Origin of the sequence: Olleya sp. AS48, assembly GCF_038900355.1 — a bacterium.
Taxonomy (GTDB): domain Bacteria; phylum Bacteroidota; class Bacteroidia; order Flavobacteriales; family Flavobacteriaceae; genus Olleya.
In genome coordinates this window covers 115,343-173,013 of sequence record NZ_JBBMRD010000006.1, presented here as the reverse complement: position 1 = coordinate 173,013, position 57,671 = coordinate 115,343, and the positions used below count along the sequence as shown (strand labels likewise).

The 57,671-nt window shown below is 32.1% G+C and carries 52 protein-coding genes (2 of these 52 running past the window's edge); 34 read left to right on the top strand and 18 right to left on the bottom strand.

The annotated features are described in order from the left end of the window. The 5 genes from WNY60_RS09390 to ftsY all read left to right on the top strand — a co-directional run. Window positions 1-793, top strand: partial view of a competence/damage-inducible protein A gene (locus tag WNY60_RS09390; RefSeq protein WP_145000349.1) — the 3' portion only. 458 nt of this gene lie to the left of the window's left edge; the window shows 793 of its 1,251 coding nt (coding positions 459-1,251); its start codon lies beyond the left edge, outside the window; its stop codon occupies window positions 791-793. Window positions 794-875: 82 nt separating this feature from the next. Further along, window positions 876-1,112, top strand: a complete 237-nt coding sequence (rpmB, locus tag WNY60_RS09385; RefSeq protein ID WP_028282774.1) for a 50S ribosomal protein L28 — start codon at window positions 876-878, stop codon at window positions 1,110-1,112. 27 nt (window positions 1,113-1,139) lie between these two features. Then, window positions 1,140-1,322 (top strand): 50S ribosomal protein L33, encoded by a 183-nt coding sequence (gene rpmG / locus WNY60_RS09380; protein WP_028282775.1) that lies wholly within the window; start codon window positions 1,140-1,142, stop codon window positions 1,320-1,322. 34 nt (window positions 1,323-1,356) lie between these two features. Continuing rightward, window positions 1,357-1,509 carry a DUF4295 domain-containing protein gene (locus tag WNY60_RS09375; protein WP_145000347.1) on the top strand — a complete coding sequence of 51 codons (153 nt, stop codon included), beginning with the start codon at window positions 1,357-1,359 and terminating at the stop codon, window positions 1,507-1,509. 293 nt (window positions 1,510-1,802) lie between these two features. Beyond that, a complete protein-coding gene (ftsY, locus tag WNY60_RS09370; protein WP_145000345.1) occupies window positions 1,803-2,777 on the top strand; it encodes a signal recognition particle-docking protein FtsY in 975 nt (324 codons plus the stop codon). A gap of 346 nt (window positions 2,778-3,123) precedes the next feature. On the opposite strand, the gene WNY60_RS09365 is transcribed toward ftsY, so the two are convergent. After that, window positions 3,124-4,200 carry a serine hydrolase gene (locus WNY60_RS09365; RefSeq protein ID WP_342862200.1) on the bottom strand — a complete coding sequence of 359 codons (1,077 nt, stop codon included), beginning with the start codon at window positions 4,198-4,200 and terminating at the stop codon, window positions 3,124-3,126. A 94-nt stretch (window positions 4,201-4,294) separates the two neighbouring features. On the opposite strand from WNY60_RS09365, the gene rimO reads away from it, so the two are divergent. The 3 genes from rimO to WNY60_RS09350 all read left to right on the top strand — a co-directional run bounded on the left by rimO (window position 4,295) and on the right by WNY60_RS09350 (window position 6,812). Then, entirely contained in the window at window positions 4,295-5,602 is a 1,308-nt protein-coding gene (gene rimO, locus WNY60_RS09360) for a 30S ribosomal protein S12 methylthiotransferase RimO (RefSeq protein ID WP_342862199.1), read from the top strand. A gap of 76 nt (window positions 5,603-5,678) precedes the next feature. Then, the gene (locus WNY60_RS09355; RefSeq protein WP_145000339.1) at window positions 5,679-6,176 is read left to right on the top strand and encodes a DUF4878 domain-containing protein; all 498 of its coding nucleotides are present in this window, start codon (window positions 5,679-5,681) and stop codon (window positions 6,174-6,176) included. Next, entirely contained in the window at window positions 6,177-6,812 is a 636-nt protein-coding gene (locus WNY60_RS09350; RefSeq protein ID WP_342862198.1) for a YiiX/YebB-like N1pC/P60 family cysteine hydrolase, read from the top strand. It abuts the gene before it with no gap. Window positions 6,813-6,818: 6 nt separating this feature from the next. Here the strand turns inward: WNY60_RS09350 and WNY60_RS09345 are convergent, their stop codons facing one another. Then, window positions 6,819-8,078: a carboxypeptidase-like regulatory domain-containing protein gene (locus tag WNY60_RS09345; RefSeq protein ID WP_342862197.1), complete on the bottom strand. Its 1,260-nt coding sequence runs from the start codon at window positions 8,076-8,078 to the stop codon at window positions 6,819-6,821. Between the two features lie 130 nt (window positions 8,079-8,208). Here WNY60_RS09345 and bshC point away from each other — a divergent pair, with 130 nt between their 5' ends. The 6 genes from bshC to WNY60_RS09315 all read left to right on the top strand — a co-directional run bounded on the left by bshC (window position 8,209) and on the right by WNY60_RS09315 (window position 15,712). Beyond that, window positions 8,209-9,810: a bacillithiol biosynthesis cysteine-adding enzyme BshC gene (gene bshC, locus WNY60_RS09340; protein ID WP_342862196.1), complete on the top strand. Its 1,602-nt coding sequence runs from the start codon at window positions 8,209-8,211 to the stop codon at window positions 9,808-9,810. Window positions 9,811-9,812: 2 nt separating this feature from the next. After that, entirely contained in the window at window positions 9,813-11,186 is a 1,374-nt protein-coding gene (locus WNY60_RS09335) for an aminotransferase class V-fold PLP-dependent enzyme (protein ID WP_342862195.1), read from the top strand. 81 nt (window positions 11,187-11,267) lie between these two features. Beyond that, window positions 11,268-12,800 (top strand): glutamine-hydrolyzing GMP synthase, encoded by a 1,533-nt coding sequence (gene guaA / locus WNY60_RS09330; protein ID WP_342862241.1) that lies wholly within the window; start codon window positions 11,268-11,270, stop codon window positions 12,798-12,800. 172 nt (window positions 12,801-12,972) lie between these two features. Continuing rightward, window positions 12,973-14,916 carry a LysM peptidoglycan-binding domain-containing protein gene (locus tag WNY60_RS09325; RefSeq protein WP_342862194.1) on the top strand — a complete coding sequence of 648 codons (1,944 nt, stop codon included), beginning with the start codon at window positions 12,973-12,975 and terminating at the stop codon, window positions 14,914-14,916. Window positions 14,917-14,937: 21 nt separating this feature from the next. Then, window positions 14,938-15,480, top strand: coding sequence for a hypothetical protein (locus WNY60_RS09320; RefSeq protein WP_339808213.1), 543 nt, complete (start codon window positions 14,938-14,940; stop codon window positions 15,478-15,480). 1 nt (window position 15,481) lies between these two features. After that, window positions 15,482-15,712: a DUF3820 family protein gene (locus tag WNY60_RS09315; protein ID WP_145000324.1), complete on the top strand. Its 231-nt coding sequence runs from the start codon at window positions 15,482-15,484 to the stop codon at window positions 15,710-15,712. Window positions 15,713-15,736: 24 nt separating this feature from the next. On the opposite strand, the gene WNY60_RS09310 is transcribed toward WNY60_RS09315, so the two are convergent. Continuing rightward, complete coding sequence (locus WNY60_RS09310; protein ID WP_342862193.1) at window positions 15,737-16,612, bottom strand: cation diffusion facilitator family transporter; 876 nt, start codon at window positions 16,610-16,612, stop codon at window positions 15,737-15,739. Between the two features lie 281 nt (window positions 16,613-16,893). Between WNY60_RS09310 and WNY60_RS09305 the strand changes: the two genes are divergently transcribed. The 3 genes from WNY60_RS09305 (at window position 16,894) to WNY60_RS09295 (ending at window position 21,327) form a co-directional block, all read left to right on the top strand. Further along, window positions 16,894-18,510 (top strand): CTP synthase, encoded by a 1,617-nt coding sequence (locus WNY60_RS09305; protein ID WP_342862192.1) that lies wholly within the window; start codon window positions 16,894-16,896, stop codon window positions 18,508-18,510. Window positions 18,511-18,594: 84 nt separating this feature from the next. After that, window positions 18,595-20,499, top strand: coding sequence for a membrane protein insertase YidC (yidC, locus tag WNY60_RS09300; RefSeq protein WP_342862191.1), 1,905 nt, complete (start codon window positions 18,595-18,597; stop codon window positions 20,497-20,499). A gap of 138 nt (window positions 20,500-20,637) precedes the next feature. Next, window positions 20,638-21,327 (top strand): toxin-antitoxin system YwqK family antitoxin, encoded by a 690-nt coding sequence (locus WNY60_RS09295; RefSeq protein ID WP_145000312.1) that lies wholly within the window; start codon window positions 20,638-20,640, stop codon window positions 21,325-21,327. A 110-nt stretch (window positions 21,328-21,437) separates the two neighbouring features. Here the strand turns inward: WNY60_RS09295 and WNY60_RS09290 are convergent, their stop codons facing one another. Then, window positions 21,438-22,844 carry a fasciclin domain-containing protein gene (locus tag WNY60_RS09290; RefSeq protein ID WP_342862190.1) on the bottom strand — a complete coding sequence of 469 codons (1,407 nt, stop codon included), beginning with the start codon at window positions 22,842-22,844 and terminating at the stop codon, window positions 21,438-21,440. Between the two features lie 181 nt (window positions 22,845-23,025). On the opposite strand from WNY60_RS09290, the gene mnmA reads away from it, so the two are divergent. The 9 genes from mnmA (at window position 23,026) to WNY60_RS09245 (ending at window position 32,580) form a co-directional block, all read left to right on the top strand. After that, on the top strand, window positions 23,026-24,216 hold the full coding sequence (mnmA, locus tag WNY60_RS09285; RefSeq protein ID WP_342862189.1) for a tRNA 2-thiouridine(34) synthase MnmA: 1,191 nt from the start codon (window positions 23,026-23,028) through the stop codon (window positions 24,214-24,216). A 24-nt stretch (window positions 24,217-24,240) separates the two neighbouring features. Beyond that, window positions 24,241-25,872 (top strand): S8 family serine peptidase, encoded by a 1,632-nt coding sequence (locus WNY60_RS09280; RefSeq protein WP_342862188.1) that lies wholly within the window; start codon window positions 24,241-24,243, stop codon window positions 25,870-25,872. A gap of 64 nt (window positions 25,873-25,936) precedes the next feature. Then, complete coding sequence (locus WNY60_RS09275; protein ID WP_145000299.1) at window positions 25,937-26,878, top strand: nitronate monooxygenase; 942 nt, start codon at window positions 25,937-25,939, stop codon at window positions 26,876-26,878. Window positions 26,879-27,005: 127 nt separating this feature from the next. After that, a complete protein-coding gene (gene glf / locus WNY60_RS09270; RefSeq protein WP_342862187.1) occupies window positions 27,006-28,145 on the top strand; it encodes a UDP-galactopyranose mutase in 1,140 nt (379 codons plus the stop codon). Beyond that, window positions 28,139-28,846, top strand: coding sequence for a glycosyltransferase family 2 protein (locus tag WNY60_RS09265; RefSeq protein WP_342862186.1), 708 nt, complete (start codon window positions 28,139-28,141; stop codon window positions 28,844-28,846). The genes glf and WNY60_RS09265 overlap by 7 nt, the downstream gene beginning before the upstream one ends. Further along, a complete protein-coding gene (locus WNY60_RS09260; RefSeq protein ID WP_342862185.1) occupies window positions 28,830-30,263 on the top strand; it encodes a glycosyltransferase family 39 protein in 1,434 nt (477 codons plus the stop codon). The genes WNY60_RS09265 and WNY60_RS09260 overlap by 17 nt, the downstream gene beginning before the upstream one ends. Window positions 30,264-30,301: 38 nt before the next feature. Further along, complete coding sequence (locus WNY60_RS09255) at window positions 30,302-31,684, top strand: MATE family efflux transporter (RefSeq protein ID WP_339808223.1); 1,383 nt, start codon at window positions 30,302-30,304, stop codon at window positions 31,682-31,684. Window positions 31,685-31,712: 28 nt separating this feature from the next. Continuing rightward, window positions 31,713-31,940, top strand: coding sequence for a hypothetical protein (locus tag WNY60_RS09250; protein WP_145000286.1), 228 nt, complete (start codon window positions 31,713-31,715; stop codon window positions 31,938-31,940). Between the two features lie 64 nt (window positions 31,941-32,004). After that, window positions 32,005-32,580: a phosphatase PAP2 family protein gene (locus tag WNY60_RS09245; protein WP_342862184.1), complete on the top strand. Its 576-nt coding sequence runs from the start codon at window positions 32,005-32,007 to the stop codon at window positions 32,578-32,580. On the opposite strand, the gene WNY60_RS09240 is transcribed toward WNY60_RS09245, so the two are convergent. From WNY60_RS09240 to WNY60_RS09230, 3 genes are read right to left on the bottom strand one after another with little or no spacing between them, the layout of a single operon-like run. Further along, window positions 32,581-34,215, bottom strand: coding sequence for a glycosyltransferase family 39 protein (locus WNY60_RS09240; protein WP_342862183.1), 1,635 nt, complete (start codon window positions 34,213-34,215; stop codon window positions 32,581-32,583). Continuing rightward, the gene (locus WNY60_RS09235; RefSeq protein WP_342862182.1) at window positions 34,208-34,831 is read right to left on the bottom strand and encodes a lipid-A-disaccharide synthase N-terminal domain-containing protein; all 624 of its coding nucleotides are present in this window, start codon (window positions 34,829-34,831) and stop codon (window positions 34,208-34,210) included. The genes WNY60_RS09240 and WNY60_RS09235 overlap by 8 nt, the downstream gene beginning before the upstream one ends. After that, window positions 34,831-35,544 (bottom strand): glycosyltransferase family 2 protein, encoded by a 714-nt coding sequence (locus WNY60_RS09230; protein ID WP_145000275.1) that lies wholly within the window; start codon window positions 35,542-35,544, stop codon window positions 34,831-34,833. Before WNY60_RS09230 ends, WNY60_RS09235 begins: the two co-directional genes overlap by 1 nt. Before the next feature lie 94 nt (window positions 35,545-35,638). Between WNY60_RS09230 and WNY60_RS09225 the strand changes: the two genes are divergently transcribed. Then, on the top strand, window positions 35,639-36,580 hold the full coding sequence (locus WNY60_RS09225) for an NAD-dependent epimerase/dehydratase family protein (protein ID WP_342862181.1): 942 nt from the start codon (window positions 35,639-35,641) through the stop codon (window positions 36,578-36,580). A 92-nt stretch (window positions 36,581-36,672) separates the two neighbouring features. On the opposite strand, the gene meaB is transcribed toward WNY60_RS09225, so the two are convergent. Next, window positions 36,673-37,743, bottom strand: a complete 1,071-nt coding sequence (meaB, locus tag WNY60_RS09220; RefSeq protein WP_145000269.1) for a methylmalonyl Co-A mutase-associated GTPase MeaB — start codon at window positions 37,741-37,743, stop codon at window positions 36,673-36,675. A gap of 51 nt (window positions 37,744-37,794) precedes the next feature. Continuing rightward, the gene (locus WNY60_RS09215) at window positions 37,795-38,343 is read right to left on the bottom strand and encodes a DUF2911 domain-containing protein (protein WP_339808227.1); all 549 of its coding nucleotides are present in this window, start codon (window positions 38,341-38,343) and stop codon (window positions 37,795-37,797) included. 183 nt (window positions 38,344-38,526) lie between these two features. On the opposite strand from WNY60_RS09215, the gene WNY60_RS09210 reads away from it, so the two are divergent. The 4 genes from WNY60_RS09210 to WNY60_RS09195 are packed head-to-tail and all read left to right on the top strand — an operon-like array spanning window position 38,527 to window position 41,930. Continuing rightward, window positions 38,527-39,084 carry an RNA polymerase sigma factor gene (locus WNY60_RS09210; protein WP_145000263.1) on the top strand — a complete coding sequence of 186 codons (558 nt, stop codon included), beginning with the start codon at window positions 38,527-38,529 and terminating at the stop codon, window positions 39,082-39,084. Next, entirely contained in the window at window positions 39,068-39,649 is a 582-nt protein-coding gene (locus WNY60_RS09205; RefSeq protein WP_342862180.1) for a hypothetical protein, read from the top strand. The genes WNY60_RS09210 and WNY60_RS09205 overlap by 17 nt, the downstream gene beginning before the upstream one ends. A 19-nt stretch (window positions 39,650-39,668) precedes the next feature. After that, entirely contained in the window at window positions 39,669-41,207 is a 1,539-nt protein-coding gene (locus WNY60_RS09200; RefSeq protein WP_342862179.1) for a hypothetical protein, read from the top strand. 33 nt (window positions 41,208-41,240) lie between these two features. Further along, window positions 41,241-41,930: a peptidoglycan DD-metalloendopeptidase family protein gene (locus tag WNY60_RS09195; RefSeq protein ID WP_342862178.1), complete on the top strand. Its 690-nt coding sequence runs from the start codon at window positions 41,241-41,243 to the stop codon at window positions 41,928-41,930. A gap of 3 nt (window positions 41,931-41,933) precedes the next feature. On the opposite strand, the gene WNY60_RS09190 is transcribed toward WNY60_RS09195, so the two are convergent. The 3 genes from WNY60_RS09190 to aceB all read right to left on the bottom strand — a co-directional run bounded on the left by WNY60_RS09190 (window position 41,934) and on the right by aceB (window position 45,826). Beyond that, window positions 41,934-42,344 carry an MFS transporter gene (locus tag WNY60_RS09190; RefSeq protein ID WP_145000251.1) on the bottom strand — a complete coding sequence of 137 codons (411 nt, stop codon included), beginning with the start codon at window positions 42,342-42,344 and terminating at the stop codon, window positions 41,934-41,936. A gap of 178 nt (window positions 42,345-42,522) precedes the next feature. Beyond that, a complete protein-coding gene (locus WNY60_RS09185) occupies window positions 42,523-44,154 on the bottom strand; it encodes an isocitrate lyase (protein WP_342862177.1) in 1,632 nt (543 codons plus the stop codon). Window positions 44,155-44,227: 73 nt separating this feature from the next. After that, entirely contained in the window at window positions 44,228-45,826 is a 1,599-nt protein-coding gene (aceB, locus tag WNY60_RS09180) for a malate synthase A (RefSeq protein ID WP_342862176.1), read from the bottom strand. A gap of 119 nt (window positions 45,827-45,945) precedes the next feature. Here aceB and WNY60_RS09175 point away from each other — a divergent pair, with 119 nt between their 5' ends. After that, complete coding sequence (locus tag WNY60_RS09175) at window positions 45,946-47,421, top strand: helix-turn-helix domain-containing protein (RefSeq protein WP_342862175.1); 1,476 nt, start codon at window positions 45,946-45,948, stop codon at window positions 47,419-47,421. Window positions 47,422-47,453: 32 nt separating this feature from the next. Here WNY60_RS09175 and WNY60_RS09170 read toward each other — a convergent pair whose 3' ends face one another. The 6 genes from WNY60_RS09170 to WNY60_RS09145 form a co-directional block, all read right to left on the bottom strand. Continuing rightward, window positions 47,454-47,870 carry a hypothetical protein gene (locus WNY60_RS09170; RefSeq protein WP_342862174.1) on the bottom strand — a complete coding sequence of 139 codons (417 nt, stop codon included), beginning with the start codon at window positions 47,868-47,870 and terminating at the stop codon, window positions 47,454-47,456. Between the two features lie 104 nt (window positions 47,871-47,974). Further along, on the bottom strand, window positions 47,975-51,331 hold the full coding sequence (secA, locus tag WNY60_RS09165) for a preprotein translocase subunit SecA (protein WP_342862173.1): 3,357 nt from the start codon (window positions 51,329-51,331) through the stop codon (window positions 47,975-47,977). 174 nt (window positions 51,332-51,505) lie between these two features. After that, window positions 51,506-51,727 carry a DUF2795 domain-containing protein gene (locus tag WNY60_RS09160; protein ID WP_006989959.1) on the bottom strand — a complete coding sequence of 74 codons (222 nt, stop codon included), beginning with the start codon at window positions 51,725-51,727 and terminating at the stop codon, window positions 51,506-51,508. Between the two features lie 163 nt (window positions 51,728-51,890). Then, complete coding sequence (locus WNY60_RS09155; RefSeq protein WP_339808236.1) at window positions 51,891-52,463, bottom strand: cob(I)yrinic acid a,c-diamide adenosyltransferase; 573 nt, start codon at window positions 52,461-52,463, stop codon at window positions 51,891-51,893. Window positions 52,464-52,532: 69 nt separating this feature from the next. Further along, the gene (locus WNY60_RS09150; RefSeq protein ID WP_342862172.1) at window positions 52,533-53,312 is read right to left on the bottom strand and encodes a class I SAM-dependent methyltransferase; all 780 of its coding nucleotides are present in this window, start codon (window positions 53,310-53,312) and stop codon (window positions 52,533-52,535) included. Between the two features lie 337 nt (window positions 53,313-53,649). After that, a complete protein-coding gene (locus tag WNY60_RS09145; protein ID WP_145000228.1) occupies window positions 53,650-55,518 on the bottom strand; it encodes an ABC-F family ATP-binding cassette domain-containing protein in 1,869 nt (622 codons plus the stop codon). A gap of 219 nt (window positions 55,519-55,737) precedes the next feature. On the opposite strand from WNY60_RS09145, the gene WNY60_RS09140 reads away from it, so the two are divergent. Together WNY60_RS09140 and WNY60_RS09135 are read left to right on the top strand one after the other, a co-directional pair. After that, the gene (locus tag WNY60_RS09140) at window positions 55,738-56,535 is read left to right on the top strand and encodes a polysaccharide biosynthesis/export family protein (protein WP_145000225.1); all 798 of its coding nucleotides are present in this window, start codon (window positions 55,738-55,740) and stop codon (window positions 56,533-56,535) included. A 3-nt stretch (window positions 56,536-56,538) separates the two neighbouring features. Then, window positions 56,539-57,671, top strand: the 5' portion of a protein-coding gene (locus WNY60_RS09135) for a tyrosine-protein kinase family protein (protein WP_145000223.1). 1,324 nt of this gene lie beyond the right edge of the window; the window shows 1,133 of its 2,457 coding nt (coding positions 1-1,133); it begins with the start codon at window positions 56,539-56,541; the stop codon falls past the right edge of the window.

Sequence of the window (57,671 nt, the reverse complement as noted above, 5' to 3'; positions counted from 1 at the left end):
GCCATACGAGATGAAAGCATTGATAGATAATGAAGTGCTACCTAATTTAGTCAAAAAGTATAAACGACCATATATTTTGCATAAAACCATACTAACCTATGGATTAGGTGAAAGCGTAATTGCAGAACGTATAGAAGCTATAGAAGACGCACTTCCAAAACATATTAAATTAGCCTATTTACCAAGTTTAGGTAAAGTAAGATTGCGTTTATCAGGAAAAGGTGAGGACGAGGCTAATCTAGCTTTAGATATTCAAGTTGAAATTGATAAAATATTACCATTAATTCAAGATGTTTTTGTTGGATTTCAGGACAATGATGAAGGTTTAGAGCTAAGTATTGCAAGACAATTAACAAAAAAAGGACAAACTTTAGCGTTAGCTGAAAGCTGTACAGGCGGAAAATTAGCAGAGCAATTTACGTCTCATTCTGGTGCTTCAGAATTTTTTAAAGGCGCAATTGTTAGTTATGCCACACAGACTAAAATTGATCTTTTAGGTGTTCCAGAAGCGTTGATTAATCGTCATTCTGTGGTCAGTTTAGAGGTTGCAGAAGCTATGGCAGCCAATATTAAAAAAATAATTAAAACAGATTACGCTGTTGCTACAACAGGTAACGCTGGACCAACAAAAGGAGACTCTGACGCAGAGGTTGGAACAGTTTTTATAGCAATAGCTTCAAAAAACGGAGTAAAGGCTTATAAATTTAATATGGGAAACCATAGAGAACGCGTCATAAATAAAACAGTAAATAAGGCTTTAGAGTTGCTTCAAAAAGAAATTTTTGAAAATTAATTATTTAGCTATTGCCAAATAGTAAATAATTAGTATATTTGCACCTCGATTTTTAATAACATATTTTTAAAGTTATAAAGTAATGTCAAGAGTTTGTGAACTTACAGGAAAGAAGGCAATGGTTGGAAACAACGTGTCTCACGCGATGAATAGAACAAAGCGTACATTTGATGCTAATTTGATAAAAAAGCGTTTTTATCTTCCAGAAGAGGATAAGTGGGTAACTTTAAAAGTATCTACATCAGCATTAAAAACAATCAATAAAATAGGTATTGCTGCTGCTTTGAAAAAAGCTAGAGCAAACGGATTTATAAAATAATTACCCAATTAGGTAAATTAAAGTATTATGGCAAAGAAAGGTAATAGAGTACAAGTAATATTAGAGTGCACAGAGCACAAAGAGTCTGGAAAGCCAGGAACGTCTCGTTATATTACAACGAAGAACAAAAAGAACACTCCTGATAGAATGGAAATTAAAAAATTCAATCCTATCTTGAAGAAAATGACCGTACACAAAGAAATTAAATAATATTCCCTTTAAGGAATACTAAAACATATAAGTCATGGCAAAGAAAACCGTAGCATCTTTACAGACATCGTCTAAAAGATTATCAAAAGCAATTAAAATGGTGAAGTCTCCAAAAACAGGAGCTTACATGTTTGTTGAGTCAATCATGTCACCTGAATTAGTAAAAGATTTCTTAGATAAGAAATAATTTTACTCTATTTTAATATAGTATTAAGCTGCTTACCTTTGGAAAGTGGCTTTTTTGTTTTTAAAATATTACGTTACTTTACATTATATAAATATGACAATGTAGCAGTCCTGTAAATTAGGCTTCATAATTGTTATGTTGATTATTATATAAAGTGATTAATAGTATACAACATCAATTTAAAGTTGTAAAATATACATTTATAAGTGATAGATTTACTTATAATTATTAAAGTATATTAAACCTTGATCTCTTTTTAGGGATCAGTATATAAACAAAAACAATAATTTGAAATGAGTTTTTTTAAAAAAATATTTTCTTCAGAAAAAAAAGAAACCTTAGATAAAGGCTTAGAAAAATCAAGTACAAGCTTTTTAGGTAAATTAAGTAAAGCTGTCGCTGGAAAGTCTAAAGTAGATGATGCAGTTTTAGATAATTTGGAAGAAGTATTAGTCTCAAGTGATGTTGGTGTTAATACCACTTTAAAAATAATACAACGTATTGAAGCTAGAGTATCTAAGGATAAATATCTTGGTACAGATGAGCTTAATAGGATATTACGAGAGGAAATTGCAGGCTTACTGTCAGAAACTAACTCTGGTGAAGATACAGAATATAAAATTCCGCAATTACCTAAACAACAAGATGGATCTAAGACACCATATGTTTTAATGGTTGTTGGTGTTAATGGAGTTGGTAAAACAACCACTATTGGTAAATTAGCTTATCAATTTAAAAAACAAGGGTTAAAAGTAGTTTTAGGTGCAGCAGATACTTTTAGAGCTGCAGCTATTGATCAATTACAAGTTTGGGCAGATCGTGTAGATGTACCTATGGTACGTCAAGATATGGGAAGCGATCCAGCTTCAGTTGCATTTGATGCCTTACAATCTGGAGTTAATCAAAATGCAGATGTTATTATTATTGATACTGCTGGTCGTTTACACAATAAGGTTAACTTAATGAATGAGCTTACTAAAGTTAAACGTGTCATGCAAAAAGTTGTTGGTGATGCGCCACACGATGTATTATTAGTTTTAGATGGTAGTACTGGTCAAAATGCTTTTGAACAAGCCAAGCAATTTACTGCTGCAACAGAGGTTACAAGCCTTGCAGTTACTAAATTAGATGGTACTGCTAAAGGTGGTGTTGTGATAGGTATAAGTGATCAATTTCAAATTCCTGTAAAATATATTGGTGTTGGAGAAGGTATTGAAGATTTGCAAGTGTTTAATAAGTTTGAGTTCGTAGATTCTTTCTTTAAATAAGCATGTCTTTTAATTCCGATCGAATTTTTAGAATTATTACTGTATTTATAATACTTTATTTGTTAGTAGCAATTTGTAGTCATGTGGTTTTCGCTATAAATTTTTTTATACAACCTAAAAGTCCTTTAATTCCTGAAGAATTAATCTACTATTCGCTTTTTCCTTTAGTAGTTATAATACCGCTTTTTGCATTTTGTATTTGGTATTGTTGGAGAAGTCTATTAAAAGAAACACTTAATAAGGTAATAATTACTTTGATTTTTACAATCTGTTTATTCTATTTTTTCTATCCTAATATTGTATTTGATGGACTATACAGCATTAATCCTTATGGAATATAAATTTATTAATTAAATACATTATTTAATTTCTCCCAAAGCGCATTATCATAACTTGATAAAGCAAAATTAGAGTCGTCAGCTGCTTCTCCCATTCTTACAATAACCAAATCTTTACTTGGTACAATGTATAGTTTTTGGTCATTTTTACCCAAAGCACAATACATATCGCTTGGACCATTAGGAATTAATTCACCCGTAAATTCAACCTGAGTTTGTGGTAGATGATAGCTAGACTTACCATTTAACCACCATAGATAGCCATAAGCCTCATTAATACTTTGTGAAGTGTTTGTTGCTTGATTTAAAAATGCATCAGATACAATTTGTTGGTTATCCCACTGGCCATTTGCATAAATCATTAAACCAAATCTAGCCATACTTCTGGTAGTACTCCAATAAACGCTTAAGTCTCCTATAGTAATCCAAGTACCTGTCATACCAATTTTATTTTTTAAGTTCTCATTAAAATAATCAGACCAACTTTGATTACTAACTGCAGCAACAACATCTTGTAATTTGACGTATACATTGTGGTATGCCCAACGATTACTTGCGTTTGCAATATATTGCAAATTTTCTGGTGCAACACTATCGCCTAGACTATCATCCAAACCAGAGTCCATGGATAACAGATTTTGGCATGTAATTAGTTGTTCTTGTTCTAAAGTTTCACTAGTCCAATTTGTTCCTAAATAATCGGACACTTTGCTGCTTATCTCTAATAATCCTTGGTCTTGAGCAATACCTGTAACAGTTGAAGTTAATGTTTTTCCTGCACTTGCCCAATACCAAGGATCAGTTAAAGCATGATCATTAAAATACTGCTCAAAAGCAATTTTTCCTTTATGTAAAATTATAAACGATTTGGTGTTTGTGTTTTCTAAAAATGAAGATAATTCACCTAAAGCTGAAGTATTCAATTGTAACTCGGAAGGTGTTTTAGTCTCCCAAGTATCACTATCCAAAGGAGGGAAATATATGTTTTGCGCATCATGATTTTCTTTTAAATCAGTGTCATCTTTTGATGTGCAACTTAAACTAATGAAGGTTAGTAAACTAAAAATTAAATAGATTGGTTTCATACTATTAGTTTTTTATTTGACCAATATAAATCAAAATGGTTTAATATCTGTTATATTAAAATTTGATAGTATCTTTGCAATCCAAAAATGAGGTATGAGAACAAAGTCACTTAAAAAGAACAAAATCAACGTAATAACTTTAGGTTGTAGTAAAAATGTCTACGATAGCGAAGTCCTAATGGGACAATTAAAAGCTAACGGAAAAGAAGTTGTGCATGAGGAAGAAGGTAACGTAGTAGTTATTAATACCTGTGGTTTTATTAATAATGCAAAGGAGGAAAGCGTGAACACTATTTTAGAGTACATGCAAAAAAAGGAAGATGGAGAGGTTGATAAAGTCTTTGTAACGGGATGTTTAAGTGAGCGTTATAAGCCAGAATTACAAAAAGATATACCTAATGTAGACCAATATTTTGGGACTACAGAGTTGCCAGGTTTACTTAAAGCTTTAGGTGCAGATTATAAACATGAGTTAATAGGAGAGCGTTTAACAACTACACCTAAAAACTATGCCTATTTAAAAATTGCAGAAGGTTGTGATAGACCATGTAGTTTTTGTGCGATTCCTTTAATGAGAGGTAAGCACAAATCTACACCAATTGAAAACTTAGTTACGGAAGCTGAAAAGTTAGCAGCAAATGGCGTTAAAGAGTTAATCTTAATAGCCCAAGATTTAACGTATTACGGTTTAGATTTATACAAAAAACGAAACTTAGCAGAGTTACTTGAAAACTTAGTTAAAGTTGAAGGTATTGAATGGATTAGATTGCATTATGCTTTTCCGACAGGTTTCCCAATGGATGTGTTAGATTTAATGAAGCGAGAGCCAAAAATTTGTAATTATTTAGATATTCCATTACAACATATTAGTGACGATTTACTTAAAAGTATGCGTCGTGGTACTACCAAAGAAAAAACAACAAACCTAATTAAGCAGTTTAGAGCTATAGTCCCAGAGATGACTATTAGAACAACATTAATTGTTGGTTATCCAGGCGAAACGGAAGCACATTTTCAAGAATTGAAACAGTGGGTAAAAGATATGCGTTTTGAGCGTTTAGGTTGTTTTACTTATTCTCATGAAGAAAACACACATGCCTATAACTTGGAAGACGATGTGCCACAAGAAGTGAAACAAGACAGGGCTAACCAAATTATGGAAATTCAATCTCAGATTTCTTGGGAGTTAAATCAAGAAAAAATTGGAGAAACCTTTAAAATTGTTATAGACCGTAAGGAAGGTACTTATTTTGTAGGTCGTACTGAGTTTGATAGTCCAGATGTAGATAATGAAGTGTTAATTGATGCAACTGACACGTATTTAAAAACAGGAGAATATTACAATATTAAAGTGACTGAAGCTGAAGATTTTGATCTTTATGGTGAGTTAGTAAAAGCTTAAATTAAGGTATTCAAAATAAAACAATTTGAATGTTAAATCTAAAAAAGTATATTTACAAAACTAAACAAACCAAAAAATGAAAAAATCAGTATTAAAAACAGTAGTAGTAGCTTGCTTTTTTATGTTAACAGCTTGTGGTGGTGGAGGACCAGAAGGTGCTACAATTAGCTTTTTAGAAGCTATGTATTCTGGAGATTTTGAAACAGCTAAAAAACATGCAACTACAGACACAAAATCTATGTTGTCTATGCTAGAGTCTTTTGGCGCAAAAGATCAATTTGCAGATAAGATGAAAGAAGCAGATATTTCTTTTAAAGTAGTTGATACTAAAATTGATGGAGACAAAGCAGTATGTACTGTAAAAATGTCAAGTAGTCAAGATGAAAAAGATCAAGACATGCCAATGAATCTTATTAAAGAAGAAGGAAAATGGTTGGTAAGTATGGACAAAGAGTCAATGAATAAAGAAGGCTTAGATAAAGCTAATAAAGAAACAGGAAATCCTGATATGGAGTCTGATGACGATATGGATGAGGAAATGATTGAGGAAGATGATTATGAGGCTGCAGAGTAAATGTTAAAAACCACTATAAAAATATCACTAGTCTTAGCTGTTATTTTTTTAGCATATAAATTTTTTAAAGACGATTCAAACAGACCGTATGAATCGTCTTTTTTGTATAAATTATCGCCTAAAGAAAAAGCTAAACTTCAAACTGGAGATATTATTTTACGACGAGGTTATGGTTTTGTAAGTACAATGATTTCTAAAATGATGAGTGAGGACTATGATGTCACGCATTTAGGTGTTGTAATCAAGCAAAATGATAGTTTAAAAATAGCACATGCGCTGTCAAGTAGCGTATCTAATCAGGATGGTTTACGTTTGCAGGCAATAGATTCTTTTGTGCACAATTCTCATGACAGCACTATTTTAGTCACTAGATTAAAAAATATAGATACAATTAAACAAAGTAAAATTGTAAAGCAAATTGATTATTACTATAAAAAACAATTACCGTTTGATCATAGCTTTAATTATAAAGATACTACTGAGCATTATTGCTCTGAGTTAATTTGGCGTATATATGAGCATAATTTAAAAATTCTGCAAGTAGCAGATAGTATTACAGATCAGCAAAAATATAATACGCTTAAAACGTTTTACGATCCAAATTATTTTAATATTATAATCAATCACCAAAAGTAAAATAATCTAGTTTTTTTCGACTTGCCTTTTAATTTTCTTAATAGCAGTTTCAATAGGTTTTTCAGGCTCTATAATATTATATTCACCCCAAAAATCGGGATCTCTAAAGCCGGAAACTTGGTCTTGTAAAATACTATTTTGTTTAAGTTTTTTAGACTGTGTATTGGTTAATAAATTCTTATTAATATTCCAATCTGTTATAGCCATTTCACTTTGTAATGTATATCTACTATTAAACCATCGGTTATCCCAATTAACTTTAAAAGAGATTAATATATTGCTATAAGCAAAATACCATTTGCCATCTTTTGTTCTGTAATTAACCTTGTAAGCAGCTTCAGTTGGATATACATTAGCTTTTCTTGGTTTTTTTCTAACAAATAATTTGGTAGCTTCGGTTTGATTTTCAACATTTAAATTAAAGACAGCACTAGTTAAAGCATAATTATTAGCGTCAATAAAAAGTGTGCCATAATACAAAGGTCTATAAACATTTTCTTTTTGTTTAAAATTTACAACATAAACTAATTGATTATCAACCTGAGTAGATCTACCAAAAGTAAACGTGTAGTCACTCAGGGTTTCATCATTAAAAATGTATTCAGGATACTTAATAATGTCAGTGTGTAAACTGCTAAAGGGACCTCCTTGAATTTTAAGTGCTATGGTATCTAACCTTGAGTAATCCGTGTTTTTTCTAGCCTTTATTAAAGTAACATCGTCATTTTTGCTAGAGTTATAAGACGATTTATTAATGCTAACAATGGCTTCAGACAATGATGCATTTCTGTTACGTTTTTTAATAGTTTCTCTATAAAAACCTGTCATAAACACAGTTTCAGTAGCATAGTTGTCTCCTTTTAGGTTTAGTACTTTTTTTACTAATTCTTCTGCATCTTTAGGCGCTGCAATATCTATAGCAGCCAATACTGTGGCTGCTTCTTGTAAATATATTTTAGTGTCAGTTGGTTTAAATTCTGATAAAGCAACTTCTAATTTTTGATACCCTAAATAAGATATTGTTACATTGTTTTGTAACAGGTCTTCTGGAACCTTTAACGTAAACTCACCATCACTATTAGCTATAGAACTAACATTGGAGTTGGTAATAATTAAATCGGCTAATGCTAAAGGATTATTGGTAGTTTTATCTAAAACTATTCCTTTAAATTCGGTTATATTTTGACTAAAACCAAAAAAACAAGTTAGTAGTGTAAAATAGACTATGTAGTTTTTAATGTTTAAAGGTAGTACAGTTGATTTCACTAGTGTTGTGTTTGCAGATTATCTTATAAAGTTACTCAAATTTCAACACTTTACTCTTGGGTTTTATGTTAATTTTAAGACATACTAAAGGGCAAACTGCCTTATCTTTACAGCAGATTAATTTGTAACTATGCCAACAGACTGTATACCCTTTAAAGAAACTGGATATTTTTCTCAATTAATTTGTGATTATTTAGCTGAAGCTGAATCACTAAAACCGTTTTATAATAGGTTTCCTAATATCAAAAACTTTAAAGCTCAAATAAAACAGAAGCAAGATAATTTTTCTCAAGAAGGTAGAGTTGTCTTAGTAAAAACTTTGCAAGAGCAATATAACCTTCTGGAAACTTCAGAAGCTACAGACACTAACATTAGGTTATTAGCAGACAATAAAACCTTTACAATTACAACAGGTCATCAGCTAAATTTATTTACAGGACCATTATATTTTTTGTATAAAATTGTGTCTACAATAAATTTAACTAAGCAATTAAAAATACAATATCCAGAATATAATTTTGTGCCTATCTATTGGATGGCTTCAGAGGATCATGATTTTGAAGAAATAAATTATTTCAATTTTAAAGGCAAAAAGATACGTTGGAACAAAAATGCTTCAGGAGCAGTTGGAGATTTAGATACTACTGGTTTAGATAATGTATTAGACCTTTTTGCAAAAGAGTTAGGGATTGGTCAAAATGCTAAATTTTTAAAAACACTATTTGAAAACGCATACTTAAAACATGATAATTTAGCTAAAGCTACACATTATTTAGCAAATGCATTATTTGGTGAGCATGGTTTGGTAATTATAGATGCCAATAATAAAGATTTTAAAACATTATTTATACCTCAAATTAAAACAGAGTTATTTAATAATACATCATTTCAAAAAGTTACTGAAACATCAAATCAATTAAGTCAAGTATCAGAAAACTACTCTATACAAGTAAATCCTAGAGATATAAATTTATTTTACATCACTAAAAATGTAAGAGAACGTATAGTTTTTAAAGATCAAAAATATTCTGTTTTAAACACGTCAATATCTTGGACTAAAGAAGAGTTGTCAAAACATATAGACCAGGCTCCAGAATGTTTTAGTCCTAATGTAATTATGCGTCCATTGTATCAAGAAGTTATTTTGCCAAATTTATGTTACATTGGTGGAGGTGGTGAGCTAGCTTACTGGTTTCAGTTAAAAGCTAATTTTAAAGCTAATAATGTCGTTTTTCCAATATTACTTTTACGTAATTCGGTTTTAATAAAAACAAAACAGCAAGCGGATAAACTTAAAAAACTAAGCATATCTGATAAGGACTTGTTTTTAAAACGTGATAGTTTTATTAACAAAAAAGTACGTGAAATTTCTAATATTGATATTGATTTTTCTGAGCAAATTCAACATCTAAAATTACAGTTTCAACAACTTTATAAGCTTGCAGAATCAACGGATAAGTCTTTTGTTGGTGCTGTAGCTTCTCAAGAAAAAAAGCAAATTAATGGGTTGGCACATCTTGAAAAAAGATTGTTAACTGCTCAAAAAAGAAAACTTAAAGATCATGTAGAGCGTATTACCGATTTACAATACCAATTGTTTCCTAATTATAGTTTGCAAGAACGTAATACTAATTTTTCAGAATTATATTTAGAATTTGGTGCAGATTTAATACCTCAGTTAATTAAAAATTTAAAACCTTTGCAAGGTCAATTTTTAATTCTTGAATTATAAGTATGCATAAAATAGATTTAGATTTAGTTGAAATGACGCTAGACGTCATGAAATATACAATAGATCGTATTTCAAAAACTGAAGACGTCATTGGTAAACCTCAAAAAGCCGAAACTTTAAAAGCGCTTGTAGGAGAAACAGTGACAGACAAAGGTATTGGTGGCGAGACTGCTTTTAACCTATGGAAGCAACACTTAATGCATGCCAATGTAAAAATTGATCATCCACGTCATTTAGCATTTGTGCCAGCATCTCCAACCAGAGCCTCTATTTTATTTGATTTGGTAACTTCAGCATCAAGTATTCATGGTGCGTATTGGATGGAAGGTGCAGGTGGTATTTTTTGCGAAAACGAAGCTATGAAGTGGATTGTATCCTTAACAGGATTACCACAAGGTGCTTTTGGTGTATTTACTAGTGGTGGTACTGCAGCAAACTTGTCTGCAATTGTTACAGCACGCGAGTATTGGAGAAGTTTAAACGATGACAACAAAAATCAAAAAGGGTTAATCATTACCTCAATTGGTGCACACTCTTCAATCAAAGCTATGGCTAAAGTGGTGGATGTGGATGTATTATTGGTAGATACAGAAGACCGTTTAAAAGGGGACGCTTTAAAGCAAACTATTTCAGACTTAACAACACACCAAAGACAACGTCTATTTGCGGTAGTTGCAACAGGAGGAACTACAAATGCAGGAATTATTGACGATTTAGAAGGTATTGCAAACATTTGCGAAACAGAACATTTATGGTTGCATGTAGATGCAGCTTATGGTGGTGGTGCGTTAGCAGCAGACTCTGTTAGGCACTTATTTAACGGAATTGAAAAAGCAGACAGCATTACCATTGATCCACACAAATGGATGTTTTCTCCATACGATTGTGGTGCTGTAATATATAAGCAACCAGAATTAGCTAAAAAAGCGCACGCACAGGAAGGTTCCTATTTAGATATTTTTAAAGACGAAGGAGCACATGGTTTTAATCCAACAGATTACCAAATACAACTAACACGTCGTGTACGTGGATTACCTTTATGGTTTAGTTTAGCTACTCATGGTACAGATAGGTATAAAGAAGCTGTGGAGCGTGGTTTGGAATTAGCAACCATAGCTGGACAATTAATAAAAAATATGGATCATGTAGAGCTTGTAAGAGATCCAAGCTTATCTTGTGTACTTTATAGACGCAAGGGATGGACAGCAAATGACTACAGAGATTGGACTTTTAAAAATCACGATAAAGGCTTTGCATTAGTAACACCAACCAAATGGAAAACTGGAGCTACTTTTGAAACAGTTTCTCGTTTTTGCTTTATAAATCCAGACACAACTACTCAAGATATTAAAGCGATTTTGGAGTCCATGAAATAGTATTTGTTAATTGTTAAAAAAATAGTGCAAATTTTCATAAATCATAAATAGTATTTATCAATGCAATTACTATTTTTGTGCATGCAACACGACAAAGTACTTATTTTAGATTTCGGATCGCAATACACACAACTAATTGCGCGCAGAGTTAGAGAGCTTAACATCTATTCCGAGATACACCCTTTTAACAAACCACCAAAAAACGTAGACGACTACAAAGCAGTAATACTGTCTGGTAGCCCAATGTCTGTAAGATCTAAGGATGCATTTCATCCAGATCTGTCAGAAATTAGAGGTAAAAAGCCTATGCTAGCTGTCTGTTACGGAGCACAATATTTAGCCCATTTTTCTGGAGGTGAAGTAGCCGAATCTAATACACGCGAGTATGGTCGTGCCAACTTAAGTTTTGTAGAGGAGGATACATTTTTTAAAAATATAACAGTAGGTAGTCAAGTATGGATGAGTCACAGTGACACTATCAAACACCTACCAACAAACGCAAAATTATTAGCAAGCACACACGATGTGCAAAACGCAGCTTATAAGATAGAAGGCGAGTCGACTTACGCGATTCAATTTCATCCAGAAGTTTACCATTCTAAAGATGGTAAACAATTACTAGAAAACTTTTTAGTATCAATCGCAAATGTAAATCCAGATTGGACACCAAATGCATTTGTGCAAGAAACCGTTGAGGATTTACAAGCAAAACTTGGAGACGATAAAGTTGTTCTTGGATTATCAGGAGGCGTAGACAGCTCAGTAGCAGCCATGTTATTGCACAAAGCAATAGGTAAAAACCTGTACTGCATTTTTGTAAATAACGGATTATTACGTAAAAACGAATTTTCTGATGTATTAGAACAATACAAAGGAATGGGCTTAAACGTAAAAGGTGTAGACGCTTCGGCACGCTTTTTGGATGCATTAGCAGGACTGAGTGATCCAGAAAAAAAGCGTAAAGCTATTGGTAATGCGTTTATCGAAGTTTTTGACCAAGAAGCAAACCTAATAGAAGACGTAAAATGGTTAGCACAAGGGACCATTTATCCAGACGTGATAGAAAGTGTAAGTGCAACAGGAGGACCAAGTGCAACAATAAAAAGTCATCATAATGTAGGTGGATTACCAGACTACATGAAACTTAAAATTGTAGAGCCACTTCGCGCTTTATTTAAAGACGAAGTAAGACGTGTAGGTGCAAGTATGGGTATGGATAAAGACCTTTTAGGACGCCATCCATTTCCAGGACCAGGTCTAGCAATTAGAATTTTAGGTGATATCACTGCAGAAAAAGTACGTATATTACAAGAAGTAGATGCAGTATTTATTAACGGATTACGCGACGCAGGATTATACGATAAAGTATGGCAAGCAGGTGCTATTTTACTACCAGTAAATAGTGTAGGAGTTATGGGTGACGAGCGTACTTACGAGAAATGTGTAGCACTAAGAGCAGTAGAAAGTACTGATGGTATGACTGCAGACTGGGTAAATTTACCATACGAGTTTTTACAAAAAACAAGTAACGTTATAATAAACAAAGTAAAAGGCGTTAATAGAGTAGTGTACGATATAAGCAGTAAGCCACCAGCAACTATTGAGTGGGAATAAAGTGTAATACCGTCACTTCAAGTAATTTTTAAGCTTGATAAAATAGTATCAAAATGTTGGGCGTTACCACAAGGGTCGCGTCTTCCATTATATCTTTTTTTTGCCATATATGGCAGCAAAAAAAAGGATGCCATTACAACCGCTAACGCAGTTTGAAACGTATAAATAACATATGAGAAAATTAATATATATCTTAAGCGTAGTCGTAATGTTTGGCTGTGCTTCCGCGAAAGCGCAAAATTACAAAACGCATAAAGTAAATGCAGGAGAAACTATAGAGCAAATTGCTGCTAAATATAGTGTTACAAAATCTCAGATTTATGCATTAAATCCAGACGCTAGAAAAGAAGTAAAAGTAAATTCTGTACTTATTATTCCAAATAGTAAAGCTGCACAAACATCACCAAAATTAACAGAGGTTAAAACATTAGATGGCTTTAAAACCCATAAGGTTAAGCGTAAAGAAACACTATATAGTTTATCTAAAAAATATGATGTAGAGCAAGAGGAAATTAAAAAGCATAATCCAGAACTATATGCTAACAATTTGCGTAAAGGTGATAAAATTAAAATTCCAGTTTACAAAGTAACAAAAGCTATTGTTGAGACAAAATTAGCGACAAAAACACATACTGTTAATCCAAAAGAAGGAAAATGGCGTATAGCTTACCAATACGGTATAACAGTACAAGAGTTAGAAGATTTAAATCCTGATATGTCAGCTGTTTTACAACCAGGAGAAGTTATAAATGTTCCTAATCTAGAAGCTGAAGAAGTTAAAACAATAGATGAAAAATACAGTTATTACACAGTTTTAAAATCTGAAGGATTTTATAGACTAAAACTTAAAACCGGATTAGAACAGGAGCAATTAGAGCAATTAAATCCAGAGCTTTTAACCACAGGCTTAAAAGAAGGCATGGTTTTAAAAATACCTTTTGATGCTAATGTTAGAGCAAAAAATGAAGGTTTAGGTATCACTTTGGCAGGAGAGAAGTTGTATACATCAGATTTAGCAACACGTAATTTGGATGTAAATACAAAACACATAGCAATAATGCTACCTTTTAAATTAAGTAAGGTAGATGCAGACTCAGTTTACGACGCTAAAAAGCTAATAAAAAACGATCCTTATGTTAGTACCTCTTTAGATTTTTACTCAGGAGCAAAAATGGCAATAGATAGTTTAGCAACTTTAGGAATAAATCTTAAGGTAGATGTCTATGACACAGAAAATAGAGAAAGTAAAGTTGTGTCATTATTACAATCTAATAATTTTGACGATGTAGATGTAGTGATTGGACCAGTAATGCCAAAACTTTTTAATACTGCAGCAGCAACACTAAAAAGTAAAAAAATACCATTAGTATCTCCAATAACAAAAACGGTAGACTTACAAGAAAATGTATTTCAGTCTAGACCAGACGAGGCATTGTTAAAAGAAAAACTATTAAATTATTTTAAAGCAGATAGCACATCACACTTTATAATCGTCTCTGATATGAAAAATAAAGCAACAGCAGATGCACTTAAGGTGTCTTTCCCTAAGGCAGCAATGGTAAAATCTAGAAAAGTTGCTAAGACAGGAGCAGATGCTTATTATGTATTTGATCAAGATATGGTTAATGTGCTTAAACCAGGTAAAAATATTGTCTTTTTAGAAACTGAAAATGCAGGATTTGTATCAAATGTTTCTAGTATCTTAAATTCTAAAATTAAACCAAATATGTCTGTCGTATTAACAACTACAGATAAAAATAGTGCGTTTGAGGATGATGAGGTTAGAAGTACACATTTGTCTAATTTAGGATTTACCTATGCGTCCATTAATAAGTCTTTTAGCGAAGACGAAAATAACAGTTTTGCAAAACGTTACAAAGCAATGTATAATGAGTCACCAAACACATACGCTGTAAGAGGATTTGATTTAACAATGGATGTTGTTTTACGTTTAGTAACTTCAGAGGATATTTATACCTCTGTAAATGAGTCTCCATTGACAACTTATGTAGAAAATAAATTTGCATACAAAAAGAAATTATTTGGAGGGTATTACAACAATACAGTATACATTGTTAAATACCAAGATTTAAAAATAGTAGAAGTAAAAAATTAAAAAGTAGTCGTTTTTATAATCATGTTTAAGTACGTATTTATTTGCTTGGGGTTTTTCTTGTTACACAGTGATGTAATGGAGGAGCTGTCCTGGAGTGAAAATTACAAACTTAATTGGGATGATTTTAAAGGACAACCTAATCAGGATACAGATGCTGTTGCAGTAACAGCATCTGGTATTACTTTTAGTTACTCTATTAACAAACGTGATAATAAAGTCTATGGTTTTAAAACCTTAGTTAAAGCGTTTTTTTATCCAGAACATTCTTGGTGTAAATCAGACCAAGTAGATAAACACGTTTTAGGTCACGAGCAATTACATTTTGATATTACAGAGTTGCATGCAAGGCTATTTAGGCAACGCATCGCTGCAATTAAGCCACATGAAGATTTGGCTAAAACACTTCAAGATATGCATAATGCGATTGATAGTCAATTAGCAGAGATGCAAAATACGTACGACTTACAAAGCGAATATTCTATTAACGTCGATGGTCAAAAAAAATGGAAGGACAGTATTGCTGTGCGTCTAAAAGCTGTAAACAAGTTTAAATCTAAAGGATAATTTGCTTCAACCAGACAAAGATTTTTTAATTAAATTGGCACATACCAAAATGCCTTTTGGTAAATATAAAGACCGTTTCTTGATAGACTTACCAGAGTATTATATTGTTTGGTATCATAATAAAGGATTCCCTAAAGGAAAACTAGGCGAAATGTTAGAAACCGTTTATACGGTTAAATTAAATGGATTGGAAGATTTAATTCGTAACATAAAAAAACAATATCCTAAATAGACTTCTTAGTAGATTTTAAGCTTATTAATAGTTTTCATTAGGCTCTATATGAATAAGCACGTGTCCTAAATTTGGAATTTGTTCTCGCAAATAGTCTTTTAAGTTGTGAGAAATGTCGTGTCCTAGTTTTACTGAAATATTACCATCCACAATAGCATGTAAATCAACATTAAACTTCATTCCAGCTTTACGTATAAAGCATTTTTCGGTACCTAAAACACCTTCCACTTTTAAGGATTGTTCTCTAATGTCAATAATTAGATCATCATAAACTTGCTCATCCATGACTTCACCTAAAGCAGGTCTTAAAATTAAATAACTATTATATAATATAAAGGCTGACGCAAATAAAGCAGCCCAATCATCAGCAGTTTCAAATCCTTTACCAAATACTATTGCTATAGAGATACCAATAAATGCCATCACTGACGTTATAGCATCACTACGATGGTGCCAAGCGTCTGCTTTTAATGATGAGCTATTGGTTTGTTTACTTTTTTTTATTACAATCTGAAACGCTATTTCTTTCCAAATAATAATCACACCTAAAACAATTAGTGTCCATGATTTAGGTGTTTTATGAGGTGTTAAAATATTATGAATACTCTCTGATGCAATAATGGTCGCAGACACAACTAAAAAGGCAACAACAGCAAAAGTGATTAAAGGTTCGATTTTTCCATGACCATAAGGATGATTATCATCTGCAGGACGTTTTGCATATTTAAAACCAAATAATACTAATAGTGAAGCAAATATATCTGTTGTAGACTCAATAGCATCTGCGATTAATGCATAAGAGTTTCCAAAAACACCAGCAAGTCCCTTAATAAGCGCAAGCAATGTGTTTCCGATAATACTAAAGTAAGTTGTTTGTATTGCAGTTTGCTCGTTAGTCATTGTGTAGGTCTGATTTTTTAATCATTCTAAAAAATACGTAAAGTTATATTAATAACCATGTTAAAAAAGGTGTCACTAAGTAATTTGATGAAATTAAAATCTAATGAGTTGTTTTTCAAAGCCTAAGTGAACAAGCAAAGTTTAGGTTTTTTAAATAATTAATAGATGTAAGTGCTAAGTCGCTCTTTAAAAAATATAAAAAAGAGTTGTAAAAATAAAACAAGAAAGACCAACAGTTTCTACTTAAAAATCGTAAATTTGCTCGCGTTTAACAACGCAACATGACATCAGAAACTAAGTACATATTTGTAACAGGAGGAGTAACATCTTCCTTAGGAAAAGGAATTATAGCAGCATCTCTTGCTAAACTACTTCAAGCGCAAGGTTACAGAACCACAATCCAAAAATTAGACCCTTATATTAACGTAGATCCAGGTACGCTAAACCCATATGAGCATGGCGAATGTTATGTTACAGATGATGGTGCAGAAACCGATTTGGACCTTGGACATTATGAGCGTTTTTTAAACGTACCAACTAGTCAAGCTAATAATGTTACGACTGGACGTATTTATCAAAGCGTTATAAATCGTGAACGTAAAGGTGAGTTTTTAGGAAAAACAGTACAAGTTATCCCTCATATTACTGACGAAATTAAACACAGAATCCAAATCCTAGGTAACTCTGGAGATTATGATATTGTTATTACTGAAATTGGTGGAACCGTTGGAGATATTGAGTCCTTACCATACATTGAAGCAGTAAGACAATTAAAATGGGATTTAGGTGATAATAATGCATTAGTAATTCACTTAACATTAATTCCATATTTAACAGCAGCTGGAGAGTTAAAAACAAAACCAACCCAACATAGTGTAAAAACATTAATGGAAAGTGGTGTACAAGCAGATATATTAGTTTGTCGTACAGAGCATGAATTACCTTCAGATCTAAAAAGAAAATTAGCCTTATTTTGTAATGTACGCGAAGAGGCAATCATACAATCTATTGATGCATCAACAATTTATGATGTGCCAAATTTAATGCTTGAAGAAAAACTGGATCAAGTTGTACTTAAAAAATTAGCATTAAATAGTGACGTTCCTGATTTAACAACTTGGAATAAGTTTGTACAAAGACATAAAAATCCAAAATCTGAAATTACAATTGGATTAATAGGTAAGTATGTAGAGTTACAAGATTCTTATAAGTCTATATTAGAAGCATTTATTCATGCTGGAGCAGAAAACGAAGTTAAAGTAAATGTAGAGTCTGTACATTCTGAGTATTTAAATGCAGACAATATTAAAATGAAGTTATCACACCTTGATGGTGTATTAGTAGCTCCAGGTTTTGGAGAGCGTGGTATAGAAGGAAAAATAACAGCAATTAAATATGTACGCGAAAACAACATTCCGTTTTTAGGAATTTGTTTAGGTATGCAAATGGCAGTTATTGAGTTTTGTCGTAACGTCATGGGATTAGCAGATGCTAACTCTACAGAAATGGATTCTAAGACTACAAATCCAGTTATTGATATTATGGAAGACCAAAAAACCATCACAGACAAAGGAGGAACAATGCGTCTTGGTGCTTGGGATTGCCATATCGAAAAAGAGTCTATAGCTTATAAAGTCTACCAATCTCAAGATATTAAAGAGCGTCACAGACATAGATATGAGTTTAATAGTAATTTTAAAACTCAAATTGAAGCTGCAGGATTAAAAGCAACTGGTTATAATCCTGATACAAAATTGGTCGAAATTGTTGAAAATCCATCTCATCCTTGGTTTGTTGGTGTGCAATACCACCCAGAATATAAAAGTACAGTAGCCAATCCACATCCTTTATTTGTGGCATTTGTAAAAGCAAGTTTAAAGCACAGTAAGAAAAAATAAGTGTCAATTTGACACCAATTTAAAAGTGGTCGTATATTTGACTAATTAATTATTCCTTGAATAAGTTAGAGGAACCAAACAATTATGGAAGAAAAAAAACTAGACGTTAAGTCGATAATAGGATTTGTATTAATTTTCGGAATCTTATTATTCATGATGTGGCAAAACCAGCCATCTCCTGAAGAGCTTAAAGCGCAAGAGTTAGAAAAGCAAGCTCAAATTGAGGCTCAGAAAAAAGTAAATGCTACAGCTCCATCAGAGACTAAAGTTACTACTGCATTAGATTTTTCTAAACCAAAGGACTCTACTCAAGTAGCAGCATTACAATCAAAAATCGGTGATTTTGCTTATTCTTTAGCGACTACAACTGCTACAGATAGTGAGGTATTGGTTGAAAGTGATTTGTTAGCATTAAAGTTTAACACAAAAGGTGGTCATTTATCAGAGGTTAAACTTAAAAACTTTGTAAACTTTGATTCTATTCCAATTTACTTAGTAAAGGATGGTAATTCGGTATTTAATATCAATTTCCAAACAACAGATAATCGTACTTTAAATACTAAAGATTTATATTTTCAGCCTACAGTAACTAAAAGTGGAGAAAACACAGTAGTGTCCATGAAGTTAAAAACTGCAGAAGATAAATTTTTAGAGTATAATTATGTAGTTAAGCCAAACGATTATATGGTAGATTTTACCATTAAATCTCAAGGTTTAGAGTCTGCTATAAATACGTCAAATCCTATTAATTTAGATTGGACACAAAAAACAATAAGACATGACCAAAGTATTAGTTACGAGAATAGATACACACGTTTAACCTACCAAACAGATGGTGATGTAGACAAGTTATCTCAAATGGGTGACGATGATGAGGTTGAAGAGGACGTAACATGGTTATCATACAGACAACACTTTTTTAGTACTATTCTAGTGTCTGATAAAGCGTTTAAGGAAGTTTCAATTACATCTAAAAACTTAGTAGAAGACGAAGCGGTAGATTCTGTATTTACAAAACAATTTTCTACTAAAACTGCATTAGCTTTAAATGGAGCCGCAATTAACAACAACTTAAAGTTGTATTATGGACCAACAGATAGCGAGATTTTAAAAAAATACGATGATAATTTAGTAGAAAGTATCCCATTTGGATGGGGAATTTTTGGATGGATTAACAAGTTTTTATTTATTCCATTATTTAACGGATTAAGTTCGTTTTTACCTTACGGAATTGCAATTATTGTAATGACAGTACTTATTAAGTTAGCTATGTCATTTGTACAATACAAGCAATACTTATCGCAAATGAAGCTTAAAGTTTTAAAACCAGAACTTGATGCTATCAGAGAAAAGTATAAAGACAACAAAATGAAGGCGCAACAGGAAACTATGGCACTTCAAAACAAAGCAGGAGCAAGTCCTTTAGCAGGATGTTTACCAGCATTTATTCAAATGCCAGTATTTTATGCTTTATTTATGTTTTTTCCAACTGCATTTGCTTTAAGACAGAAAAAGTTTTTATGGGCAGAAGACTTATCTTCTTATGATGTTGTTGCAGAATTACCTTTTAATATCCCATTATATGGAGATCACGTAAGTTTATTTCCAATATTAGCTGCAATCGCTATTTTCTTTTACATGAAGTTAACGACTGGTCAAAACCAAATGTCAGCGCCACAACAAGAAGGGATGCCTGATATGGCTAAGATGATGAAGTATATGATATACTTTGCTCCAATCATGATGTTAATTTTCTTTAATCAATACGCTTCAGGACTAAGTTTATACTATTTTATCTCTAATTTAATTAGTATTGGTATTTTATTGGTAATTAAGAATTTTATATTAGATGAAGATAAGATTCATGCTAATATTCAGGTTCAAAAAGCTAAGCCTAAAAAAGAAAGTAAGTTTCAGAAAAAAATGAAAGAAATGATGGAACAAGCTGAAAAACAAAAACAAATGCAACAAAAAAATAAAGGTAAATAATCTCTTTATTTAAAATTAATAAAAAAAGCTGTCTGCTATAATTTTAGTTTGGCAGCTTTTTTGTTATAACAAATGTTTAATTTTAACGTTAAACCGGAAGGCATGGTTTCCGCGAAAGCGATATAAAGTAACGATACAATGAAAAAAACAAGTTTTTTATTATTCTGTTTATTTGTCACAAGTCTAGTGATGGCTCAAAGTTTAAATCAGTTTGACGCTAATGCACAACGTCATGGTACTTGGAAAAAGAATTTTGACAATACTAAAGTGGTTAGATATGAAGGCCAATTTGACCATGGTAAGGAAGTAGGAACATTCAAATTTTATAAAAATATAGATAATAAAGCGGTATTAACTGCGACCAAGGTTTTTAATGCAGATAATGATGTTGCTTTAGTAACCTTTTATTCTAGTAATGGAAAAAAGATAAGTGAAGGTAAAATGCGTGGTCATGATTATATTGGTAAATGGGTAATTTATCATAAAAATGTAGACCAAGTTATGACGCAAGAATTATATAATGATAAAGGTAAGCTTGAAGGAGAACGTTTGGTATTTTATTTAAATGGTCAAATAGCCGAAAAAGCATATTACATGGACGGATTATTACATGGCGAATCTAAATGGTATGCAGAAAATGGTACTATAATGAAACTAATAACTTATAACGCTAATAAGTTTGAAGGTCCTTATAAAACTTACACTAAAGATGGTGTTATAGCTGTAGAAGGTTATTACAAGGACGACGTAAAATGTTGTGTATGGAAACGTTATAAAGATGGGAAGTTAGTCGAAGAAAAAGACTTAGATAAAAAAGCAAAAAAATAAGCTTTAGTTATTATAAATTAAAAAACGCCTTAATGTCTTAAGGCGTTTTTTTTTGCTATCAAAATGTTAGTTTTAAAGGGAATAAACTATTTACATAAGACTTTATATTCTTATTGTAATGGTAAAATTACTTTATCAATTGGGTGTACAACACCATTGATTGCTTGAATATCTACTAATGATGTAACAATGTTACTTACTCTTCCATTAGCATCAGTTAAAGTAAAGTTAGTTGCGTCTGCAGTAATATCTCCACCTAATGTCGTTACTGGTCCACTTATTAGCATACTAGATTGTACGTTAGCTCCAACAATGTGGTACGTTAGTACAGCGTCAACTGTTGCAGTATCTAAATCTGTTAAAGCAGTTGCGTTTAATTCCATTAATAAACTTCCAAAAGCAGCATCAGTTGGAGCAAATACAGTAAATGGTCCAGCTGTTGCATCAGAAACGGTTGTAATATAAGGTACAGTTGGTGTCCCAGAATCTGCGTATTGTAATGCTGCAACTAAGTTGCTTAATGCAGGATTTGATGTTGCAAACGTTGCTATAGTTGGTAAATCTATTACAGTATCTACTGCATGGATAATTCCGTTTGTTCCTACAACGTCAGCAGCAGTAACAGTAGATATTCCGTTAAAACTAACACCATTTGTAGTGTCAAAATATAAACTTAAAGCGTTTCCTCCAGGACCACTAGCAGAGGTGTTTGTGTATCCAGAAACTAAAGTAGTTAAGTCAGTAGACGATAATGCACCACCAACAACGTGATTTAATAATAACTCAGATAATGCATCTGTAGGTACATCTACTAAAGCTGTTCCGTTTAAATATGTTGCAAATGCAGTATTGTCTGGAGCTAATACTGTAAAAGGTCCTGCTCCTGATAAAACATTTACTAAATCACCATCTGCAGCACCTAAAGCTGCTACAAGACTTGAAAAATTAGCATTATTTACTGCATGATCTACCACTGTAGGTAAAGCAATTACTTTATCTACAATATGTACAATACCATTAGATGCAGTAACATCTGCAGTTGATACTTCAGACACATTATTAAATACGACACCATTAGAAGTGTCAAATAATAAACTTATTTTGTTATCTCCTGCACCATCAGCCAAAGTATTAGTGTAACCACTACCTAAACCTACAAGGTCTGTTGATGTAACCGTACCACTTATTACATGGTTTAGTAATGTTTGTGCTAAGGCTGCATCTGGAATATCTTGTACAGTTGCCCAACCATTATCAGACATAAATTCTGCAAAAGCTTCATTTGTTGGTGCTAATACTGTAAAAGGTCCAGGTCCACTTAAAGTAATGGCTAAATCTGCTTCCACTACTGCAGCAACTAAACTACTTAAACTTGCTGTTGCTTGAGCTGTTTCAACAATATTTAAAGTTGTTGGCGTTGGTGTTGGCGTTGGTGTTGACGCATCGTCATCGTCACTACATGACCATAACACAAAAGTTGCTAAAAATAGTAGCGATAATTTTTTAATCGTTTTCATAATAAAGTTTTTTAATAGGTTTGTTTAACAAAACTATAAAAAGATTAAACAAAAAGAATTAAAGATTTGTTAAAGTTATTTAAATGTTTATTTGTCAGTCATTTATTAAGTCATTCCATTTATATATATGTGTTTGATTTTTTTTAGAAAGACTTATCTTTGCAGTCTATTAAAATTAGTCATGAAAAAAAGAGTTATTGTTGGATTATCAGGAGGAGTGGATTCTAGTGTTGCTGCGTATTTATTAAAAGAGCAAGGTTATGAGGTTATAGGTCTTTTTATGAAAAATTGGCACGACGACAGTGTAACAATTTCTGATGAGTGTCCTTGGTTGGATGATAGTAATGATGCAATGTTGGTCGCAGATAAATTAGGAATACCTTTTCAAACTGTAGATTTAAGCGAACAGTATAAGGAGCGCATCGTAGATTATATGTTTGACGAGTATGAAAAAGGTCGCACACCTAATCCAGATGTTTTATGTAATAGAGAAATTAAGTTTGATGTCTTCATGAAAATCGCCTTAGATTTAGGTGCAGATTATGTAGCTACAGGTCATTATTGCAGAAAAACAACCCTTACAAAAAACGGAGAAGAGGTACACCAATTATTAGCAGGTAAGGATCCAAATAAAGATCAATCTTACTTTTTATGTCAATTATCTCAAGAGCAATTGGCTAAAGCATTGTTTCCTATTGGTGAATTATTAAAACCAGAAGTTAGAGAAATAGCTAAAGCTCAGGATTTAATAACTGCAGACAAAAAAGATTCTCAAGGATTATGTTTTATTGGTAAAGTTAGATTGCCAGACTTTTTACAACAACAACTTAAGCCTAAAGAAGGTGTTATTGTAGAAATACCTAGAGATAATTCATTTTATAATGAAACGCTTCCTAGCTTCAATAATAAATTAGAAGAATTAAAATATCGTTCTAGAAAACCTAGCTATAGTATAGCTGAAGGTGTAGTAAAAGGAAAGCATCAAGGCGCACATTATTTTACTAAAGGACAACGTAAAGGATTAGCAGTAGGTGGTACAGCAGAACCATTATTTGTGATAGATACAGACGTTACAGAAAATGTTATTTATACAGGTCAAGGGACAACACACCCAGGATTATATAAAAATGTTTTATTTGTATCTAATGAAGAGTTGCATTGGGTTAGAGAGGACTTAGCATTAGCTACAGACCAGACCATGGAAGTGTTAGCAAGAATAAGATATAGACAAGTTTTGCAAAAAGCAACATTACATAAAGTAGAAAGTGGTATGTATGTAGAATTTGAAAACCAACAATCAGCTATTACTGAGGGGCAATTTGTTGCTTGGTATTTAGAGGAAGAATTAGTTGGTTCAGGTGTAATTTCTTAACTTGCAGTAACAAAAGTTACTGTTATGAAAAACCTACTTCTTTTTTTCGTTTTATCCTATTCGGCATTGTCATTTGGACAAGAGCATGCTTGGGTCTATTTATCGGATAAACCTAATAGCGCAGCAGCATTAGCAAATCCCAATACAATTTTAACACAAAAAGCGCTGGATCGTAAAGCAGCTCATAATGTTGTTGTAGATTTTAAAGACGTTCCTGTGGAAGAAAGTTACATTGCACTTATCAAATCTCAACCAGGTGTTACTGTAATGTCAAAATCAAAATGGTTTAATGCCTTGCATGTTATAGGTAATCCATCAGACATCATGGCGTTAAATAGCTTAACCGTTAATAGTACTACTATAGTTAGTAGTATAGATTTTGCGGACGATAATTTTGACGCCAGAATAAGTCAAAATCTAGATAAGCATGAGTTTGAAGCTAGTCTAACTACATTTAATTATGGTAATGCAGCAAATCAAGCAGTGATGATTGGTGCAGACGACTTGCACCAACATCCAGATAGTTATACAGGTTCTGGTATGACCGTCGCAGTTATAGATGCAGGATTTACCAATGTAGGTACCATGAATGGTTTTCAGCGTTTGCGTGATAATGGTGGTATTTTAGGAGGTTATGATTTTGTAGACAGAAACACAGATGTATATGCTTACACAGGAAACTCTCATGGAACATGGGTATTAAGCGATATGGCTGGTTTTTTACAAGATCAATTTGTAGGGACTGCTCCAGATGCAAATTATTATTTATTTAGAACAGAAGATGCAGCTACTGAAACCCCTTTAGAAGAAAGTCTATGGGTTGAAGCAGCAGAGCGTGCAGATAGTTTAGGAGTAGATGTTATAAACTCGTCTTTAGGATATACCACTTTTGATAATCCTAATTACAGTTATACTCCTGCCGAAATGGATGGTAACACAGCCTACATTACCAAAGGTGCAAATATTGCTTTTCAAAAAGGGATCTTAGTTGTTAATTCTGCAGGTAATTCTGGTAGCGGAAGCTGGCAGATTGTTGGAGCTCCAGCAGATGCAGCTGGTGTATTTAGTATTGGTGCTGTAAAGGCAGATGGTACTTATGCATCATTTAGCTCTAGAGGTAGCAGTGCACAACCAACTCAAAAACCAGATGTCGTGGCCCAAGGTCAAGCCAATTATATTATTACAACTTCGGATGTGGTTACCACATCTAATGGTACCTCATTTAGTTCGCCAATTATGGCAGGTGGAATCGTTTGTTTATGGCAAGCGCTACCTAATCTTTCAAATGCCGAAATCATGCAGTTAGTTCGTGAATCTGCTTCGCAATACAATGCGCCAGATTTCTTTTTAGGCTATGGTATTCCTGATTTATCTTTGGCTTTAGCACAAGGTTTGTCTGTAAGCGAGTTTCAAGATGAAAACGTAACATTAAAGTTATATCCTAATCCAGTGTCTAATCAATTAACTATTCAAATTCCTAGTCAATATGAAGAAGCTCGAGTTAGACTATATGACGTTTTAGGAAAGAAAATTATTGATACAAAGATAACAGCAATCAATAAAACAATAAACACAAGCGCATTGTCTAAAGGTGTTTATTTAGTTAAGGTTGAATCTGAAGGTTTAGCGATCACTAAAAAGATAATTAAAAACTAGAGGTTACAACTAACGTATATCGCCTTCGTTTTTAAAAATAATAACCACAAGATATTTATAGTAAATGCCAAATAAAATCACTCAACTATTTAATATACAATATCCAATCATTCAAGCAGGTATGATTTGGAATAGTGGCTGGAAGTTAGCCTCAGCAGCAAGTAATTCTGGAATATTAGGATTAATTGGTGCAGGAAGCATGTATCCTGACGTATTAAGGGAGCACATTCAAAAATGTAAAAAAGCAACAGATAAACCTTTTGGTATTAATGTCCCAATGTTATATCCTAACATTGAGGAAATCATGAATATAATTGTAGAAGAAGAAGTTAAAATCGTTTTTACTTCCGCAGGAAATCCAAAAACATGGACTAAATGGTTACAAGACAAAGGGATTACAGTAGTGCATGTGGTTAGTAGTGTCAAGTTTGCATTAAAGGCTCAAGACGCTGGAGTTGATGCCATAGTTGCAGAAGGTTTTGAGGCTGGAGGACATAATGGACGTGATGAAACTACAACGCTTACACTTATTCCTATGGTAAGCGAGCAACTACATATTCCATTAATAGCAGCTGGAGGAATTGCTACAGGAAAAGCAATGTTAGCTTGTATGGTTTTAGGTGCAGATGCTGTGCAAGTAGGAAGCCGATTTGTTGCAAGTGAAGAAAGTAGTGCACATCAAGCATTTAAGCAAGTTGTAGTAGATGCAAAAGAAGGTGATACGCAATTAACTTTAAAAGAATTAGCGCCTGTTAGGCTAGTGAAAAATAAATTTTATAATCAGTTACAAGAGTTGTACAAAACAAGTCCAACACCAGAACAACTTAAAGAGTTATTAGGTCGTGCGCGTGCTAAAAAAGGAATGTTTGAAGGAGATTTAGAGGAAGGCGAATTAGAAATTGGTCAAATAGCTGGACTAATTCACGATATAAAACCTGTTGTAGAAATAGTAGAGGAGATTGTAGCAGAGTTTGAAAAGGCTAAACTTGATGTTATTAATTTTTAGTATTGAAGTTTTAAATTAACTAGTAATTTGGATTTTAATCTCATAGTTAATTTAATTTTTTCAAAAATAATTCAAATTTCTGCAATAAAAAATATAGCTATTTATTTGCGTTTAAATACCATTTTACATGAATAAAAATTACGATTACGTTTTGGTTGGTGCTGGTTTTTACTGTTCGATAATTGCAGAACGTATCGCTAATGATTTAGGAAAAAAAGTGCTAATCGTTGAAAAACGAAACCATATTGGGGGGAATTGTTTTTCTGAAACTAATATTGAAACAGGTATCGAGTTTCATAAATATGGAACACATATTTTTCATACTTCAAATAAAAAAGTATGGGAATATATTTCAAACTTTACTACTTTTAATAGTTACTATCACCAAGTTTTGATCACGTACAACAGTAAGGTGTATCAAATGCCCATTAATCTAGAAACGATTAATTCATTTTATAATATTAATTTAAAACCTTTTGAAGTAGATGACTTTTTAGAACAAGAATTTAAAAAAGAATCTTATACCAATCCAAAAAATTTTGAAGAGCAAGCCATCAATATTATTGGTAGACCATTGTATGATGCTTTTATAAAAGGTTATACTATCAAGCAGTGGGGGCGTGATCCTAAGGATTTGCCTGCTTCAATTATAAAAAGATTGCCATTCCGCAAAAACTATTCTGAGTCTTATTTTTTTGATACCTATCAAGGTATTCCAACGGATGGTTTTACTGCTATTTTTGATAAATTATTAGCTTCCAATAATATTGATATACAGTTAAACACCGATTTTTTTGAAATTAAAGAGCAATTAAATTCGAGTGCTACAATTATTTATTCGGGATCTATAGATAGACTGTTAGATTATAGATTTGGCGAGTTGGATTATAGAACGTTAGATTTTGAATTTGAAGTTGTGAATTATGAAGATTTTCAAGGCACTTCAGTGATGAATTATGGTAATCAAAAGATACCATATACCAGAATTCATGAGCCAAAGCATCTGCATCCAGAGCGTACCTATAATTTAGATAAGACGCTTATAATTAAAGAATATTCCAAAGAAGCTAATCGTGAAGAACCCTATTATCCCATAGGTGGTGAGGTTAACAAAAGCTTATATACTAAGTATTTAAAAGAGGTCAAAAAAGTGTATCCTAATTTAATTATAGGAGGTCGATTAGGCGATTATAAATATTACGATATGCATCATGTTATTGAAAATGCATTAGATACTTACAACAATTTAATAAAAAAGGGATGTTAGATTTAAATTTGGTTATGCCAATTTATAACGAAGATGAAATTATTGAAGTTGTAGTAGTCGATTGGATAACTCATCTTGATAAGCTTAATATTAATTATAAGATTAAACTTTACAATGATGGTTCTAAGGATAATACTTTAGATGTTATAACTAGTCTTCAAAAAAAATATCAAGATAGAGTAGTAGTAATAGATAAAAAAAATTCAGGACACGGTCCAACAATATTACAAGCTTACAAGGATAGTTTAAACGCTAATTGGATTTTTCAAGTAGATTCTGATAATGAAATGAAAGCCAAATATTTTGAACAGTTTTGGGATAAAAAAGAGGATTATGATTTTTTAATAGGTAAACGTGTTAACCGCATTTCACCTTTATTTAGAAAAATAATGACATACATATCATATGTCGTAGTTAAACTATTTTTTGGTAAAGGGATAAAGGATGTAAATTCACCTTACAGATTAATTAAAACAGAAGTATTTAATACTGTTTTTAAAAGTATTCCAGACGATACGTTTGCGCCTAATATAATTGTTGCAGGAATGGCTTGTAAAAATAATATTAAAGTAAAGTCTATTGATATAGAATTTACAGAACGTACAACTGGTGTCCCTACTTTAAATACTAGCATTTTAAAATTGTTTAAAATTAGTTTTAAATCATTTTATCAAATTATTTCTTATGCTAAAAAACATTAGGTATAACAATAGATTGGTGTATTTTTTATTAGCTATACTGTATGTAGCTTTTGCTTTTCCATTTACTCCTGCTTATATAGGTTTAGGTTACGATCAAGAGATTTTTCAGTATATAGGGATGATAATAGATCATGGTCTAGTCCCGTATAAAGACGTATTTGACCATAAACCACCAATAATCTATTTCCTTAATTATTTGGGTTTTTTGATTACACCCAATAGTACATGGGGTGTTTTTATAATATTAAATATCCTTGGTTTATTTAGCACCATACTAGTTTACAAAATAGCATTAAAGCAAAACAAAAAGGGAGTTTTGTCTATAGTCATTGCAAGCCTTTACATTTGTTTAATCAATAGTCATGTGTTTTTGCAAGGTGGTAACAATACTAGGCAATTTACAGCCTATTTAACTATCGTTATAATGTATTTGGTTTTTACAAAATCAATATCTAAAATCAGTATAGTGTCACTTGGTGTTTTATTAGGATTAATATTTTTTACACAACAAAACGAAATTTTAGGAGGTTCAGTTTTAGTCGCTTATTATTTGATGTTTAAGTCAGACTTTAGGCTAAATACTTGGCAAGAAATATTGAAAAACAGTCTGCTTTTTTTACTAGGTTTAAGTGTTGTTTTTGTAATTATTTTAATGCTTATTTATAATTGGGAAAACTTTAGCCAATTTATAAATCAAGCCTACTTATTCAATTTTGACAATTACATTCAGCAAAGTTCTATTTTAGTTAAAGTGCTAAAAATTATATATGCTTTTGGTGTCAAGCTCGTTTATTTAATTCCATTATTATTAGCTAGTATAGTTATAATTTACGGTGTGTCATTTTCAATTTTAAAAAATAAAAAGTTAACTATTCCTTTGATTATTGTCTCCATTGCTTTTGTATTTCAAATTATATCAACTTCAATTTCAGGCAGAACTTTTGGGCATTATTTTTTAATGTTTATACCTTATATCATGCTCTTGATAATATATTCTATTAATAATATTAAGGATACTGTTTTAAAATTTCTACTGGTAGGTTTAAGCTTATCCATAGGAGGGTATTTATTTAATCAAATCCCATACAAAAAGGAAGAGACTATTTTTTTAGCAGATACTCTAAAAATTGTAGAATCCGTTAAAGGTGAAAACAAACAATTTTATTCCTTTGATGCTAGTTATTTAAGAGTCAATTTTAATTTAAATATAACCTCTCCTTCAAAATGGATATACACACATTATATGGACGACATGATGCTACAAGATATTCTAAAAAATCTGCTAAGTAGCAAAACCAGATTCGTGTTAGTTCAAAATGCTTATTTACAGGAATTTAAAAATTTAGATTTATTTTTTACCACTCATTACAATCAAGTATTATCAAATAATAAACATAGTCTGTTTCAAATCAAATAAAAGCAATAGAATTCAGCTTTAAATCTTATTTTTGCCCAATGGTTTTATCTGATTACACAAAAGAATTTAAATATAATTGGCAATTGGCTGCTCCTGTAATGTTAGGGATGTTGGGTCATACTTTTGTAAGTTTTGTGGACAACATTATGGTTGGTCAAATTGGAACTGCAGAGTTAGCTGCTGTATCTTTAGGTAATAGTTTTATGTTTATAGCTATGTCTATTGGTATTGGCTTTAGTACTGCCATTACGCCTTTAGTGGCGGAAGCAGACAGTGCAAACGATTTTGATAAAGGTAAATCAGCTTTTAAACATGGTTTGTTTTTATGTACCGTTTTAGGTGTGTTACTTTTTTTATTATTGCTATTAGCCAAACCTTTAATGTATTTAATGAAGCAACCTGTTGAGGTTGTAGAGTTGGCCATCCCGTATTTAGATTTAGTAGCAATATCTTTAATTCCCTTAATAATATTTCAAGGAATAAAACAGTTTAGTGATGGGTTATCTTTAACTAAATATCCTATGTATGCTACTATTGTAGCTAACCTAGTTAACGTTGGTTTAAACTATTTACTAATCTTTGGTAAGTTTGGTTTCCCAGAAATGGGTATTGTTGGAGCAGCTTATGGTACTTTAGTGTCGCGTGTTATTATGGTCGCATATTTATGGTGGTTATTAAAAGGTCGTAAAAAGTCTAAAGATTATGTAACTAATATTAAGTTTTTTGTTTTAGATAAATTAATGCTTAAAAAAATTATAGGATTAGGGACACCAAGTGCTATGCAAATGTTTTTTGAGGTTGCAATTTTTACTGCTGCTATTTGGTTAAGTGGTTTGTTAGGTAAAAACCCTCAAGCAGCAAATCAAGTAGCCCTAAATTTAAGCTCAATGACCTTTATGGTTGCTATGGGATTAAGTGTTGCGTCTATGATTAGAGTAGGTAACCAAAAAGGATTGCATCAATATATAGAATTACGTCGTGTAGCTGTATCGCTATTTTTAATGGGCTTTATATTTGCTGTCATTTTTGCTTCTTTATTTTTAATATTTAATCAATTTTTCCCAAGGTTATATGTAGATTTTGATGATGCAGTAAACTTTAAAGATAATCTAGAGGTGGTCACAATAGCCTCGCAATTATTAATTGCAGCAGCTATATTCCAGATAAGCGATAGTTTACAAGTTATTGTACTTGGTGCTTTACGTGGACTTCAGGATGTTAAAATACCAACAATTATTACTTTTATTTCCTATTGGTTAATTGGTTTTCCAATAAGCTGGTATTTGGGTAAAGCAGATGCTTATGGTAGTTTTGGAATTTGGTTAGGATTACTAGCAGGCTTAACTACTGCTGCTATTTTATTGTTTATACGTTTTAATTATCTAACTAAAAGGTTAATTTTGGACTCTCAAAATAACTAGTCGCTAACCTTTAAAAAGCAAATATATTATGGAATTACCAAAATTCATTTTAGGTGATAATACAGATTTACCAAACGCAATCTTTGTGATTCATACAGAATTCCCTAGATTTATAATCAATCTAGAAGATGATGAAGTTGAGTGGTTTGAAGATTTTGACCAACATGATGAAAAAGAGTTGGAAATGGAGACAGAAAACCTAATCAAAGAAGCGACCGCATTTTACGATAGAGAAGTGGAGCGTTATGAAGATTAAGCATTCATAAAATCATTTCAACGATATAAATAACCTAACGTTTAGGTAACTGCAAAATAATTTTATGTTAGACCAATTAGTACAATACGATAAAGGACTTTTTTTATTTTTAAATAACCTAGGAACAACGTCATGGGATGGATTTTGGCTGTTTTATACAGATAAATTACATTGGATTCCGTTTTACGCTGTCTTAGCTTTTTTAATGTACAAAAAATTAAATACTAAAATGTTTGTACTAACCTTAGTGGTTATAGCTTTAATGATTTTATTTACAGACCAAATTACTAACCTATTTAAAAATTTCTTGGTAAAACGTCCTAGACCATGTCATGAGGACGATTTAGTGCAAGCCATGCGATTGCTTAAATCGTGGTGTGGTGGTAAATATGGCTACTTTTCTGGACATGCAAGTAACAGTATGGCTGTCGCTATTTTTTCTGGTTTAATGTTAAGATATAAATATAAATATCTAATTTATATACTAATTGTTTGGTCAATAACTATGGCATATAGTAGAATATACATTGGTGTACATTATCCATTAGATGTTTTAAGCGGAATGCTATTTGGTGGACTTTCAGGATTTATGTTTTATAAACTTGATAAATACTTACAATCTAGATTTCAATTAAAATAATTACTTTTTAGTAAAATAATAGTAGGTATTTATCAATCGATCTTTGTATTGTTTGCTATCTGGCTCACTCTCATTTAAATCGTAAATAGCCATTTCTTTGATATTATATTTTTCAAAAAGAATAGCTTGATTTTTAGGATTGATTCCGTTGGATAAAACTCCAAATTCCGCTTCAAGCGGAAAGTTATAAGCATTGTTTCCTTGTTTAATCTGAGGTATTTTAGCTCCATATTGCCATATAGTTTCTGGCGAAACGTAGTCAATAGCATACAATTTTATGTGCTTTTGTTTATGTGTTTTTAAAAGCGTAGTTATGGGTTTAAAATTGTCGCTTGTAAACGTTTTGAAAACAGGTAAGCCAAATAAAAATAAAGCTCCAAAAAAAGCAGAAGTTAACAAAAAGACATGTTTAATCTCTTTTTTTATTAATTGAAAAAGTATAGCCAAGCCTAAAGTAAACACGATTATTGCAAATATTATAAAAGGGAATAAGCTATTATTTAATTGTGTAGTAAACTGAAAATACAACACAAAAGGAGCCACAATACCAATCAAACCAATTAAGCCAAAGTTAAAATACACAGGTATGGTTTCGCGTTTGTCTTTGAGCGTTTTAAACTTACGAATCAAATACTCAATATAAAATCCAATATTTAAAGCTAAAGGAATTAAAACAGGCATCAAATATCTAGATTTTTTCTCTGGAATTATAGATAACAAAATAACTGCAAATAGGGTCCACAAAAAAGTAAACTTATAGGCTTTGTAATGAACTACACGTCGTTTTAAATACGGAAATAATAAGCTAATAAAAGCCGGAATAGTCCATAATCCACTTTGTGTAAAAAAGCTCCAGTAGTAATAAAAAGGTCTAACATTATAGCTGGTCCAATTTCCTGTTTCTTTACTAGTAATAGCAGCAAATGTAGTTGGATCCTCTAATCTTACATAAAAGTACCACCAGCCACCAACAACTAATGATAATATCAAAATAACAATAATTGGTAGCACTTTAGTTTTGATGTTCTTATAGTTAAAACTAAAGCTAAAAGCTAGTAAAAAAGGAAGTAATAAAGCATAAAAGCTAATAGGTCCTTTGCTTAATATTGAAAAACCAATACAAAAAGCAGCAATAATAGTATGTTTCCAATCTGTGTTTTCTGATTTAAAAAATTTAAATAAATGATAGATTGCAATCATCATAAAGCCATGAGTAAAAATATCCCAAGGAGCTTCAATAGTAATACCAATAACGTAAAACGATGTTATTAATATTAACGTGTTAATCATGCTATGTGCTCTGCTTTTTAATATGGTTTTGGATAATTTAAAACTATAAACAGCCAAAATCATTATCATAATAATAGCAGGTAAACGCATTCCAAAAACACTTTTTACACCAAAAATAATTCCAGAAATAGCGGTAAGCCATGTTGGTAAAGGTGGTTTTTCGTAACGTGCTTCGCCATTCATGGTAGTTAATATCCAATGATCATCCAATAACATCTCTCTAGCAGTAATAAAATTACGTGCTTCCATTATAGTTACTTGTATGGTCTCTAAGTTAGGTAATAGCATAACTGCTAATAGCAAACAAATAAAGATGATTGGATAATCTTTTAATAATTTAGGCATCTTGCTTTTTTAAGATTAACAAATTTCTGAAGTAAATTATAGCACCTAAAGAGTGTCCTACCAATAGCACATAATCGACCCTAAATATAGCGTAGGTTAAAATTAATAACGACCCTATTAAGCTTAAAGCCCAAAAGCCAAGTGGTAAAGAGGACTCTTTGTTTTTTTCAGAATATATCCATTGGTACACAAAACGTAATGTAAACACTATCTGAGAGACGATCCCTAACATTAACAGCCAAAACGGAATAGCTTCGTTTTTAAATAACTTAACAGTATCAATTTCATTATTATTAAAATAAAATACAGTTATAAATACTGGCATTAATACTAAGATATAACGTATACCAACCGGAAATGTTTTCCATTGGTTTTGCAATTGTAAATTTCTGATATAAATATAATAGGTTAACCCTTGACCAAGCATAATAGCAAAATCATCGCGTAAATACCCATAAATAAATAGCAAAAATGAAGCGATTAAACTAAGCGTCCAAAATAAAGTAGGCGTGATTACACGTTTTTGTTTCTCGCTAGTAATCCATTGGATTATTAACCGAGAAGAGAATAATGTTTGCGCTAAAAAGCCTATGCTAAGAATAATCCAATTACTCATTATTTTTGCTTAGCGACTTCGTAGTTAATGTATTTTTTCTTCATCCATAAATACGCAAAGCAATCCATTAAAGGTCCTAGTAACCTATTCCAAACGCCAAATTTAGCCTCGCCAGCAACTCTAGGAAAATGTTGTACAGGTATTTGCTTAGTTTTTCCATTTTGCAACATAATCATAGCAGGTAAAAAACGGTGTAATCCTTTAAACATTGGAATACGTTTAGCATAGTCCGTTTTAATTACTTTTAATGGACAACCAGTATCATCCATTCCGTCTTTAGTAAATGCACGTCTAATTCCGTTTGCAATTTTAGACGACATGTTTTTTACAAAACTATCTTTACGGTTAGCACGTACACCAGTAACTAAATCATACTCGCCTATATGTGCTAGTAGTAAATTAAAATCTTCTGGTGCAGTTTGTAAATCAGAGTCAATATATCCCACTAAAGGCGTGGTAGTGTAGTCAAAACCAGCTTTTATAGCAGCGCTTAAACCACGATTGTCTTTAAATAATATATAGTCAAAAGCATCGTGTCTACTACAAATAGCTTCAATTAAATCTTGACTTTTATCTTTTGAGCCATCATTAACAAATAATATTTTAGTGGTTTTGGTTGCTATTTGCGTGTAAGCTAATAACTCTTTTTCCACTCTAAGTAAATTATCTTCCTCATTATAAACAGGAACGACGATGGTAAATTGGTAATTCATAAACCTTTTTTAGTGTTACAAATGTATTGTTTTTTATAGAATTGAAATTAGTATCGAAAAAAAATCTGTTTCTTTGTAATACAGAAAAATACATATGAAGATATTAGTCACTGGAGCAGTAGGTTTTATAGGCTCTCACACCTGTGAGCGTTTACACGATTTAGGTCATGAAGTTGTTGGTTTAGATAATTTTAATAATTATTATAGCTTAGCGCTGAAAACTTTAAACGAAAAAGCACTGTTACAAAAAGGTATTACAGTAATTACTGCCGATTTAAGAAACCAGGATTTAGCAGACGTTTTACCAAAAGACATCAACTATATTTTTCATTTTGCAGCACAACCAGGTATTTCGGCAAGCTCTACTTTTGAAGATTATTTTACTAACAATATTATTGCGACTAAGAATCTTACAGATTATGCATTACAATGCCCAAATTTAGAATTATTTGTAAATATAGGGACTTCTTCCATTTATGGATTAGAAGCAACTTTTCCGGAAACCAAAGCGCCTAAACCTGCATCGTACTATGGTGTTACTAAATTAACTGCCGAGCAGTTAGTATTACAAAAAAGTAGAGAGCAATTATTTAAAAGTTGCTCGTTAAGACTATATTCTGTTATAGGACCAAGAGAACGTCCAGAAAAAATGTACACCAAATTAATTGCTTGTGCATTTAATGGAGATGCATTTCCGTTATACGAAGGTAGCGCAACCCATTTAAGAAGTTTTACTTATGTTGGTGATATTGTGGACGGAATTGTAAGCGTGATAGGAAAAGAAAACAAAGTAGATGGCGAAATTATTAACCTTGGTACAGAGGTTGAACATACCACACAAGATGGAATAGAAGCGGTTGAGCAAGTCATTGGTCAGTCCATTAAAATAGATCATGTTAAGGCTAGAGTAGGAGACCAATTGCGTACTAAAGCTAATATTGATAAAGCTAAACAATTGCTTGATTATAATCCGCAAACCACTTTGTTAGAAGGTGTTAAAGCGCAAGTCGAATGGTATAAGGCTAATTTTTTATAATTTAAATATACAGAGAAATACAAAAAAAAGGACAGTTATAAAACTGTCCTTTTTTTTGTTAGTTTTTTATGACAAATTACTAATTTACAACATTACCCTAATCCCAATAAATAATCTGCAGCAGCAAAAGGAGTGGTTTTATTAGCTTCAATTAAAGCTAGTTGTTTATTAAGTTCTAATTTAATTTCTGGATTATTAAAAAAGACACTTTTAAGTTGCTCTTCAATAGTTTGAAGTAACCAGAATTTATTTTGTTCTGTACGCTTGGTATTAAAATAGTTATTCTGTTTGGTAAGTGTTATGTAATCCAAAATTACATCCCAAATCGCATCTATACCATCGTTTGTTAAGGCACTGCATAACGTTACTTTAGGTTGCCAATTAGAGTCTTTTATTGGATACATATGTAAAGCTCTGTTAAACTCGACTTTAGCCATTTTAGCACGTTTAACATTGTCACCATCTGCTTTATTAATAGCTATTGCGTCTGCCATTTCAATAATACCTCGTTTTATACCTTGTAACTCGTCTCCAGCGCCTGCTAATTTTAAAAGTAGAAAAAAGTCGACCATACTGTGTACTGCAGTTTCGCTTTGTCCAACACCAACGGTTTCTATAATAATTGTATCAAAACCTGCTGCTTCACAAAGGATAATGGTTTCTCGTGTTTTTCTGGCAACACCACCTAAAGAGGTTCCGGAAGCAGATGGACGTATAAAAGCATTGGTGTTTTTAACCAACTCTTCCATTCGGGTTTTGTCACCTAAAATACTTCCTTTAGTAATACTACTACTTGGATCTACAGCTAAGACTGCAACTTTTTTGTTTAAAGTTGTTAGATGTGTTCCAAACGCTTCAATAAAAGTGCTTTTTCCAACACCAGGAACACCTGTAATACCAATTCTAACAGAAGTATTGGCATGAGGTAAACATGCTTTAATAATAGCATTGGCTTGATCCGTATGCTTCGGGTTTTTGCTTTCTACTAAAGTAATGGCTTGGCTTAAAGCAGTTATATTACCTTTTAAAATAGCGGTTACTAAGTCTTGTGTTGTACGTTGCAGTTTGCGTTTTGCCTTAATTTTTAAAACAGCATTTGCATTGGTCATCTCTGGAGAGGATACACCATCTTGCTCGCTTAATGCTGATTTTTTTTTGGACATAGTTGCTTTAATTTCCGCGAAAGCGTTGTTAAAATTAGTTTTAGACTAAGGTTAATCTTTTAAAGGCACTTCAATTTTTACAACGTCCCAAGCCATAGTCATTTTTAAGTCGTCTGTACTATTGTCAAATGCTACTGTAAACTGCTCGACTGGTTTATCTAAGGTTTGTGCAGGCACTTCTACTTCTACAACGTCATAATTTGGATCCCAATTTGGTTCCATTTTTTCGTTAACTCCCCAATCATATTGTTTGGAGTTAAACATAACTTTCCAATTGTTTTGCATAGGTACAGTCCAAAGTGTATATTTTCCTTTAGGAAGCTTTACACCATTTACAGATAAATCGTGATTGGTTTCAAAGGTGGTCGCCTCATTTGCTCCAGTACGCCAAACTTTATTAAAAGGCACTAAAGCGCCAAAAATAGCTCTATCACGTTTAGATGGTCTATTATAAACTACTCTTAAATCCAAGTCGTTAATTTTTATACCAGCAGTGTCCTTTGGACTTAAAGGTTGATTAAATAAGCCTGTTTTTGTAGTAAATTGATAGCCTAAAACGCCAATTACAACGATAATTAATAGATATATAAGTTTTTTCATGTACGGGTTTCTTAATATTAGCACTTTATAATGCAACAAAATTAACTGAAAATTTAGTACATATAGAAGGATTACCCTTAAATTATTCTAAATATTTGTGCTAAATTGAAAAAAAAACAACTTTTTTGCAACACTGCTTTTTTTGTGTCGTCTTTAACCTGAACACTAACCAAAAACCAACAAGTGAAAGTCGTTACTTTAGATAACATCGAGTTGTGTAAACAAAATAACCGTAAGGCACAATTACAAGTGTATCAGCAATATTGCGATGCTATGTATCATGTTGCATTACGTTTTGTAAATCACACTGCCGAAGCTGAAGATGTTGTACAAGAGGCTTTTATAAAAGCCTTTACAAAACTACATCAATTTAAAGGTGACGTTACTTTTGGTGCATGGTTAAAACGTATTGTTATTAATAAAAGTATTGATTACTTAAAATCTAAAAAACAACGCTTAGTTGAATTAGATGAGGTGCATCTGAAAGTAATAGATACTAATACTGATGACAAATGGTTAGTAGAAGACACAACAACTTTAGACCAAATAAAGCAAGCCATTAATAGTCTTCCGGAAAAATATAAGTACGTAGTCATGCTATTTTTAATAGAAGGGTATGACCATCAAGAGATTTCAGAAATTTTAAATATTACCGAAGTCGCGTCGCGTACCCAATTATCCAGAGGAAAAGTAAAATTGCAAGCCCTTTTAAAACAAAACGATTATGGCGAAAGATATTAGAGAATTATTTAAAAATGATAACCAACAGTCTGATAAGCAAATGTCACAAGGACATGAAGCTAGATTTTTAGACAAGTTAGACCAAGCATTGCCACAAAAAAAGCAATCTAATTGGACGTTTTTAAACATTGCAGCAAGCATCGTGATAATTTTAGGATTAGGTTTTGGAGGATATACGTTTTTTAAACAAGACGTAAATCCTATTATAGTAGTAGATACTGAGCAACCAAAACCAGAAATTAATAAAACTACAAAAACCATGACGCTTGGAGATATCTCTCCAGATTTAAAAAAGGTAGAAGATTATTACGTGGCAAATATTAATTTAGAATTGTCTAAACTTAAGCTAACACCAGAAAATAAAGAATTGTTTGATGGTTACGTGTTAAGGTTAGAAGAGTTAAATTCAGAATACAAAAGCTTGTCTACAGAGTTGACCGATAATGGTCCAGATGAGCATACTGTAAATGCACTAATCCAAAATCTAAAATTTCGTTTAAACTTGATGTATCGTCTTAAAGAACAACTTAATCAGTTAAACAACATGAAGGCTTCCCAAGGGTAGTCGTTAAAAGACAATCAAAATGAAACAATTAAAAACTATAAAATACAGATATCTTATTGCGTTAATGCTGCTTATTACAGTAAGTGTTACAGCGCAACAAAAATTAAGTAAAATTGACCAATCGGTTAGGGCAAATAAAGACGTAACCGTAGATCTAAATACTAGTCATACCAATATTATTGTAGAAACTTGGAATAAGGATTATATAGAGGTTGAAGCTTATATTGAAAGTAAAAAGTTGACCAAACAAGAGATGCAAAAAGCATTGGACAATTGGGACGTTGCTTTAACAGGAGACTCGGATTATGTAAAAATAACGTCTAAAGGATCAAGAGGTATTTGGTCAGATGACATGAGCGTAACGATATTGGATGAAGCGTCTATTGAGGCTTTAGCTAATCTTCCTGAAAAGTTAGAGCTTAATTTAGGTCCATTATTAAAAAAGTTAGAAAATATGGATGTTTTAGGCGAGTTGCCTGAAACCTTAAAAACATTACGTATTCCAAAATCTCCAGATGGAAATTATAATGTAGATTTTGATTATGACAAGTATAAAAAAGAGGGCGAACCCTATCTAGATGCTTGGAGTAAAAAATACCGCAAAGAGTATGGTGAAGCCTATGAGCAAGAAATGCGTACTTGGGCAAAAAGTATCAAGCAAGAAGATATTGATAAGTTTGAAAAAGAAATGGAAGCTTGGGGGAAAAACTTTGGTAAGCAATTTGAAAAACTATTTGATGACGATTTTGAAAAAAGTATGGAAGAATGGGGCGAAAATCTTGGTAAACAATTTGAAAAAGAAATCGCACCAAAAATTGAAGCTTGGGCTGCACAGTTTGAAAAAGAAGTCGCACCTAAATTAGAAGCTTGGGGTAAACGGTTTGGAGAAGAGTTTGAACGTAAAATGGAAGCGCAGTTTGATCAAGATGGAAAAAAGAGTAGTAGTAAGGAAAACAAAATTTTTGACGATGTAGACTACAATACCACTAAGACCATTATTATTAAAATGCCTAAAAAAGCTAAGTTAAAACTAAATGTAAGGCATGGCGAGTTAAAACTAGCCAATGTGCTGGAAAACGCCAAAGGAGAAGTGGCTCATGGGTCATTTATAGCTAATCACATTATTGGAGGTAACACCTCCATTAATGTGTCTTATGCTAAAGTAGCAGTAAAGGATTGGATGTCTGGTCAGTTAAAATTAAAGTATGTGGATAACGCTATAATTGCCAATGCCAAAAACTTAATATTAAATGCTGTGTCCTCCGATATTCAGATAAATAATCTGTCAGGAAATTCTATTATAAACGGAAGTTTTGGTGATTTGTTAGTCAACAATATTGCTTCAGATTTTAACAATCTTAATATAGTTTTAGAAAACAGTGATGCTAAACTAAAGCTTCCAAATACTGATTATAATCTTTTTTTTAATGGTAATCGCTCAAAATTTAATAGCGTGACAGCGTCTAATAAAACCATTAAAAATTATCCAAATAACAATAGTAATACCAATAAAACCATAATTATAAATGCAAAATTTAGTAATGTAATTGCTAAATAAAATTTCTAAATTTGAATTCAATTTTTAATTAAAATGAATTCTACTACAACTACTTCTCTTTTAAGTCAATGGACAGGACAAAACCTAAATGTCATTGACGCATCTATCCCAAAATCGGATTATATCGCTATAGATTTATCCAAAGCAAATCAAGACTTAAATACGTTTGATATCGCATCATCTTCAGCTTGGGAAGACTACATTACCAAATACCTTAAATCACATAAAAAGCAAGTTGCATTTGGTGGTTATTTAGAGACTAGAAATCTATATAACAGAAGTGCTTATTTTTCGGCTCAAGCCGAAGCAGAACAGCGTAATATTCATATTGGTTTAGATTTATGGTGTCCAGCTAATACAGCAGTTTTGGCGTGTTTTGAAGGTGTCATTCATAGTTTTAAAAACAACACTAATTTTGGAGATTATGGACCGACCATAATATTGGAACATAACATCAATAACCAAACATTTTACACATTATATGGTCATTTAAATGAAGCTTCAATCGGAAATTTAAAAGTAGGTGATACTGTCGCTCAAGGCGAAACAATTGCCTATCTTGGAGAAGCATCTGTAAACGGAGATTATGCACCACATCTACATTTTCAAATAATAAAAGATATACAAAATAAAGTTGGAGATTATCCAGGTGTTTGTTGCTTAAATGATCTTGAGTTTTATAAATCCAATACTATAAATCCTGAACCAATTTTAGGTTTGTAAAGGCTAATCCAATAGTTTTAAATCTCTTTTAATCCTATATTCTGTAGGCATTAGTAATATTAAGTATACAATTAAAAGCATACCAAATATAATAAAGTCTGGTGCTATTATTAATATAAGAAAAGCAGAGCCTTCAATAATGGCATAGCGTACAACAGAAGCACTTTGATAAGGTACTAATTTTTCTTTTAAGCTTAAGTTGCTGTCAATTTTAGAAACTAACATTTTAAATAGAAAATTACTAACTATAAAAGCAGCAATAGGAATAGCTAAATATACCGTATTGTCGCTATCTACCTTAGGTAACTTTAATTGGGTAATATCAGAAAGGTTTCCTAAAAAAAAGTAAGCTAATATTAGACCTGCGACTAATGCTATATGTATGATTTTAAAGATCTTTAATTGTTCTTGCATGTTAGTGATTGTACTAGCGATTTATTCAAGTAAATGTAATTAGATTTTTATTATTTAAAATCTAGGTCTAATTTAAATCTTTTTACTAATAATTAAAGTGTGTCTTTAATAAAAAAGAAATCACACAAACAGCTAGTTTTAAGTAGGTTTGTGTGATTAATTTGACTAAAATCTTAATTTAAGCGACTTCAGCTATTTTATTTTTAACTGTATTAGCTTTTGTTTTTAATTCAAATTGGTTAGAGGTGTTTTTTTCTCCTCCAGCTTTTAAAGCTTTGTCACCAGCAAAAAATGTTTTGTGGTCATCACCAAGATCAGATCCAGCCATTCTTTGGTGTTTAACACATGATACCTGTTTGCGTATTTCTTGTCTTTGTACCTCTTTAACGTAGGCTAACATACCTTGATCACCAAAATAGCCTTTTGTTAAATCATTCATGTGTAATGCAGTTGTATGGTAAGTTGGTAGTGTTATTAAATGATGAAATATACCAGCTTCTTTAGCGCTATCCATTTGAAACGTTTTAATTTTTTGGTCAGCTCTAAAACACAATTCAGTATTGTCGTATTCTGCATCCATTAAATTATTACGGTCATAAGCAGTCATGTTTTCGCCTTCCATAAGCATTTCTTCATAAGCTTGATTACGGAAGCTTAGTGTCCAATTAAATGATGGCGAGTTATTGTACACTAATTTAGCATTGGGTACTACTGATTTTACTTTATTTACCATATGTGCAATTTGTTTTACATTAGGCGTTGGAGTTTCTATCCATAATAAATCTGCACCATTCTGTAAGCTTGTAATACAATCTAAAACAACACGATCAATATTAGTGCCTTCTTTAAATTTGTATAATCCATTAGCTAATCTAACTGGTCGTACTAATTTACCGTCACGTTTAAGTAGGACATCATCCTCTTTGGCGTCTGTAATAGCAATTTCTTCAGCGTCAACAAACGCTAAATATTGTGATGCTAAATCACCAGATTGTTGACTGATAGGTAATTTTTGGGTTAATCCTGCACCTTCGGAGTCTGTTCGTGCTACAATTATACCATCGTCAATTCCTAATTCTAAAAAAGCGTACCTAACAGCATTTAGTTTAGCAATAAAATCTTCATGTGGCACAGTTACTTTACCATCTTGATGACCACATTGTTTGGCGTCAGACACTTGATTTTCTATTTGGATAGCACACGCACCAGCTTGAATCATTTTTTTAGCTAATAAATAGGTTGCTTCTTCATTACCAAAACCAGCATCTATATCTGCTATTATTGGGACTATATGTGTTTCAAAATTATCGATTTGATGCTGTACATCTTCGCCATTTTTTAATCTTCTAAACAAATCGTTCAGTTCAATTGCATCTGCTTGGCGTAAAAAATCATAAATTTCGGCAATCAAATTTGGGACTGCAGTTTTTTCGTGCATAGATTGGTCAGGTAAAGGACCAAATTCTGATCTTAACGCTGCAACCATCCAACCAGAAAGGTATAAGTAGCGTTTACTAGTTGTTTTATGGTGTTTTTTTACCGCAATCATTTTTTGTTGCGCCACAAAACCATGCCAGCAACCTAATGATTGTGTATAGTTACTTGAGTCGGTATCATATGCAGCCATATCTTCTCTCATTACAGAAGCTGTATATTTTGCAATGTCTAATCCTGTTTTAAATCTATTTTGATTTACCATTCTGGCAGCATTTTCTGGATTTATAGCATCCCAAGTAGCTCCATATTTTGCTTTTAATTGTCGTACTGTCTCTAATGCAGAACCATAATTTGTTTGTGATAAATTTTTCATAATTTTGTGATACGTTATTTATTATTAATAATTAGATCCTGTTGATTGTTGCCGCAATCGCAGGATTGTTTTTTTATAGATATTGGTAAGCGGGAATTGTTAAAAATTCTTCAAATTGCTCTGAAGTAACCAACGTGTTAAACAGCTCTATCGCAAGCTTAAACTTGGTATTTTTAATTTCGGATTCGCCATATTCGGTTACAATTTTTTCAACTTCATCATTAAATAATTCGGTATATAATTGTGTTGTAAACTTTTGTCCATCTTCTAGGATTACTTCATTTTTTAACCATTGCCAAACTTGTGTTCTAGAGATTTCTGCAGTAGCAGCATCTTCCATTAAATTATAAAGCGCAACAGCTCCATGACCTCTCAGCCAAGCTTCGGTGTATAAAATACCTACATTAATGTTTTTTCTTATTCCAGCTTCGGTTACGGTTCCTTTTGGTATTTCGACTAAATCTTTTTCTGTAATAACAACATCATCGCGCTTTACGTGTAATTGATTTGGCGTAGGCATGTGTTTATTAAATTCTGATAAAGCGACATTAACTAAAGCAGGATGCGCTACCCAAGTCCCATCGTGACCATTTTTAACTTCACGTTCTTTGTCTTTTCTAACTTTTTCTAGAGCAGCAATATTTGCATATTCGTCATTTTTAATAGGTATTTGTGCTGCCATTCCACCAATAGCTAAAATGCATCTTTTATGACAGCGTTGTATTACTAGTTTGGAATAGGCATCCATAAATGGTGTTGTCATAGTAACCTGATCACGATTTGGCACTACAAAATTAGGATGGTTTCTAAATTTTTTGATATAAGAAAATATGTAATCCCATCGTCCACAATTTAAACCTACTATGTGATCTTTTAGTTCGTATATAATTTCGTCAAGCTGAAAACTAGCAGTAATAGTCTCTACTAAAACCGTTGCTTTAAATGTTCCGTTTGGCACATTTAAGTAATCTTGAGCAAAGATAAAAACGTCATTCCACCATCTAGCCTCTAAATAATGCTCTAATTTAGGTAGGTAAAAGTAAGGTGCAGTATTGTTTTTAAGTCGTGTTTTGGTGTTATGAAACACGTATAAACCAAAATCTATTAGACTACCAGAAGCCTCTTGATTGTTAAATATTAAATGGCTCTCATTTAAATGTAAACCTCTAGGACGTACCAATAAAACAGCTGTTTTGGAATTTAGCTTGTATGTATTGTCCTTTTTTAAATCTATTAATGAAATTGTTTTATTGTTTGCATCTATTAAATTTTGTTGACCTTGGATTGTATTTGACCAAGTAGGCGCATTGCTGTCCTCTAAATCTGCCATAAATGTGTTAGCACCAGAGTTTAATGCATTAATTATCATTTTACGGTTAACTGGACCTGTGATTTCTACTCGTCTATCTTGTAAATCATGCGGAATAGAGCCAGCAATCCATTGTCCATCTCTAATCGCTTTTGTGTCTTCAGGGAATTTTGGAAAATGTCCTTTATCAAAATATTGTTGTTGACTAACACGATTATTTAATAATTCTAATCGTTTAGAATTAAAATTTTTATGCAATTCGGATAAAAATAGTAAAGACTCATCAGTTAAAATCTCAGGATAGTAATTAGTCACGTTTTCTGAGAACGAAATTTTAGGTTGTTTTAAAAGTGTGTCTTCCATGATGTTATGATTTTATATGACAATATTAAAACAAAGATTTTTAAAAAACAAGCGAACGTTCGCTAAAAATGTTTTTTCGCCAAAATTGAATATTCGCAAAAAAGAGTATATTTGTTATTATGGAAGAAGATTACATTAAATTAATTTTTGGGCTTAAGCTAAAGCAGATAAGGACTGATAAGAATTTATCCTTATTAGGTTTGTCCAAACTTTCTGGTTTGTCAAAATCGTATTTAAACGAAATTGAGAATGGTAAAAAATATCCTAAACCAGATAAAATTGCAATATTATCAGAAAAGTTGGATGTACCATACGACCAAATGGTGTCTTTAAAATTGGATAAAAATTTAGCACCAATTGGTGATATTTTACAGTCTAAAATTTTAAAAGAAATTCCGTTAGAGCTATTTGGTATTAAAGAAAGTAATCTAATCGATATTGTAGCTAATGCGCCAGCAAAAGTGAATGCTTTTATTAGTACAATTATAGAAATAGCACAGAACTATAATTTTAGTCGTGAAAGTTTTTATTTAGCTTCTGTACGGTCTTTTCAGGAAGCGAATAATAATTATTTTGAAGATTTAGAGCAGAGTGTTTTAAAATTTGCTAAAGCGTATCATATTGATTTAAATGAAACCATAACCTCTCAAGACTTGGAGGAAGTTTTAGTTGAAGAATATGGTTATACTATAGAAGTTAATGAGCTTAGTAAGTATGAAGCTTTGGGTAATTTACGATCTATGTTTGTGCCAAAAACTAAAACACTATTATTGGCTAATGAGATAGACGAAGCGCAAAGAACCTTTATTTACGCTAAAGAGTTAGCGTATAATTTTTTAGAAATAAAAGAGCGCTTATTTACTTTTCCATGGATAAAATTTGACACCTTTGATCAGGTATTAAATAATTTTTATGCTTCTTATTTTGCAGGTGCTTTGATTATACCTAGCGAAAAGATTAAGACGCAGTTAAATAAAATCTTTGAAAAAGAAACTTTTGATACAGAGTTGTTTTTAAATGCTATTGAAGCTTATAATGCTTCTCCAGAATCATTTTATCAACGCTTAACTAATATTTTACCTAAAGCATATAATATCCAGAATTTGTTTTTTTTAAGGTTTACGCATAGAGCAAATAGTGAGCGTTTTTATCTTAAAAAAGAATTGCACTTATCGCATCAACAATCACCTCATGCCAACGAAACTAATGAGCATTATTGTAGACGTTGGGTATCCATAAAAATGCTTAAAGATATTAGTAATAGCAAATCAGAGCATGTCTTTGATATGCAGATCTCTAATTATGAAAATGATGGGATGAAGTATTTAGTGTTGTCCTCTGCTACTAAAGATCCTTTTAGAGATAATCAGTACAGGAGTATAAGTGTAGGACTGTTAATTAATAAGCAATTAAAACGAAAGCTTAATTTTTTAAATGACCCTAAAATTGAATCTAAAAATGTAGGTGTAACTTGTGAGCGTTGCGCTATTATGGATTGTAAGGTTAGGGAAGTAGCTCCTATTTTTTTAGATAAAAAGGCAAAAAATGAAAAGTTAGAGTCTATTGTTCAGGCATTAAATGCTAAGTTCTCTTAGGTGGTAATTTATTGTTTTAAACTGGTTTGTGTTTAGACTAAAGCTCCAAAAACATATCTAGAAGCCAATGACTTTCCAAAAAAGAAAGCAGCAATTGCGAATAAGCCATCGCTTAACGAAAACCACAGCGCTTTTGGTAACATAATAATGGTAGCTGCTGTTGCAATAACCATTAAAGCACCAACAATATAAGCAGGAATCATGCTAGTTTTTGATACCATGCCTGCAAGTGTCATTCCTGAGATTATACCTGTAAAATGTGCAATTACTACAAAAACTTTAGAGCCTATTGGTATAAGATGCATATTAGCTTTTATAGAGGCTATGTCGTTTGGATCAATTTGTTCTGGTAATGGAAAAACCGTGTGACCAATTAAGGTTTCTATTATATATACTACAACTGCTGCAGTAATAAAACCTAAAATTGTTGCTAATATATTTTTAAGCATAGTCTTAAATTTTGGTCCTAAATCGGAATCTGTTAGTATTTAAAAATACAAAAAAATCCTAAAGTATATACTTTAGGATTTTTAATATTTAGTATTTGTTAAGCCTATTCATTAACAATAACCCATTCACCTTTTGCAATTAAAGGTTCAGCTTGTTTAAACTTGACCGTTTTATTTTCTCCTGACATAACATGCTTTATAGTTACTTTGTCATTACGACCAATCTTAGGTTGATCTCTAACAATAGTCTCTACAACTTGTTGTTGCGGTTGTGTATTTCCTGCAGCTCTGTTTTGTGCAGAACGTTCATCTAAATTAGGAATTTCTTCTTTTTGAGTTTGAAGGTTTTCTTTTTTACGTACTTCTCTAGCTTCGCTAATAGCATTAGTAGTTTCGGTAGGTAATTCTCCTTTAAATAAGAAAGAAATCACTTCTTTATTAACCTGGTCAATCATGCTCTTAAATAATTCAAAAGCTTCAAATTTATAAATTAATAAAGGGTCTTTTTGCTCATGCACTGCTAATTGTACAGACTGTTTAAGCTCGTCCATTTTACGTAAATGTGTTTTCCAAGCATCATCAATTATAGCTAACGAAATGTTTTTCTCAAAGTCTGTTACTAACTGTTTTCCTTTAGTTTGGTAAGCTTTTTCTAAGTCGGTTACAACTTGCAAGTTTTTAACACCATCTGTAAAAGGTACTACGATACGTTTGTATTTATCACGTTGGTTTTCGTACACATTTTCAATAATTGGAAAGGCAATATCTGCATTGCGTTCCATTTTTTCTTTATAATGTGTAAAACCAGCTTTGTAAATGGTTTGCGCTATATCTAAAGCTGACATTTTATTAAATTCAGCTTCAGTAATTGGAGATGACATTGAGAAAAATCTGATTAATTCAAATTCAAAATTCTTAAAGTCATTCGCAGCTTTGTTAGATTCTGCAATACCTTCAGAGGTATCATAAATCATATTTGCTAAATCTACACGTAGACGCTCTCCAAACAAGGCATTGTAACGACGTTTATAAACAACCTCACGTTGCGAATTCATTACATCATCATACTCTAGTAAACGCTTACGTACTCCAAATTGGTTTTCTTCTACTTTTTTCTGTGCACGCTCAATAGACTTAGAAATCATAGAATGTTGAATCACTTCACCTTCCTGTAATCCCATTCTATCCATCATCTTAGCGATACGCTCTGATCCAAAAAGACGCATTAAGTTGTCTTCTAGCGATACGTAAAATTGTGAACTTCCTGGATCTCCTTGACGTCCAGCACGACCACGTAACTGTCTATCTACACGACGTGAATCATGACGTTCTGTTCCTACAATTGCAAGTCCACCAGCTGCTTTTACTTCGTCAGATAATTTAATATCTGTACCACGACCAGCCATGTTTGTTGCAATAGTTACTTGTCCAGATTTACCAGCTTGATCAACTATTTCAGCTTCTTTTTTATGTTGTTTTGCATTTAATACGTTGTGAGGTATTTTTCTAATGCTTAGCATTTTTCCTAGCAACTCACTTATCTCTACAGATGTTGTACCAATTAAAACAGGACGTCCTGCTTCAGATAGTTTGGTAACATCATCAATAACTGCATTGTATTTTTCACGTTTAGTTTTGTAGACTAAATCTTGTCTGTCATCTCTAGCAATTGGTCTGTTTGTTGGGATTTCGACAACATCTAATTTGTATATCTCCCAGAATTCACCAGCTTCAGTAACAGCAGTACCTGTCATTCCTGACAGTTTTTTGTACATTCTGAAGTAATTTTGAAGGGTTACCGTTGCAAAAGTTTGCGTCGCATCTTCAATTTTTACGTTTTCTTTAGCTTCAATAGCTTGGTGTAGTCCATCGCTATAACGACGACCATCCATAATACGACCAGTTTGCTCATCCACAATCATTACTTTATTGTCCATGACCACGTATTGTGTGTCTTTTTCAAATAAAGCATACGCTTTTAATAATTGATTAAGCGTGTGGATACGTTCTGATTTGATTCCGAAGTCACGGAATAAATCTTCTTTAGCCTCAGCTTCTTCTTCAGTAGATAACCCTTTTGCTTCGATTTTAGCCATTTCAATACCAATTTCTGGCATGACAAAAAAGTCAGGATTGTCTTTTCCAGAAAGGTACTCAACCCCTTTATCTGTTAATTCAATTTGATTATTTTTTTCTTCTATTACATAGTACAATTCTGCGTCAACCTTTGGCATCTCGCGATTATTGTCTTGGATGTAATAGTTCTCCGTTTTTTGAAGAATTTGTTTTACACCTTCTTCACTTAAAAACTTAATTAATGCTTTGTTTTTAGGAATACCTCTGTAAACTCTTAATAATTTTAATCCACCTTCTTTGGTATCTCCTTCTGCTATTAATTTTTTAGCTTCAACTAAAACCTGAGTTAAATATTTACGTTGGATATTAACAATGTCATCTACCTTAGGTTTAAGCTCTGTAAATTCATGCTCGTCACCTTTAGGGATTGGACCAGAAATAATTAATGGTGTACGTGCGTCATCAATTAATACAGAATCGACCTCATCGACAATGGCGTAATGGTGAGGACGTTGTACTAAATCTCCAGTAGCATGTGCCATGTTATCACGTAGGTAATCAAAACCAAACTCGTTGTTGGTACCATAAGTAATGTCTGCGTTGTATGCTTTGCGTCGTGCATCACTATTAGGTTGGTGATAATCAATACAGTCAATACTTAACCCATGAAAGTTAAATATTGGAGCCATCCAAGCACTATCACGCTTAGCTAAGTAGTCATTTACTGTTACTAAGTGTACACCTTTACCAGCTAAGGCATTTAAATATACAGGCAATGTTGCCACTAAAGTTTTACCTTCTCCTGTTTGCATTTCTGCAATTTTACCTTGGTGCATTGCAATACCACCAATTAATTGGACGTCATAATGTACCATGTCCCAAGTAATGGCTTTTCCAGCAGCATCCCATGAGTTAGACCAAGTTGCTTTATCACCTTCTAAAGTAACAAAGTCTTTGTCTCCAGAAAGACTTCTGTCAAACTCGTTAGCAGTAACGGTTATAGTAGTATTGTCTTTAAAACGTCTAGCAGTTTCTTTAACAACAGCAAAGGCTTCTGGTAATATTTTGTTTAAAGTATCCTCTGTGGCAGTGTAAGATTCTTCTTTAATTTTATCAATTTCTTGATAAATATCTTCACGTTTGTCTATGTCTTCTGTTGCTTCAGCCTCAGCTTGTAGTGTTTCAATTTTAGAGTAAAACGGTTGACGCGCTTCTGCTATTATGGCTTTAAACTCGTCAGTTTTAGCTCTTAATTGGTCGTGAGACAAGGCTATCATAGCCTTTTCAAAGGTTTTAATTTTGTCTACTATTGGTGTGATGGCTTTAACGTCTTGTTTAGACTTGTCACCAACAAATACTTTTAGTACGGAATTTAAAAAACTCATAGTTTTTGTGTTTTATTTGAGATGCCATTCTATGCATTGCATAGAATAACAGTACTTTATGTTTTGTCCTTTTTTAAAAAGGGCTTAAATATACGTTTTTAGCTGCGTTTAGCTATATTAAAAAGCACAAAAAAAGTCTCTAATTGAGACTTTTTTGATACTATTTGTGTGTTATTAATACTCGTCCTCATTCCAGAGGTAATCTTCGTCAGTTGGATAATCTGGCCAAATTTCTTCTATAGAATCGTATGAATCACCTTCATCTTCTATTGATTGTAAATTTTCTACAACTTCTAAAGGAGCGCCTGTTCTAATAGCGTAGTCAATAAGCTCATCTTTAGTTGCTGGCCAAGGTGCATCACTTAAATAAGATGCTAATTCTAATGTCCAATACATTTCTTATGCGGTTTTAATTTTTGCAAAAATAAATTTTTAGTTTAAATAGTCAAGAAAAAAGTGAATTATTTTTTCATTAAAAAAAAGAACGTCTTCTAAACTGAAACTACTTGATACTAAAGTATTTTGCAGTGTTACTAATCACAGCGCTTTATAACGTGGGTTACTTTTTTTCAGGTATCCACTTTACTTCGTCTGCTTGTAAGTCATGAGACAACTTTCGTGCCAATACAAAAAGATAGTCAGAAAGACGGTTTAAATACGTTAACGCATTGGCTTCAAAAGGCTCTAAATCGTTAAGTGCTGATGCTAAGCGCTCTGCACGTCTGCAGACGGTTCTGGCTATGTGACAGAATGACACAGTTTGATGGCCACCAGGAAGCACAAAATGTGTCATTGGTGGTAAGTCCTGGTTCATAATATCCATTTCTTGTTCTAACAAGATAATATCTTCATCAGAAATTTTATTAATGTTTAAGCGTTCTCTTCCGTTTTTAAGAATCGCTTTTTCAGGATCTGTAGCCAATATTGCACCTACAGTAAATAACTTATTCTGTATGTCAATTAAAATATCTTTATATAGTTGATTAATCTCTTGGTCTCTAATTAAACCTATGTAAGAGTTTAGCTCGTCAACAGTACCATAGCTATCAATCCTAATATGATGTTTAGGGACACGTGTGCCTCCAAATAAAGCTGTAGTACCTTTGTCTCCTGTTTTTGTATATATTTTCATGAATGTAAAGTTAAGGGAAAAGTTTAAAAGTAGAAAGTTAAAAACTAAGCGACGCGACTAATAATTAATTTAAAGTCTAATGGTAAAATGCTCTTTAGCTTGTTCTTTTCTAAAAAAGACAAAACCAAATTTATAGGTATCAATAGTTACGGTTACTTGAGGGTGGTTTTTTATAATTTCCCAAGCGTCAGTCATCTGTTTTGACCAGTAAATGTCATCTAAAATAAGTAATGTGTCGTTGTGCGTTTTAGGTAGTAGCATTTCAAAATACTGCAATGTAGCCTGCTTGGTATGATTGCCATCACAATAAATTAAGTCTAAGGTTTGCGAATTTAAATTACTAATAACCTGAGCAAAATCACCTGTTTTTATTGTAATGTTTTTTAAGTCGAAATTTTGAAATTGGGTTTCGGCTACAGCCGAAATATTAGGACAGCCTTCAACGGTTGTAATTATTGCTTTTGGATTGCCCAACGCTAAAGCTTGAGTTGCAATACCTAGGGAAGTACCAAGCTCTAAAATGGTATTACTTTTAAAATAATTGGTTAATCGATATAGTAGTTTGGCTTCGTTATAATTTGATCCAGCTACTTTAGTTATTTTAGAAATGGATCTTATATTGTTTTGAAACACTTGACTGCCAGAGCCTAAGTCAGTGACGTTAATGCTGGCAGTGTTTTTTATAAGCTTTTTTCTGTAGGATTTAATATCTAGGTAAGCAACGTGCTTTTTTTTGTCGTAAAAACACTTGGTAACTAAATCATAAACAAAAGGGGAGTGCACACCATGTTGATTGGTGGAACGTTTTAAAAAATTAAAGTAGGATTGTATTTGGTAAGTCTTACTCATCTGATAGCTGTTTGCTATTATTTTCTTTTATTAAGATCAAATGTTTATTCCTGAAAGGCTTTTTAGATCGTTACAAATTCTTTCTGTTCATTTTGTCTTGATACAAACTCATTGACAACGCTCAGTATAAACCAATCCAAAAAAATCATATTGAAATGAGGAAATTACTAAAATATCATTCACTGTCGCAATGACGTACTTAAAGCTACGCTTTATAGTTTCATTGCTTCATTCATTAGTACTGCATTTAAATGTTTAATTCTATCAAATTGATTTTGGGAGTAGCCCTTTTATCTTTATTTTGTTTTAGTTATAATCGTTCTTTTTCTGTCTAATTTTATTCTTCCATTTTTTCGGACAATTCTAACCAGCGCATTTCTTTTTCTTCGATGCTATCCATGATTTTTTGGATTTTAGCAGACAATTCTGTGATTTGATCTTGAGATAAATCTGGATTTAAGAATTTTTGTTCAATCTCTTTTTTATCAAATTCTAGAGATTTTATTTTACTTTCTAAATTATTATATTCTTTCTGTTCGTTGTAAGATAGAGCTGCTTTGCTGCTGTCTTTTTTCCAGTTTTTCTTTTCTTTTTTATCTTCTGCGTCAGTGTCGCTTTCAGGTGCTTTACTGTCTTCGTATATACGATAATCTGTGTAGTTTCCTGGAAAGTTTTCTACTTCACCTTCGCCTTTAAAAACTAATAGGTGATCCACAATTTTGTCCATAAAATAGCGGTCGTGAGAGACGACTATCAAACATCCCGGAAAATCTAATAAAAAGTCCTCTAACACGTTTAGGGTTACAATATCTAAGTCGTTAGTAGGCTCATCTAGAATTAAAAAGTTTGGATTTTGTATTAAAATGGTACAAAGGTATAAGCGTTTACGTTCTCCACCACTTAGTTTTTCGACAAAATCATATTGTTTTTTTCTGTCAAATAAAAAGCGTTCTAATAATTGTTGTGCGCTAATTTGTCTTCCTTTTTTTAACGGAATATAATCTCCAAAGTCTCTAACTACATCAATTACTTTTTGGTCTGGTTTTGGCGTAATACCTGCTTGGGTATAATATCCAAATTTAACTGTTTCTCCAATTAATATTTTTCCGCTATCAGGAGCAGTTGTCTGGGTTAACATATTTAGGAATGTTGATTTTCCTGTTCCGTTTTTACCAATAATACCAACGCGCTCTCCACGTTGAAAGTTGTAATCAAAATTGTCTAAAATGACTTTGTCCTTAAAGGATTTAGATAGCTTAACTAATTCAACAATTTTGCTTCCTAAGCGCTCCATGTTTAGTTCCAACTCTACAACATGATCTTTTCTGCGTTGGGATGCTTTGTGCTTAATTTCGGTAAAGTCATCAATTCTAGATTTAGATTTGGTAGTACGTGCTTTTGGTTGGCGACGCATCCATACTAATTCTTTTTTAAAAAGTTGTTTTGCTTTACCAGTTTCTACTTGTTCTCTAGCTATACGTTCTTCTTTTTTTTCAAGGTAGTAGGAGTAGTTTCCTTTGTAACTATATAATTCGCCATGATCAAGCTCTATAATTTCATTACAGACACGCTCTAGAAAAAAGCGGTCGTGAGTAACCATAAATAAAGTGATGTTTTCTTTGGCAAAAAAAGCTTCTAACCATTCAATCATTTCTAAATCCAAATGGTTGGTTGGCTCATCTAAAATTAGTAAGTCTGGTTTATTAATTAGCGCATTAGCTAGGCTAAGACGTTTTTTTTGACCTCCAGACAGTACGCTAACTTTTTGATCTAAATTGTCTAATTTTAGCTTAAAAAGTATTTGTTTGTATTGTGTTTCAAAATCCCAAGCGTTGTGTCTGTCCATTTGTTCAAACGCTTTTTGGTAAACATCTTCATCTTCAGGATTAAGTAATGCTTTTTCGTAGTTTTTAATAATATCTAAAACGGGATTATCGGCATTAAATATGGTTTGTTCAATGGTTAATTCTGGGTCAAGAATTGGTTCTTGAGGTAAAAAAGCAACCTTAATATCTTTTCTGTAAATAATATTACCAGTATCGGGAACATCAAAACCAGCAAGCATTTTTAAAATGGAGGTTTTTCCTGTTCCGTTTTTAGCTACAAAAGCAATCTTTTGGTCTTTATGGACGCTAAAAGATAAGCCTTCAAATAATGTTAATTCGCCATAAGATTTGGCAATGTTTTCTACAGTTAAATAATTCAATGCGTGTAATTTTTAGCAAAGATGGTTATTATAAGTGAAATGTAGAATATTTAAAAGTGAAAAGTTGTTTGGTTAATAATCTAGTAACTAAAAAAAGGTTTTAAAAACAATAATAGTTAAGGTTGGTGCTTAATTTTTGAATTTAAAATCAAAAACCCTGTTAGTTGTTTTGTTTTAAAGTGCTAAAGGTTATATTTGTGAATTAACAAACCTGTAAAAATGAAGCAAATTGTAATGTGTCTTGTCCTAGTGCTTGGGCTTGTAAGTACCTCATGTATTACTCAAAAAGATGTTGTTTACTTGCAAGATAAAGGTACGGTTATTAACGACTCGTTGCAATTGCAGGCTTTAGCATCTCCTTATCGTGTTCAGGTTAATGATTTGTTAAGTGTAAATGTTAAAGCTGAAAAGAAAGAGGTTTCTGATTTAGTTCAAATCTTTAATCCTACAACAAATGAAATAGGTAATTCTGATCAATCATTATATTATGATGGGTTTACGGTTGATTTACACGGTAATATTGAATTTCCAATTTTAGGAGAAATAAATGTATTAGGTTTTACAACTGATGAAGTTGAAGAAAAAATTAAAACTGTAATATTACAAAAATACTTAAAAGAGACTGCTAAAATATTTGTTACCGTTAAATTGTCAGGGTTAAAATATTCTACTTTAGGAGAAATAGAGAACAAAGGAACACAGGTTTTGTATCAAGATCGAGTAAATATTCTTGAAGCTATTGCTAACGCTGGTGATATAACTCAAACAGGTGATAGAAAAGATGTTTTAATATTAAGACAATATCCACAGGGACAGAAAATTCATCATATTGATTTGACTGATATGGCTGCCATGAAATCTGAGTTTTATTACATACAACCTAACGATATTATTATGGTCAAGCCTTTAAAGCGAAAGTCTTTAGGAGGTGGCCAAACTGCGACACAAACTTTAACGACTATAGCAAGTATATTTTCAGTTTTAGTTAGTACTTATTTTTTAGCTAAAAATCTATAAAATATGGAACAGCCAAGAGGGATAGATAATAGTCAGATTTTTGATTTTAAAGCATTTATCTTTAGATCTATTAGTTATTGGAAATGGTTTTTGTTGGCTTTGATTGTTGGCTTATATGTTGTTTATCAGCAGAATATCAGAAGGGAGTTTCCTTATACAATAGAAGCTTCTCTTACAGTGCAAGATGATAAGAATCCTTTATTTACTTCCAATACTAGTTTGATTTTTAACTATGGAGGAATATCTGGAAAAGTACAAGAGGTACTGTTAAATTTAAAATCTAGAAAGCATCACGAAAAAGTCGTGGATAGTTTAGATTTATATTTAAGTTATCTAAAGCAAGGTCGTTTTTACAAAACAGATATATATGGCAGTCATCAGTTTAAATTTGTAGGTTTAGATAGTGCTTACCAATTGATCGGACATCCTATAAAACTTGAGTTTTTAGATTCTGAAACGTTTAAGTTATCTTATGATTTAGGAGAGTCTGAAACTGTAAATGCGCAAAATTTTTATACTAAAGAGATAAAATCTTTTTCAGTGTCTTCCTCGGTTTTCTCTCAAATTTATAAGTTTGAGGAATACATTGACTTGCCTTTTTTAAAAGGAAGTCTAATAAAAAGAGGTAATGTAGCTATTAAAAAAAATGAGGAGTTTTTTATAGAATACAATAATTTTAATGCTACCGTATCTGAATTTTCAAATAGTTATGTGGTTTCTAATCAGCAAAATTCACCATTATTAACAGTCAGATTAACTAATAAAAATAAATCTAAGATAGTTGACTATATTAACACTTCAGTTTTTATTTTAGAGCGCGACCAACTCCAACGAAAAAATCAATATGCAATTAATACAGTTGCTTTTATTGATAAACAATTAGCTCGTGTTAAAGGGCAATTAAATAGAAAAGCGGACTCCTTAAATGATTTTAAACGTAGTAATAAAATTTTTGATATTAAAGGTGAGAGTGAGATTTTATCAAGTAAAATAGAAGACTATAACACTCAAAAAGAACTTTTAAATGAAAGTTTAATGTCGTATGATTTATTGAAAAATTATCTATTGACTAGTTCTGATTTTACTAGTTTTCCTGCACCAGCTCTGCAAGGTATTGATGATTCTAATATAATAGG

Bases quoted from the DNA above. Each gene is read 5' to 3' on its own strand.
- yidC (WP_342862191.1), top strand. From the start codon at position 18,595: ATGGAAGAAAAAAAACTAGACGTTAAGTCGATAATAGGATTTGTATTA.
- rpmB (WP_028282774.1), top strand. From the start codon at position 876: ATGTCAAGAGTTTGTGAACTTACAGGAAAGAAGGCAATGGTTGGAAAC.
- glf (WP_342862187.1), top strand. From the start codon at position 27,006: ATGAATAAAAATTACGATTACGTTTTGGTTGGTGCTGGTTTTTACTGT.
- WNY60_RS09355 (WP_145000339.1), top strand. From the start codon at position 5,679: ATGAAAAAATCAGTATTAAAAACAGTAGTAGTAGCTTGCTTTTTTATG.
- WNY60_RS09325 (WP_342862194.1), top strand. From the start codon at position 12,973: ATGAGAAAATTAATATATATCTTAAGCGTAGTCGTAATGTTTGGCTGT.
- ftsY (WP_145000345.1), top strand. From the start codon at position 1,803: ATGAGTTTTTTTAAAAAAATATTTTCTTCAGAAAAAAAAGAAACCTTA.
- rpmG (WP_028282775.1), top strand. From the start codon at position 1,140: ATGGCAAAGAAAGGTAATAGAGTACAAGTAATATTAGAGTGCACAGAG.
- WNY60_RS09185 (WP_342862177.1), bottom strand. From the start codon at position 44,154: ATGAAAAATTTATCACAAACAAATTATGGTTCTGCATTAGAGACAGTA.
- WNY60_RS09305 (WP_342862192.1), top strand. From the start codon at position 16,894: ATGACATCAGAAACTAAGTACATATTTGTAACAGGAGGAGTAACATCT.
- WNY60_RS09310 (WP_342862193.1), bottom strand. From the start codon at position 16,612: ATGACTAACGAGCAAACTGCAATACAAACAACTTACTTTAGTATTATC.
- WNY60_RS09265 (WP_342862186.1), top strand. From the start codon at position 28,139: ATGTTAGATTTAAATTTGGTTATGCCAATTTATAACGAAGATGAAATT.
- WNY60_RS09140 (WP_145000225.1), top strand. From the start codon at position 55,738: ATGAAGCAAATTGTAATGTGTCTTGTCCTAGTGCTTGGGCTTGTAAGT.
- WNY60_RS09170 (WP_342862174.1), bottom strand. From the start codon at position 47,870: ATGCTTAAAAATATATTAGCAACAATTTTAGGTTTTATTACTGCAGCA.
- guaA (WP_342862241.1), top strand. From the start codon at position 11,268: ATGCAACACGACAAAGTACTTATTTTAGATTTCGGATCGCAATACACA.
- WNY60_RS09230 (WP_145000275.1), bottom strand. From the start codon at position 35,544: ATGAATTACCAATTTACCATCGTCGTTCCTGTTTATAATGAGGAAGAT.
- WNY60_RS09245 (WP_342862184.1), top strand. From the start codon at position 32,005: ATGTTAGACCAATTAGTACAATACGATAAAGGACTTTTTTTATTTTTA.
- WNY60_RS09155 (WP_339808236.1), bottom strand. From the start codon at position 52,463: ATGAAAATATATACAAAAACAGGAGACAAAGGTACTACAGCTTTATTT.
- secA (WP_342862173.1), bottom strand. From the start codon at position 51,331: ATGAGTTTTTTAAATTCCGTACTAAAAGTATTTGTTGGTGACAAGTCT.
- bshC (WP_342862196.1), top strand. From the start codon at position 8,209: ATGCCAACAGACTGTATACCCTTTAAAGAAACTGGATATTTTTCTCAA.
- WNY60_RS09350 (WP_342862198.1), top strand. From the start codon at position 6,177: ATGTTAAAAACCACTATAAAAATATCACTAGTCTTAGCTGTTATTTTT.
- WNY60_RS09205 (WP_342862180.1), top strand. From the start codon at position 39,068: ATGGCGAAAGATATTAGAGAATTATTTAAAAATGATAACCAACAGTCT.
- rimO (WP_342862199.1), top strand. From the start codon at position 4,295: ATGAGAACAAAGTCACTTAAAAAGAACAAAATCAACGTAATAACTTTA.
- WNY60_RS09260 (WP_342862185.1), top strand. From the start codon at position 28,830: ATGCTAAAAAACATTAGGTATAACAATAGATTGGTGTATTTTTTATTA.
- WNY60_RS09335 (WP_342862195.1), top strand. From the start codon at position 9,813: ATGCATAAAATAGATTTAGATTTAGTTGAAATGACGCTAGACGTCATG.
- WNY60_RS09150 (WP_342862172.1), bottom strand. From the start codon at position 53,312: ATGAGTAAGACTTACCAAATACAATCCTACTTTAATTTTTTAAAACGT.
- WNY60_RS09190 (WP_145000251.1), bottom strand. From the start codon at position 42,344: ATGCAAGAACAATTAAAGATCTTTAAAATCATACATATAGCATTAGTC.
- WNY60_RS09250 (WP_145000286.1), top strand. From the start codon at position 31,713: ATGGAATTACCAAAATTCATTTTAGGTGATAATACAGATTTACCAAAC.
- mnmA (WP_342862189.1), top strand. From the start codon at position 23,026: ATGAAAAAAAGAGTTATTGTTGGATTATCAGGAGGAGTGGATTCTAGT.
- WNY60_RS09280 (WP_342862188.1), top strand. From the start codon at position 24,241: ATGAAAAACCTACTTCTTTTTTTCGTTTTATCCTATTCGGCATTGTCA.
- WNY60_RS09375 (WP_145000347.1), top strand. From the start codon at position 1,357: ATGGCAAAGAAAACCGTAGCATCTTTACAGACATCGTCTAAAAGATTA.
- aceB (WP_342862176.1), bottom strand. From the start codon at position 45,826: ATGGAAGACACACTTTTAAAACAACCTAAAATTTCGTTCTCAGAAAAC.
- WNY60_RS09320 (WP_339808213.1), top strand. From the start codon at position 14,938: ATGTTTAAGTACGTATTTATTTGCTTGGGGTTTTTCTTGTTACACAGT.
- WNY60_RS09255 (WP_339808223.1), top strand. From the start codon at position 30,302: ATGGTTTTATCTGATTACACAAAAGAATTTAAATATAATTGGCAATTG.
- WNY60_RS09365 (WP_342862200.1), bottom strand. From the start codon at position 4,200: ATGAAACCAATCTATTTAATTTTTAGTTTACTAACCTTCATTAGTTTA.
- WNY60_RS09225 (WP_342862181.1), top strand. From the start codon at position 35,639: ATGAAGATATTAGTCACTGGAGCAGTAGGTTTTATAGGCTCTCACACC.
- WNY60_RS09215 (WP_339808227.1), bottom strand. From the start codon at position 38,343: ATGAAAAAACTTATATATCTATTAATTATCGTTGTAATTGGCGTTTTA.
- WNY60_RS09295 (WP_145000312.1), top strand. From the start codon at position 20,638: ATGAAAAAAACAAGTTTTTTATTATTCTGTTTATTTGTCACAAGTCTA.
- meaB (WP_145000269.1), bottom strand. From the start codon at position 37,743: ATGTCCAAAAAAAAATCAGCATTAAGCGAGCAAGATGGTGTATCCTCT.
- WNY60_RS09290 (WP_342862190.1), bottom strand. From the start codon at position 22,844: ATGAAAACGATTAAAAAATTATCGCTACTATTTTTAGCAACTTTTGTG.
- WNY60_RS09240 (WP_342862183.1), bottom strand. From the start codon at position 34,215: ATGCCTAAATTATTAAAAGATTATCCAATCATCTTTATTTGTTTGCTA.
- WNY60_RS09200 (WP_342862179.1), top strand. From the start codon at position 39,669: ATGAAACAATTAAAAACTATAAAATACAGATATCTTATTGCGTTAATG.
- WNY60_RS09195 (WP_342862178.1), top strand. From the start codon at position 41,241: ATGAATTCTACTACAACTACTTCTCTTTTAAGTCAATGGACAGGACAA.
- WNY60_RS09275 (WP_145000299.1), top strand. From the start codon at position 25,937: ATGCCAAATAAAATCACTCAACTATTTAATATACAATATCCAATCATT.
- WNY60_RS09175 (WP_342862175.1), top strand. From the start codon at position 45,946: ATGGAAGAAGATTACATTAAATTAATTTTTGGGCTTAAGCTAAAGCAG.
- WNY60_RS09235 (WP_342862182.1), bottom strand. From the start codon at position 34,831: ATGAGTAATTGGATTATTCTTAGCATAGGCTTTTTAGCGCAAACATTA.
- WNY60_RS09160 (WP_006989959.1), bottom strand. From the start codon at position 51,727: ATGTATTGGACATTAGAATTAGCATCTTATTTAAGTGATGCACCTTGG.